Annotated in this window: 56 protein-coding genes and 1 tRNA gene (2 of these 57 cut by a window edge); 26 read left to right on the forward strand and 31 right to left on the reverse strand. The window is 60.9% G+C overall.

Annotation, left to right across the window (positions count from 1 at the left end; genetic code table 11):
* The 4 genes from GGC65_RS04255 to GGC65_RS04270 form a co-directional block, all read left to right on the forward strand.
* Nucleotides 1-867 carry the 3' portion of a hypothetical protein gene (locus GGC65_RS04255; RefSeq protein ID WP_192646022.1) on the forward strand. It extends 342 nt beyond the left edge of the window, so the window shows 867 of its 1,209 coding nt (coding positions 343-1,209); its start codon lies off the left edge, out of view; the stop codon is at nt 865-867.
* Nucleotides 868-878: 11 nt separating this feature from the next.
* Nucleotides 879-2,315 carry a GumC family protein gene (locus GGC65_RS04260; RefSeq protein ID WP_192646023.1) on the forward strand — a complete coding sequence of 479 codons (1,437 nt, stop codon included), beginning with the start codon at nt 879-881 and terminating at the stop codon, nt 2,313-2,315.
* A gap of 24 nt (nt 2,316-2,339) precedes the next feature.
* The gene (locus tag GGC65_RS04265; protein ID WP_192646024.1) at nt 2,340-3,140 is read left to right on the forward strand and encodes a CpsD/CapB family tyrosine-protein kinase; all 801 of its coding nucleotides are present in this window, start codon (nt 2,340-2,342) and stop codon (nt 3,138-3,140) included.
* A 189-nt stretch (nt 3,141-3,329) separates the two neighbouring features.
* Nucleotides 3,330-4,055, forward strand: coding sequence for a hypothetical protein (locus GGC65_RS04270; protein WP_192646025.1), 726 nt, complete (start codon nt 3,330-3,332; stop codon nt 4,053-4,055).
* Between the two features lie 50 nt (nt 4,056-4,105).
* Here the strand turns inward: GGC65_RS04270 and GGC65_RS04275 are convergent, their stop codons facing one another.
* Genes GGC65_RS04275 through GGC65_RS04290 form a run of 4 tightly spaced genes read right to left on the reverse strand, consistent with a single transcriptional unit; the run spans nt 4,106 to nt 8,328 of the window.
* On the reverse strand, nt 4,106-4,756 hold the full coding sequence (locus tag GGC65_RS04275; RefSeq protein WP_192646026.1) for an LPS biosynthesis glycosyltransferase: 651 nt from the start codon (nt 4,754-4,756) through the stop codon (nt 4,106-4,108).
* A complete protein-coding gene (locus tag GGC65_RS04280; RefSeq protein ID WP_192646027.1) occupies nt 4,753-5,937 on the reverse strand; it encodes a glycosyltransferase in 1,185 nt (394 codons plus the stop codon). The genes GGC65_RS04275 and GGC65_RS04280 overlap by 4 nt, the downstream gene beginning before the upstream one ends.
* Nucleotides 5,934-6,902, reverse strand: coding sequence for a glycosyltransferase family 2 protein (locus GGC65_RS04285; RefSeq protein WP_192646028.1), 969 nt, complete (start codon nt 6,900-6,902; stop codon nt 5,934-5,936). The genes GGC65_RS04280 and GGC65_RS04285 overlap by 4 nt, the downstream gene beginning before the upstream one ends.
* Nucleotides 6,895-8,328, reverse strand: a complete 1,434-nt coding sequence (locus GGC65_RS04290) for an oligosaccharide flippase family protein (protein WP_192646029.1) — start codon at nt 8,326-8,328, stop codon at nt 6,895-6,897. The genes GGC65_RS04285 and GGC65_RS04290 overlap by 8 nt, the downstream gene beginning before the upstream one ends.
* A 144-nt stretch (nt 8,329-8,472) precedes the next feature.
* On the opposite strand from GGC65_RS04290, the gene GGC65_RS04295 reads away from it, so the two are divergent.
* The gene (locus GGC65_RS04295; protein WP_192646030.1) at nt 8,473-9,576 is read left to right on the forward strand and encodes an acyltransferase family protein; all 1,104 of its coding nucleotides are present in this window, start codon (nt 8,473-8,475) and stop codon (nt 9,574-9,576) included.
* Here the strand turns inward: GGC65_RS04295 and GGC65_RS04300 are convergent.
* The 3 genes from GGC65_RS04300 to GGC65_RS04310 form a co-directional block, all read right to left on the reverse strand.
* Nucleotides 9,524-10,897: an O-antigen ligase family protein gene (locus GGC65_RS04300; protein ID WP_192646031.1), complete on the reverse strand. Its 1,374-nt coding sequence runs from the start codon at nt 10,895-10,897 to the stop codon at nt 9,524-9,526. The two genes, GGC65_RS04295 and GGC65_RS04300, sit on opposite strands and share 53 nt — an antisense overlap.
* A 77-nt stretch (nt 10,898-10,974) precedes the next feature.
* The gene (locus GGC65_RS23690) at nt 10,975-12,339 is read right to left on the reverse strand and encodes a sugar transferase (RefSeq protein ID WP_318780117.1); all 1,365 of its coding nucleotides are present in this window, start codon (nt 12,337-12,339) and stop codon (nt 10,975-10,977) included.
* 458 nt (nt 12,340-12,797) lie between these two features.
* Complete coding sequence (locus GGC65_RS04310; RefSeq protein ID WP_192646032.1) at nt 12,798-13,046, reverse strand: XrtV sorting system accessory protein; 249 nt, start codon at nt 13,044-13,046, stop codon at nt 12,798-12,800.
* A 235-nt stretch (nt 13,047-13,281) separates the two neighbouring features.
* Here GGC65_RS04310 and galU point away from each other — a divergent pair, with 235 nt between their 5' ends.
* Nucleotides 13,282-14,187, forward strand: a complete 906-nt coding sequence (gene galU / locus GGC65_RS04315; protein ID WP_192646033.1) for a UTP--glucose-1-phosphate uridylyltransferase GalU — start codon at nt 13,282-13,284, stop codon at nt 14,185-14,187.
* A gap of 130 nt (nt 14,188-14,317) precedes the next feature.
* Nucleotides 14,318-14,992 carry a helix-turn-helix domain-containing protein gene (locus tag GGC65_RS04320; protein ID WP_192646034.1) on the forward strand — a complete coding sequence of 225 codons (675 nt, stop codon included), beginning with the start codon at nt 14,318-14,320 and terminating at the stop codon, nt 14,990-14,992.
* A 455-nt stretch (nt 14,993-15,447) separates the two neighbouring features.
* Here GGC65_RS04320 and GGC65_RS04325 read toward each other — a convergent pair whose 3' ends face one another.
* From GGC65_RS04325 to GGC65_RS04345, 5 genes are all read right to left on the reverse strand, one after another.
* Complete coding sequence (locus tag GGC65_RS04325; RefSeq protein ID WP_192646035.1) at nt 15,448-16,095, reverse strand: PEPxxWA-CTERM sorting domain-containing protein; 648 nt, start codon at nt 16,093-16,095, stop codon at nt 15,448-15,450.
* Nucleotides 16,096-16,392: 297 nt separating this feature from the next.
* The gene (locus GGC65_RS04330) at nt 16,393-16,986 is read right to left on the reverse strand and encodes a hypothetical protein (protein ID WP_192646036.1); all 594 of its coding nucleotides are present in this window, start codon (nt 16,984-16,986) and stop codon (nt 16,393-16,395) included.
* Between the two features lie 503 nt (nt 16,987-17,489).
* A complete protein-coding gene (locus tag GGC65_RS04335; RefSeq protein WP_192646037.1) occupies nt 17,490-18,230 on the reverse strand; it encodes a LuxR C-terminal-related transcriptional regulator in 741 nt (246 codons plus the stop codon).
* A gap of 801 nt (nt 18,231-19,031) precedes the next feature.
* Complete coding sequence (locus tag GGC65_RS04340; RefSeq protein WP_192646038.1) at nt 19,032-19,202, reverse strand: hypothetical protein; 171 nt, start codon at nt 19,200-19,202, stop codon at nt 19,032-19,034.
* Nucleotides 19,203-19,382: 180 nt separating this feature from the next.
* The gene (locus GGC65_RS04345) at nt 19,383-19,901 is read right to left on the reverse strand and encodes a hypothetical protein (RefSeq protein ID WP_192646039.1); all 519 of its coding nucleotides are present in this window, start codon (nt 19,899-19,901) and stop codon (nt 19,383-19,385) included.
* Between the two features lie 662 nt (nt 19,902-20,563).
* On the opposite strand from GGC65_RS04345, the gene GGC65_RS04350 reads away from it, so the two are divergent.
* The gene (locus GGC65_RS04350) at nt 20,564-21,532 is read left to right on the forward strand and encodes a DUF1996 domain-containing protein (protein ID WP_192646040.1); all 969 of its coding nucleotides are present in this window, start codon (nt 20,564-20,566) and stop codon (nt 21,530-21,532) included.
* 146 nt (nt 21,533-21,678) lie between these two features.
* On the opposite strand, the gene GGC65_RS04355 is transcribed toward GGC65_RS04350, so the two are convergent.
* Nucleotides 21,679-22,404 carry a hypothetical protein gene (locus tag GGC65_RS04355; RefSeq protein ID WP_192646041.1) on the reverse strand — a complete coding sequence of 242 codons (726 nt, stop codon included), beginning with the start codon at nt 22,402-22,404 and terminating at the stop codon, nt 21,679-21,681.
* Nucleotides 22,405-22,708: 304 nt separating this feature from the next.
* On the opposite strand from GGC65_RS04355, the gene GGC65_RS23260 reads away from it, so the two are divergent.
* The 4 genes from GGC65_RS23260 (at nt 22,709) to GGC65_RS04375 (ending at nt 27,304) form a co-directional block, all read left to right on the forward strand.
* A complete protein-coding gene (locus tag GGC65_RS23260) occupies nt 22,709-23,332 on the forward strand; it encodes a PEPxxWA-CTERM sorting domain-containing protein (protein WP_225940672.1) in 624 nt (207 codons plus the stop codon).
* Nucleotides 23,333-23,879: 547 nt separating this feature from the next.
* Nucleotides 23,880-24,239 carry a hypothetical protein gene (locus GGC65_RS04365; RefSeq protein WP_192646042.1) on the forward strand — a complete coding sequence of 120 codons (360 nt, stop codon included), beginning with the start codon at nt 23,880-23,882 and terminating at the stop codon, nt 24,237-24,239.
* 853 nt (nt 24,240-25,092) lie between these two features.
* Entirely contained in the window at nt 25,093-25,827 is a 735-nt protein-coding gene (locus GGC65_RS04370) for a class I SAM-dependent methyltransferase (RefSeq protein WP_192646043.1), read from the forward strand.
* A 199-nt stretch (nt 25,828-26,026) separates the two neighbouring features.
* Nucleotides 26,027-27,304 (forward strand): DUF1996 domain-containing protein, encoded by a 1,278-nt coding sequence (locus tag GGC65_RS04375; RefSeq protein WP_192646044.1) that lies wholly within the window; start codon nt 26,027-26,029, stop codon nt 27,302-27,304.
* Here GGC65_RS04375 and GGC65_RS23265 read toward each other — a convergent pair.
* The 5 genes from GGC65_RS23265 to traA form a co-directional block, all read right to left on the reverse strand.
* Nucleotides 27,278-27,622 carry a DUF5818 domain-containing protein gene (locus GGC65_RS23265; RefSeq protein WP_413052749.1) on the reverse strand — a complete coding sequence of 115 codons (345 nt, stop codon included), beginning with the start codon at nt 27,620-27,622 and terminating at the stop codon, nt 27,278-27,280. The genes GGC65_RS04375 and GGC65_RS23265 overlap by 27 nt on opposite strands.
* Nucleotides 27,623-27,663: 41 nt before the next feature.
* Nucleotides 27,664-27,894 carry a response regulator transcription factor gene (locus GGC65_RS04380; protein WP_192646045.1) on the reverse strand — a complete coding sequence of 77 codons (231 nt, stop codon included), beginning with the start codon at nt 27,892-27,894 and terminating at the stop codon, nt 27,664-27,666.
* A gap of 1,065 nt (nt 27,895-28,959) precedes the next feature.
* On the reverse strand, nt 28,960-29,334 hold the full coding sequence (locus GGC65_RS04385; RefSeq protein WP_192646046.1) for a hypothetical protein: 375 nt from the start codon (nt 29,332-29,334) through the stop codon (nt 28,960-28,962).
* 315 nt (nt 29,335-29,649) lie between these two features.
* A complete protein-coding gene (locus tag GGC65_RS04390) occupies nt 29,650-30,369 on the reverse strand; it encodes a DUF6118 family protein (RefSeq protein WP_192646047.1) in 720 nt (239 codons plus the stop codon).
* Between the two features lie 9 nt (nt 30,370-30,378).
* Complete coding sequence (gene traA / locus GGC65_RS04395; protein ID WP_192646048.1) at nt 30,379-33,291, reverse strand: Ti-type conjugative transfer relaxase TraA; 2,913 nt, start codon at nt 33,289-33,291, stop codon at nt 30,379-30,381.
* Between the two features lie 173 nt (nt 33,292-33,464).
* On the opposite strand from traA, the gene GGC65_RS04400 reads away from it, so the two are divergent.
* The 3 genes from GGC65_RS04400 to GGC65_RS04410 are packed head-to-tail and all read left to right on the forward strand — an operon-like array spanning nt 33,465 to nt 34,392.
* A complete protein-coding gene (locus tag GGC65_RS04400; RefSeq protein ID WP_192646049.1) occupies nt 33,465-33,788 on the forward strand; it encodes a conjugal transfer protein TraD in 324 nt (107 codons plus the stop codon).
* Between the two features lie 16 nt (nt 33,789-33,804).
* Entirely contained in the window at nt 33,805-34,038 is a 234-nt protein-coding gene (locus tag GGC65_RS04405; RefSeq protein ID WP_318780119.1) for a conjugal transfer protein TraD, read from the forward strand.
* An 18-nt stretch (nt 34,039-34,056) separates the two neighbouring features.
* Nucleotides 34,057-34,392: an excalibur calcium-binding domain-containing protein gene (locus tag GGC65_RS04410; protein ID WP_192646051.1), complete on the forward strand. Its 336-nt coding sequence runs from the start codon at nt 34,057-34,059 to the stop codon at nt 34,390-34,392.
* Nucleotides 34,393-34,400: 8 nt separating this feature from the next.
* On the opposite strand, the gene GGC65_RS04415 is transcribed toward GGC65_RS04410, so the two are convergent.
* From GGC65_RS04415 to GGC65_RS04430, 4 genes are read right to left on the reverse strand one after another with little or no spacing between them, the layout of a single operon-like run.
* Nucleotides 34,401-34,841, reverse strand: coding sequence for a MucR family transcriptional regulator (locus GGC65_RS04415; protein WP_192646052.1), 441 nt, complete (start codon nt 34,839-34,841; stop codon nt 34,401-34,403).
* A gap of 26 nt (nt 34,842-34,867) precedes the next feature.
* Nucleotides 34,868-35,788 carry a HEPN domain-containing protein gene (locus GGC65_RS04420; protein ID WP_192649391.1) on the reverse strand — a complete coding sequence of 307 codons (921 nt, stop codon included), beginning with the start codon at nt 35,786-35,788 and terminating at the stop codon, nt 34,868-34,870.
* A gap of 58 nt (nt 35,789-35,846) precedes the next feature.
* On the reverse strand, nt 35,847-36,092 hold the full coding sequence (locus GGC65_RS04425) for an RNA polymerase subunit sigma (protein WP_192646053.1): 246 nt from the start codon (nt 36,090-36,092) through the stop codon (nt 35,847-35,849).
* Nucleotides 36,089-36,982, reverse strand: coding sequence for an ArdC family protein (locus tag GGC65_RS04430; protein WP_192646054.1), 894 nt, complete (start codon nt 36,980-36,982; stop codon nt 36,089-36,091). Before GGC65_RS04430 ends, GGC65_RS04425 begins: the two co-directional genes overlap by 4 nt.
* Before the next feature lie 523 nt (nt 36,983-37,505).
* Here GGC65_RS04430 and GGC65_RS04435 point away from each other — a divergent pair.
* Nucleotides 37,506-37,730 carry a helix-turn-helix transcriptional regulator gene (locus GGC65_RS04435; RefSeq protein WP_192646055.1) on the forward strand — a complete coding sequence of 75 codons (225 nt, stop codon included), beginning with the start codon at nt 37,506-37,508 and terminating at the stop codon, nt 37,728-37,730.
* 50 nt (nt 37,731-37,780) lie between these two features.
* Here the strand turns inward: GGC65_RS04435 and GGC65_RS04440 are convergent, their stop codons facing one another.
* The 4 genes from GGC65_RS04440 to GGC65_RS04455 all read right to left on the reverse strand — a co-directional run bounded on the left by GGC65_RS04440 (nt 37,781) and on the right by GGC65_RS04455 (nt 42,148).
* Nucleotides 37,781-38,104: a DUF736 domain-containing protein gene (locus GGC65_RS04440; RefSeq protein ID WP_192646056.1), complete on the reverse strand. Its 324-nt coding sequence runs from the start codon at nt 38,102-38,104 to the stop codon at nt 37,781-37,783.
* Nucleotides 38,105-39,109: 1,005 nt separating this feature from the next.
* Nucleotides 39,110-40,324, reverse strand: coding sequence for a tyrosine-type recombinase/integrase (locus tag GGC65_RS04445; RefSeq protein ID WP_192646057.1), 1,215 nt, complete (start codon nt 40,322-40,324; stop codon nt 39,110-39,112).
* A gap of 230 nt (nt 40,325-40,554) precedes the next feature.
* A tRNA-Leu gene (locus GGC65_RS04450) sits at nt 40,555-40,639 on the reverse strand.
* A 54-nt stretch (nt 40,640-40,693) separates the two neighbouring features.
* Nucleotides 40,694-42,148 carry a coniferyl aldehyde dehydrogenase gene (locus GGC65_RS04455; protein WP_192646058.1) on the reverse strand — a complete coding sequence of 485 codons (1,455 nt, stop codon included), beginning with the start codon at nt 42,146-42,148 and terminating at the stop codon, nt 40,694-40,696.
* Between the two features lie 160 nt (nt 42,149-42,308).
* On the opposite strand from GGC65_RS04455, the gene GGC65_RS04460 reads away from it, so the two are divergent.
* The 3 genes from GGC65_RS04460 (at nt 42,309) to GGC65_RS04470 (ending at nt 44,688) form a co-directional block, all read left to right on the forward strand.
* Nucleotides 42,309-43,496: an acetyl-CoA C-acyltransferase gene (locus GGC65_RS04460; protein ID WP_192646059.1), complete on the forward strand. Its 1,188-nt coding sequence runs from the start codon at nt 42,309-42,311 to the stop codon at nt 43,494-43,496.
* 192 nt (nt 43,497-43,688) lie between these two features.
* A complete protein-coding gene (locus GGC65_RS04465) occupies nt 43,689-44,156 on the forward strand; it encodes a hypothetical protein (protein WP_192646060.1) in 468 nt (155 codons plus the stop codon).
* Nucleotides 44,157-44,286: 130 nt separating this feature from the next.
* A complete protein-coding gene (locus tag GGC65_RS04470; RefSeq protein ID WP_192646061.1) occupies nt 44,287-44,688 on the forward strand; it encodes a hypothetical protein in 402 nt (133 codons plus the stop codon).
* 32 nt (nt 44,689-44,720) lie between these two features.
* Here the strand turns inward: GGC65_RS04470 and GGC65_RS04475 are convergent, their stop codons facing one another.
* Nucleotides 44,721-45,179: an SH3 domain-containing protein gene (locus GGC65_RS04475; protein WP_192646062.1), complete on the reverse strand. Its 459-nt coding sequence runs from the start codon at nt 45,177-45,179 to the stop codon at nt 44,721-44,723.
* A 125-nt stretch (nt 45,180-45,304) separates the two neighbouring features.
* Here GGC65_RS04475 and GGC65_RS04480 point away from each other — a divergent pair, with 125 nt between their 5' ends.
* On the forward strand, nt 45,305-46,303 hold the full coding sequence (locus GGC65_RS04480) for a 2-hydroxyacid dehydrogenase (protein WP_192646063.1): 999 nt from the start codon (nt 45,305-45,307) through the stop codon (nt 46,301-46,303).
* Between the two features lie 18 nt (nt 46,304-46,321).
* Here GGC65_RS04480 and GGC65_RS04485 read toward each other — a convergent pair whose 3' ends face one another.
* From GGC65_RS04485 to GGC65_RS04495, 3 genes are all read right to left on the reverse strand, one after another.
* Nucleotides 46,322-47,725, reverse strand: coding sequence for an NAD(P)H-dependent flavin oxidoreductase (locus GGC65_RS04485; protein ID WP_192646064.1), 1,404 nt, complete (start codon nt 47,723-47,725; stop codon nt 46,322-46,324).
* Between the two features lie 84 nt (nt 47,726-47,809).
* On the reverse strand, nt 47,810-48,988 hold the full coding sequence (locus GGC65_RS04490) for a glycosyltransferase family 4 protein (RefSeq protein ID WP_318780120.1): 1,179 nt from the start codon (nt 48,986-48,988) through the stop codon (nt 47,810-47,812).
* Nucleotides 48,985-49,890, reverse strand: a complete 906-nt coding sequence (locus tag GGC65_RS04495; protein WP_192646066.1) for an alpha/beta fold hydrolase — start codon at nt 49,888-49,890, stop codon at nt 48,985-48,987. The genes GGC65_RS04490 and GGC65_RS04495 overlap by 4 nt, the downstream gene beginning before the upstream one ends.
* Nucleotides 49,891-50,045: 155 nt before the next feature.
* Between GGC65_RS04495 and astD the strand changes: the two genes are divergently transcribed.
* The 6 genes from astD (at nt 50,046) to GGC65_RS04525 (ending at nt 55,483) form a co-directional block, all read left to right on the forward strand.
* Complete coding sequence (astD, locus tag GGC65_RS04500; protein WP_192646067.1) at nt 50,046-51,491, forward strand: succinylglutamate-semialdehyde dehydrogenase; 1,446 nt, start codon at nt 50,046-50,048, stop codon at nt 51,489-51,491.
* A gap of 78 nt (nt 51,492-51,569) precedes the next feature.
* Nucleotides 51,570-52,358 carry a uroporphyrinogen-III C-methyltransferase gene (gene cobA, locus GGC65_RS04505; RefSeq protein WP_192646068.1) on the forward strand — a complete coding sequence of 263 codons (789 nt, stop codon included), beginning with the start codon at nt 51,570-51,572 and terminating at the stop codon, nt 52,356-52,358.
* The gene (locus GGC65_RS04510) at nt 52,355-52,651 is read left to right on the forward strand and encodes a DUF2849 domain-containing protein (protein WP_039574749.1); all 297 of its coding nucleotides are present in this window, start codon (nt 52,355-52,357) and stop codon (nt 52,649-52,651) included. The genes cobA and GGC65_RS04510 overlap by 4 nt, the downstream gene beginning before the upstream one ends.
* A 1-nt stretch (nt 52,652) precedes the next feature.
* Nucleotides 52,653-54,284 (forward strand): nitrite/sulfite reductase, encoded by a 1,632-nt coding sequence (locus GGC65_RS04515; protein WP_192646069.1) that lies wholly within the window; start codon nt 52,653-52,655, stop codon nt 54,282-54,284.
* Nucleotides 54,277-54,690 (forward strand): DUF934 domain-containing protein, encoded by a 414-nt coding sequence (locus tag GGC65_RS04520; protein WP_192646070.1) that lies wholly within the window; start codon nt 54,277-54,279, stop codon nt 54,688-54,690. The genes GGC65_RS04515 and GGC65_RS04520 overlap by 8 nt, the downstream gene beginning before the upstream one ends.
* Nucleotides 54,683-55,483, forward strand: coding sequence for a phosphoadenylyl-sulfate reductase (locus GGC65_RS04525; protein ID WP_192646071.1), 801 nt, complete (start codon nt 54,683-54,685; stop codon nt 55,481-55,483). Before GGC65_RS04520 ends, GGC65_RS04525 begins: the two co-directional genes overlap by 8 nt.
* 6 nt (nt 55,484-55,489) lie before the next feature.
* On the opposite strand, the gene GGC65_RS04530 is transcribed toward GGC65_RS04525, so the two are convergent.
* Nucleotides 55,490-56,400 carry the 3' portion of a replicative DNA helicase gene (locus GGC65_RS04530; RefSeq protein ID WP_192646072.1) on the reverse strand. It continues 601 nt past the right edge of the window, so only the last 911 of its 1,512 coding nucleotides appear in the window; the start codon falls outside the window, past its right edge — the gene reads right to left on this strand; the stop codon is at nt 55,490-55,492.

Genomic DNA, 56,400 nt, shown 5'->3' on the forward strand with positions numbered 1-56,400 from the left:
CAAACCGCACGTTCGGCGGTCCAGGACGGCTTGATTTTCGACGCCAGCGCATCGCCCGGCTCAGGCCCCATCGAACCGCCTGAGCTTCCCGTCATCGATACTACTATCGCCGGCACCCGCGCTCGCATTACCAATGTCAGCACCAGCGTCGGGCTCTCTCGCGTCCTCGATGAAGTTAGCTCGGCGAACGCAAGCATAACGCTTGGCGGGACCTATATCGGTGGCGGTGTCGGCTTTGATTATCGGAATGCCTCCGCGCAGCTAGGTTATGAGCGGAAGCTTTCGGAGCGCACTTCGCTTACCCTTGGATCGCAGTTTGGCGTGGTCGATTATCTTGGAAGACGGACGGGAGACAGTTTTATCGTCTCGCCTCGCGTCGGAGTGAGCCAAAAGCTGAGCGACCGTCTAAGTGTCGTGGCCGACGCCGGGATTTCCTATGTTGATACCGATATCGGCGCGGGCTTTCGCAGCAAAACCATATCTTTTGCGGGGAGCGTGGGTATTTGCGACCGCGGTCCCAATCAAAATCTCTGTTTCTCCGCCGGTCGCAGCGCGCAGCCGACGGCATTGGGCGGCGTATCGACCGTGACGACGGCGTCGCTGAGCTATGACACGCAGCTGTCGGCTGTCGATCGTGTGTCCCTGACAGCACGCTATGGACGGACGAACCAGGATGGCCGCGGTCTCCCACTTTCGCGCATCACGGAATTGGTGGGTGCGCTCGCAACCTACACGCGCAGGCTCAGTGAGCGCGTCGCGTTAACCGTTACCCCGAGCTATTCGAAGATTTACGACGATCGCGAAAAACGCGACGCGAATTTCGCGCTGATGGTCGGATTAACCGTCATATTTGGAGACCAGCGCTAGTGGAGGAGACAATGTTTGAAGCGTCGCTCGAGGACGAGCCGGCGGGTGGAAATTTTCTTCAGCAATTGCCAGTGATACTGTGGCAGCGGCGTTGGTTCATTATTATACCCACAATCATCGGCATTGTTGGTGCTCTTGCGGCTATTCTCTTCGTTCCTCCCGTTTACCGTTCTAATGCGATCATGCTGGTGGAGTCACCGCAACTTCCCAAAGAAGTTCTTGGAATGGATGCCGGGAACCTGATCGATCGGCGGATCGCGGCAATCCGCCAGCAGATTACCGCGCGCCCCGATCTCATTCAGCTCATTGAGCGGCACGGGCTTTATGCGAGTGAACGGAAGCGCGCCCCGCTCTCTGACGTGATTGCCGATATGCGGTCGGCCATCACGCTGACGCCATCCGAAACGTCCACGCCAGCCGCCGGCGGGACCGAAAACCGGACGATCGCATTTGAACTTGCGTTCGAATATTCGCAGCCAGCGCAAACGCAGGCGGTGACGCAGGAACTCATGGATCGTGTGCTGCAGCTCGATGCGCGAGGGAATGCGGAGCAAGCGACGAATACTGTCCAGTTCCTGACCGACCAATCGGCCGACCTGGAGTCTCAAATTGCGGCCTTGCAGTCGCAAATCAGCGAAATCAACGCGCGCAATGGGAGCGTCCTTTCCGGCGGTGGGATGATCATGGGCGGCGGCGGCGGAAGCTATGATGTGCAGATCGCTGCGCTTCAGCGGGACAATCAGCTGCTTATCCAGCAGCGCAGCCTTGCCCAGACGAGCGACGAGCGGGACCCGATCGTATCGGCTGCAGAAGCTAGATTAGCTGGAGCTCGATCGATCTACGCAGAAACGCATCCGGATGTTGTCATGGCAAAACAGGCGCTGGCCGAAGCAAAGCGGCTGGCGAAGGATAATAGCGCAAAAATACCCGTCAACACCCTGGACGAACAAATCGCCTTCAATAATTCGCAGATCGCGGCTCTGCGAAGCGCGAAGGCAGGCGAGACCGCACAAGTCAATTCGCAGCTCTCGGCGCGCGCGCGCGCGCCCCTCGTGCAGCAGCAACTAGGCGAGTTGCAGCAGCGTCTGACCGCGGTGAATGCCCAGTATGAACAGGTACAAAACCAGCTCATGGGCGCGCGCGCCGGAGTCCGGGCGGAAGATGAGCAGATGTCCGAGCGTTTGTCGGTTGTCGAACCCCCCGTGATTCCCGATCAGCCTAGCTGGCCCAACCGGCTCATTCTGGGAGCGCTTGGAGTTGGCGGCGGCATCGCGCTGGGGTTCCTTCTCGCCTTAGCCGTCGAGCTTGTTCTTCGCCCTATTCGCGATCCCTCGGCGCTGAAAGCCATCTTCGGGTCGCAACCTCTCGGCATCATACCGGTGATCGAAGCTGTGCGCACCCGGCCCAAGGGCTGGAAGCGCTTTCTCCCGTTCCGAGGCACGCGTTGACGTGCCCCTCTCTAAGGTTGATACATGGCTGACGCTAACCCGCCCTCCCCTGGTGACACGACCATTTTAAGGTTGGCAAATCTAGCAGGCTTCACCCCGCCGATTTCGGAGGTCAAAAAGCACCGTATCGTCGGTTTCGACAACCGCGACGCGCGCGCGCGCCCGTTCAATCTGCTCCGCACGAGTTTCGCAAAAAAACTCAGGGAAGATGGCCATCGACTGGTCGGCATCACTTCGGCCACCCCGGCGGCTGGCAAATCCTTTCTCTCGATGAATCTGGCCAGCTCGCTCGCTCGCGTCGTCGAGGAGCCAGTATTTCTTGTCGATCTCGATATTCGCAGAGCTTCACTCGCCGAGGAGGTCGGACTTGTGCCGGAGCGCGGCGTCGAAAGTTTCCTCGAAGGCAGCGTCGTCGATCTGACCGAAATCGGTCACCGGATCGAAGGGACGAACCTGGGACTTTTTCCGTCGGTACGGCGGACGAGCAACACCGCGGAGCTGCTGGCGGGTGACCGGTTTACGCAGATGATCGAGAATCTGCGCGGCCGGTGTGAAGCCTCTACGATATTATTCGACCTCCCCCCCGCCTTCGCAAGTGACGACGCGATGATCAGTTTGTCGCAGCTCGACGGATATATTCTCGTCGTCGATTCCGGCAAAACGACGCGGAGGCATATCTTGGACGTACTGGCCATGCTGTCGCCGACGCCGTGCGTGGGCACCATTCTCAATCGGTATAGCGGCGGACTGGGTGATAGTTATGGCTACGGATACGGTGGTCCCGATTACGGAAAATATTATAATCTCACCGATCCTTCCTCCTGACAGGCGGGCACTTATGTCGCCATTACCGGCCATTTTTTCAGGACGCACGATCTGGTGATCAACGGCCGGTCAACCCTTTCAGAATTCGGCGGCTAAAGGACTACGATGCCTCTACTTCCCCTCAACTCTCTTTGGGTCGGGCCACGACTTAACTATCTCGAGCGACTGTGCCTCGCCTCCGCAAAGGCGATGGGACATGAGTTCACGCTTTGGAGCTATGATCCGGGATCGCTTACTGGCGTCCCCCCGGGCACGACGCTGCGCAATGCTTCAGAAGTTATGCCTCGGGAACGACTACTGCGATATCGCGACAGCGGCTCGGTTGCTCTTGGCGCAAATCTGTGGCGCATCGAGCTCCTCGCGAAAGGCCTTGGCTGCTGGGTCGATATGGATTTTATCTTCTTGCGGCCGATCGAAGATGACTCGAGCTATGTTTTTGGGCTCGAGTACGAAGGCTGGATCAATAATGCGGTCATCTACGCTCCTGCGGCATCGTCGCTTGTGAAAGACCTCCAGTCGATACCCCGCGCCAATATGGTGCCGCCTTGGTATGGTCCCAGGAACCGGCTGAAATTTCTCTGGCGCCGGTGGCGGGAGGGACCGATCGAACTTGAGGATTATCCTTGGGGCACCTTTAGCGCCGGCCTCCTGACTTATGCAATTAAGCGAAACAAACTCATGGCGCAGGCATCCACTCCCGATGTGTTTTATCCTGTCCGATACAAGGACGCCCTTTCTCTCTACGAGCCCGCCGATGTCGTCAGAGCGATGCTGACGAAAGAGACCCGCGCGGTCCATATGTGGCACTCACGTCTCCAGGGTCTACGCGATGCACCACCCGCGCGCGGGACATTCATTGAGCAGATGTGCTCCAGGTTTGAGGTCGACACCGACGACAACAGCTACGGCCGCTAACCCAAATTTGTCTCGGCCGCGCTGGGATATTCTTGGGCTTTGACCAGCCGCTATTTACGGCTCGCGCCCCGGCGAAATCCTCGCGCCAAGGTGGCAGCCCCGCGCAGGAATGGTAGACGATCGAACCAGGCAAGCGATGCGATGTCGCTACGCGACGGCCGCTGTCCGGCCAGCGGTGGCTCCGCGAATAACGTGCGCACTGCGGGATTTGCGCGCCGAAACCAGACGTACGCGCCGTCAATTGGTGGATGGATCCCCTCATACTCCAGCTGCTCGAGATAGTCGGACATCAACTTCGCGCCCCGTCGCGAGAAGCCCATCATATGAGCACCCTGAATGTCGCTGCGCGCAAGGTCAGTCGGAAGAGAAGCGTGATATCCGCCGTAGAATATATCCCACTCGTCATGGAAGGTCCGGTTTTCAGCATCTGGCGAGAAGATGCAGTCATCTTCCAGGATGAGCAATGATTCGCCTGCGGCAGCGGCGTCGCGCAGGAGAATCTTCTGACTGGCATAGACGCCGCGAGCGCCGATTGAAGTAAAACTCCCCGCATCCTCAGGCCTGATGGCGTCGAAGTAACTCACGCGCGGGTCGCCTACCAACCCAACCTTCGCGAGTTCGCGATTCATGGCGCGGCGCCGGTCTGTACGGTAGGGGAGATTGATGATGCGTATCCGTTCAAAATAGTCGAAAACCCTCACGAAATTATCTCCCCCGAGAAAAGCCGTGCCATCTTCGCTGCGGAAAGCTCGACCCGAAACTCCTTCTCGACCTTGATGCGACCGGCGTTACCCATATTATGCCAATCGCCTCGCGCTGCGGCCAACACGCCGATTTTTCGAGAAAGATCCTCCCAGTCCGAAGGCGTAAACAGCAAACCTTCGGCGCGATCTGTGACCAGTTCGGGTATACCGGCAACCCGGCTCGCCACGACGGGACGCCGCATCGCCATGGCTTCGATTAGCACGACGGGCAAACCTTCCATCAAGCTGGGCAGAATAAGTATGTCAGCCGCCGCTATCTCGGCGAGAGTCTCAGCCTCGGACAAGGCACCAGTGAGCCGGATGTGCCGGAGAAGGTGGAGCTCAGCGGCCCGCCGCTCGATGGCCGGCCCCATCGGCCCCTCCCCGACCAGAGTCAAATGGAACTCGGCTCCACCCGATGCGAGAGTCGCGAGCGCATCCAGCAAACCGAAGTGGCCCTTTTCAGCGGACAGTCGGCCAACGCAGATCATTCTCGTCGGTGCGCCATCAATATGCGGTTCGGGGTGCGGCAACACCCTCATATCGATCCCGCATCTTACGACAGCCATCTTGCCCCAGTGCAACGGATCAACGATGCGCATCGCCTGGGCGCGCATGAAGAAACTGGCGCACGCGACAAAAGACGCCGCTTTGAGCTTTTCGGCGAGAAGCGGGCCGGCGGGATAGTCCGTCTCGGATATACCATGAAGCGTGAGGCTCCAAGGGATCCGGCTATAACGGGCAGCGATCAATCCGACGGTTGCGCCGCTATTGGCGAAATGATTGTGCAACCGGCTCGCACCGGCACGGTCGAGCAAACGGGCCAGCAGCATGGCTTCGATGAAATGAAACTGCGACCAAATCAGTGACTTTAGCCCCGGCACGCGGTGGCGCAGCGCCAAGAGCCAGCTCGCCACAAACCGGCGAGGCCCGGTCAATAACGCCCAGCCCAGCGCTGTTAAGTAGGTGATAAAAGACCGACCAAGAAGGTTCTCAGCCGCAGTTGCTGTCGATGCCCCGCGGCGTATCGTATAGGGCGTAACACCCACGCCCAGAGCGCGAAGCGCCTCGATCTCGCGCCGTACAAAGGTGTGAGATGGCGCGTGTAGATCGCTGACCAGATAGGCAATGTCGCTCATTTATAGAGTATCGCGCCCTGTTTTTTGCCGGCGATCCAGCTTGCAGCGAAACGCAGAATTCCGATCGTTTCGGCGAACTTTCCGAAGAGCATATGCCAACCCCATGTGATGCCGCCGCGGATGGAAAGCCTCGCCAACTGAACTAACCAGAGAAGAGGAGGAGCAGCGGCGCTCAATGGCCCGACCGCGAATAACAAGACAATAGCCGCCAGCGCGACGCCGATCGTCCAGCCAAGGGCGCTAGCCACTTGCCGCCCATAGAGCGGCGATATGCTGGCTCCTCTTGTCTTTAGCCAGACCTGCGCATACCCAAATCCGCTTCTGACGGCGCGCATCCACCATTGGCGCGCGCGGTGCATGTCGGCGTCATGAATCGTCATGGGGCGGTCAATTCGCCACACCCCCCAGCCCGCCCCGCGCAGCCGGAAACAAAGTTCGGGCTCCTCGCCGGCAATGAGCTCGGGATCATATCCTCGCGCCTGCGCCAAAGCCTCGACCCTGAACATTGCATCACCGCCGCACGCGTCGGCTTCTCCGATCGGCGTATCCCATTCGCCATCGCACATCCTGTTATAGATGCTCCGTTCGGGATAGCGCTCACGCCGTCTGCCGCACACGGCGGCGGCACTCGGCTCGGATCTCAAAAACATGTCCGCAGCCGCCAACCAGCCAGGCTCGAGTTCGCAGTCACCATCAACAAACTGAATAAACTCGACAGCGGGACTAATGCCGAGAATTGCTTCGAAGCCGGCGTTGCGCGCCCGCGCCGCGGTGAAGGGTTTCGCCAGGTCCAGTTGGACAACATGCACGCCGATGGAGCGGGCGAACACCACGCTGTCGTCCGTTGACGCGCTGTCGACATAGACGATCGGTATCTGTTGATCGACCGACCCGAGGCAACGCTTGAGCCGTTCCCCCTCATTGCGGCCTATCGCAACCAACCCAAGCTTCGCGCCATCATTCATGTGCGAAGCGCGCCTGAGCGATCCATGCGTCCACCCCGCCTGTCAATCCCGCAAGCATGCTCGCCTCCCGAAACAAAAATATCAGAAGGAAAAACATGAAAGTCAACGCGGCATCCTGCCTGAGAAAACTGAGACCGACACCGCGCTTGCGCCAAGCAAGAACGGCATAGCGGACGGCTTCGGCAAGGACGAAAATGGCGAGTGCCGCATTCATGCCATACCGCGGCAACACGAATGGAAGTGCGATTGCGATGACCGCAAGTTTTCCGCCATTACTGAATGCCACGCCCGACGGCTTGCCAACCCCCATCATCATCGCGTCTGCCATTGTGGCGAGAATACCGAACCAGCTTCCGACGAGCAATATTGTCAGAAATAGTCCCGCCTCGTGGTACCGCGCATCGTAGAACAGGAAGATGAACTCATCCGCGATGGCCGTGCCTAGCGCAAGTCCCACAGCGACGAGACAAAGCACTGCCAATCGCATCGGTCGGATTGCTCGCTGGAGGTCGGGCCCTCGCTGGTTGGATGCTGCCACTTTGGGAAAGATCAGGAGGCTGCCCATGCGTTGGAACAGCTGCATTATCGTATCGGCAAATGTTCTCGCGATTCCGTAGACACCGAGTGCAGCAAAGGAAATGGTGTCGGCGAAGTACAGCCGATCAAAATTCATCGCCAGGAAGTAGATGAGAGACGCAAGAAATATCCATTTCCCGAAATGGAGAATCGCCTTCACCGCTTCCTTATCCCACCGAAGCCTGTGCGTCCGCCAGTCGATCAAGAAAAAACTCGCGGCGGCCGGTGCAGCAGTCCCGATCAGAAGTCCAAAAACGAGAGCCCAGATGGTTGGGGTATATAATGCGAGGCCAATCTGAACGACTATTCCGAACAACGAAGTGCCGAGGTCGAATAGAGCCAGTTTCCGTACTTGAAGCTGCTTTTGCAGGAGAAAACGCGCCGGCGATGTCAGTCCCGTCAAGATGAATATGGGGGCGACTGCCGGCAGAAGTACCAGCAACTGTGGATTGTCGTAGGCGTGCGCGATCGGCACCGTCAACAGCATCGCCAAGACGAAGAGCAGCAAACCGCGAACGATCTGGATCGTCCAGGCCGTGTTGTAGAAGTCCGGCTCAATGCCCCGTCGATTATTGACGATGCTCTGACCGACGCCGACATCGGTCAGCAGTTCGCCGCCGGTGCGCAGCGTGTTGATGAGTAGCATCGTTCCGAGCAGTGCAGGCGCCAGAAGCCACGCGAGGACGACGTTCGAAGCTAGCCTCAAAATCTGTTGCGCGATATGAGCTCCTGCCACCCATCCCGCCGATCCGATGAGCTGTAGCCTGCGCTGAACGAAGGTCCGGACCCTGGACGACGCATTGGCATCGAGGGCGACCGGATCGGAAGGTCCTATCTGGCTTTCCTGCACGCGTCTGTGATGCTTTCTCGACGGAATCCAACCGGCGCAAGCCATCTCGCCCAGCCCGCGAACAATGGGATAGCAGGCAGACCCTCCAGCGCAACTGACATTCGCAAGAATGCTGATATGGGTGAACGCACAGCGGGGGACACCATGGCCAACAACGAGCATAACGATTCCGCGGTTACGCCGCACAGGTCCATATCCAAAAATGGAACGATGCATTCCATCCAGTTGCTTCGAGCGGTTGCGGCGCTGCTCGTCGTTCTTTACCATGGTCAGCAAGCAATTTCGGCGCGCTTTGCCAGTCCCGCCTTTCCCGCCGAATCCTATCTCTTTGCCTTTGGCGCCGTTGGCGTCCACATATTCTTCGTAATTAGTGGGTTCATCATGGTCTATACGACCCGTTTGGATCAGAAGTTCATCGCCCGTGATTTTCTTCGCAAGCGGGTCTTGAGAATCTACCCAATGTATTGGGTCTGTGCTACTTTCTATCTCGTTATCCACTACATGCTGGGCAGCCCCTACCTGCTTGAGGGCTCGGAAATCTGGGGTGCGCTTGCGCTCGCTCCCGAGTATGCCTCGGCCATAATCGGGCCCGCATGGACGTTGTCGTTCGAGATGTTTTTCTACATTTGCTTCGGCATCGCAATGAAGCTCGGCCCGACGCGGGGCCTGATCACGTTGGGCTTAGCCTTCACGCTCTCCATCGCCACGGGCTTTCTTCTCCCCGCGGACGGCGCATTTGGACGTCTCGTTACCAATAGCCTGCTCCTGGAATTCATCGCCGGAACCGCTATAGGATGGCTTCTCGCCACAGGCCGGCTCCCACAACGAGGTGGTCCGATGATCGTGGTTTTTGGACTGGTCTTGTTCGCGGCCGGGATTGCCGCCGGTTATGATCGCCTTCCCTCAGTTATAATTTGGGGAATTCCCAGCACCCTGCTCGTGGCGGGCGCGGTGATTTGGGAAAACGCTAATGGCTTCAAAAAGGCTCTTCGGAAGTTCAGTCATTTCGGCAACAGCAGCTATGTCTTGTATCTGATCCATCTGGTCATCATCACCTTGACCATCGCGCTGGCGGCAGAAGTGCCCTTGATTAGAAAGCTCGAGCCCGCGGTCGCTGCATTTGTCATTGCCGGGCTCTCGCTTTTGGCGGCTGAGGGACTTCACGCGGGGATAGAACGGCCAATGACACGGTCGCTCAACGGCCTTTTTCGGGCGCGTGCGCCAAAGGAGAAGCTGGCGCGATTTTGATGGATGCCGGACGGTGCGATCGCGCAGCTCTTGCCTGAGACTGCCGCTCGGTCTTCATCTGCCGGATGCATCCGGCCACGATCCCCAGTGCTATCGCGAAGACATATTGTGCATGATAAACAACAAATACCCACTCATAGAGCCCGTGTAGTCCCAATATTATGAACGTCACGCTCGCGCCGAGCACGATCTCGCCTCGTGCGTCGCGGCGATTGCGAAACGCGAAGACGAGGCCGCGAAAAATCGGAATGAGCAAAAGGGCGATAAATGTCAGAAATCCCGGCCAGCCCGTTTCGGCGGCGGCGAGAAGATACATGTTATGTACGTTTGCCGAACGACTGGCCCAGTTCCAGATGACACCAGCCCGCGCCGAGTAGCCTTGCGAATTTGCAACCACGACATATTGGTTTGCACCCACTCCCATCGGATGGTCGCGCCACATCGATTTCGCCGCGCGCTCGAATGCAAGCCGCTCCTCGTCCGAGCCTTGACTGACCGGTCTAACTGTAAAACGTTCCTGGAAACTCGTCATCGCGATCGGGCCGACGATGGCAAGTGCGACAACAGCGAGTCCTACTATTTTCCATTTGTGCGTAGTCGGTCGACGCGCGAGCGAAAGCACGAATAGAAACGCCACCCCTATGGCGACGAAACCGACAGTACCTCGCGAAGCGCCGAGCGCAACGGCAACGAGTGCGGCGAGCACGCCGAACATGATCAGCTTGCTGCGCTCGCCTGCGAGCAGAAGTGCCAAGAGCGGCAATGTCACGAAATGCAGCATGAGGCCCAAGAGGTTTTGATGGCCCATCGTCCCCGCGGCCTGAACGACGCCCGACAGACGTTGATCAATTGTTACGACAGCTTGGAAAATGGCACCAAGAGCCAGCCCGAAGCTCAGCCACCTGATAGCGCGCGGATCTCCTGCAAAGGATGCTACGGCGACAAATATGAGAAGCACGCGCACAAGCTGAGACAGATAGAAAAACGAACTCATCGGCAGGCTGGAAACGGCCAGCGAGAGCGCGACTGCGAAAAGATATGAAAGAAACGGCGGGAGAAACGGCAACTTCCTAAAGGGGCGCCGACTGGTCGCGAGTATCGCGATCGCCAGCGTGTCGAGGAGCGATACCACAATCCCCTTCGCATATCCCGGCCATGCCGGCCACGTGACGAAAGCAGCATCAAGATTAAATGCGCTGATAAGAAACGGCAGGGCGCCGATACCAAGATAGGCCCATTTCCGTTGCTTGGGATATCGTCGAAGCCAACCGATGAGCACCGGGATCGACAGGAGAATTAGCAATAGGCCGACTATACGCATGGGGTCTGCCTAGGCGAGCGACCATTGCCTGCCAATCTGATGTCGAGCGAACTCATGATATCCTCAGCGCCAAGCGCTCAATACGCGTTCTTGTGCATGACGACGCGGACTGTCTTCAGCAGAATGATGACATCGTTCCAAAGCGACCAGTTGGAGAGATACTCCAGATCGCATCGGACCCGACGGTCGATGTCTTCCACGCGCTCGGTGGCGCCCCGATAGCCCCGAATTTGTGCCAAGCCAGTAATGCCGGGTTTAAGAGCGTGCCGAAGCCAATATTGTCGTGACGCGTGCCAGAACAGCTCATCGCCTGCTGTGGAACCCAATGCGTGGGGACGGGGGCCTACCATGCTCATGTCGCCGCGAAGCACATTGAGGAGTTGGGGCAGTTCGTCGACGCTCGTCCGGCGGATGATGCGGCCGACGCGAGTAATGCGTTCGTCGCCGCGACTGGTTGAGCGGTTGCCCGCACTGTCGGTGCTTTCGACGTGCATCGAGCGGAATTTGAAAATCCGGAACTGGCGGTTCCCCTGCCCTACACGCAGCTGCCGGAAGAAAATAGGGCCGGGCCCTTCAAGCCGTATCGCGATCGCCACGCCTATCAGGAGCGGCATGAGGAGGACGATCGCGATCAGCGCCACCACGAGGTCGAGCGACCGCTTCTGAATGCGGTTTACAAGATTGAGCGGTCCGCGCGAAAGCACGATCGTGTCCCGATTATCATAGTCGCCGATTGCAACGGCACCATGGAGGAGATCGCGATCCAACAGGATTTCGCCGCCGACGTCATGCCCTTTTAAAAATGTCGCCCACGCGGGACGGTGATCATAATGGCACGAGATGATCACCCGATCGTAAGGTGCGATCAACCGCGATAAAGCATCGATCATGTCCGGGCGGTCCGGATCGGGCCATAACCCTTCGGAACCGACATTAACGACCGACGCATATGGTTCAGGCCGCGCATCGAGGCCGTCCAATATCAGGATCGTGGCCAACACAGCATCGCCCAAGATGCGTTTTACGACAGCGTCCAGAAAAATCTTCGCGGCAATGATGAGGATCGCCGCGGCACCAAAGGTGACGGCAAGACCCAGCCGGGAAATTTCTTGCGATTTGAAAAGGAAACCCATTCCGATGATAACGAAAGCTGTCGCGCCCAACGCCCCCAGCGAGCGTCGGATCGCCACAAGCCGATTTCCAAGGGTCTCAACATCCTGTGCCTCGCGCGCTATCTCGAACATTATGAAGATTGGCAGCGCAATAAAGATGATCGACTGCCCTCCTGCGGCGAGCCAACGTTCATCACGCAGTTCGAGGGCGCACAGATACCCGCCAATCAATGCCATAATGTCGAGGAGGAGTGAGAGGCCATAGAGGAAGGTTCGTTTGTCGCGGGCAGACGAAAACATACCAGGCGTGTTGGCTGCCGGATCGACCACGCGAACTGGGGACCATGAGCCCTCCATCGATTTGGTCCGCAAATTTTCCATCTAGTACCTGCCCTGACCCCACTTACAGCCGGTTATAATAACATCGCGTTTCGGCGGCCTCTGCTGCCGAAACTTTGGACGCTGCGTCTGGTTCTCCAATACTTATGGTCCGCCCTGATATTCTCCGGGCGAGAGTCTGTTGCTTCAAGTCATTATCGATTATCGCGCGCTGGCGGCCTTTCGTATCAAAATGCCTCGACCGAGCCACTGGCGAAATTGAACGCCCCACAGTCATGATAGATCGGCAATATACTGTGGTGATGACGCGGGCTCTGAAAGCCGACAAGGGCCTGCAGGACCATCAGCGAGACGGGAGCTCCACCCGATACACGCCATGCTGCATACGAAAGATGGAAGCCCACTTTGGCTGCCGGCAGGTACCGCAATCCTCGCCACGATAGTCAAGACTAGGGTTTGACAAAGGGGATCGGCACATTGAGCACCTTGAAGATGTACACAACGACCGCCACGAAAATCACCGCCGCTGGCGCGTGATAGCCCTCATTGCCAACATAGTTGACTAGCGCACAGCCCACCGCCGGAGGTGCATATTGCCAAAGATGGTCGCGCGGCTCCTCTTCTGCTGACCGTTGCAGAAGTAAGGTCGCAAGCCCGGCAAATGTAAAAACGGTAATCCAGTCCCAAGCTGTTTCCACGTTCGCTCCCCTCATCAGCAACCGACATAGGCGCAAATTGCGCCCGCCGGTCCGTGCGTATGGCGTAGCAGGGCCGTAACACGTCGGATAGGCGCGATTTTCCGTTTCCGAGACACTACTGGCTACCGCCCGAGGCACTTATTTTCGCCGGAGGCCCACCGTTTTGCAACCTCGCACTACGTAGAACCGTGCCAAGTTGAGACTGTCTTAAACATATTTTGATAGGAGGACGCTTATGAAACCGATCCGCAAAGCCGTCTTTCCCGTCGCCGGCCTCGGCACGCGCTTCCTGCCCGCGACCAAGGCGATCCCCAAGGAGATGCTGCCCGTCGTCGACCGGCCGTTGATCCAATATGCGGTCGACGAAGCGCGCGAGGCGGGGATCGAGCAGATGATCTTCGTCACCGGCCGCGGCAAAAGCGCGATCGAGGATCATTTCGACGTCGCCTTCGAACTCGAAAAGACGATGTCCGAACGCGGCAAGGATCTGTCGGTTCTGGGACCGACAAGGCTCGGCCCCGGCGCCTGCGCCTATGTCCGCCAACAGGAACCGCTCGGGCTGGGTCACGCGATCTGGTGCGCGCGCGACATCGTCGGCGACGAGCCCTTCGCGATCTTCCTCCCCGACGAATTCATGCACGGGTCGCCCGGCTGCATGAAACAGATGGTCGATGCCTACACGCAAGTCGGCGGCAACCTGATCTCGGTGCTCGAAGTGCCGCACGAGCAAGTGTCGAGTTATGGCGTCATCGCGCCGGGTGCGCGCGACGGCGCGCTGACCGAAGTGACCGGGCTTGTCGAAAAACCCGCAATCGCCGACGCGCCGTCGAACCTGATCATTTCGGGCCGCTACATCCTGCAGCCCGAAGTGATGCGCGTACTCGAACGCCAGGAAAAGGGCGCGGGCGGCGAAATCCAGCTGACCGACGCGATGGCGACGATGATCGGCAACCAGCCGTTCCACGCCGTCACCTTCGACGGGGCGCGCTACGATTGCGGATCGAAGGCCGGCTATATTCAAGCGAACCTCGCGGTCGCGCTCGAACGGCCCGACATGGCCGACGAGGTCCGATCTCTCCTTCTCGCCAAGCTTCACGGAAGGACTCACCTATCCGCACAATCTGGAGAAGGTCAGCACTGAACATGAAGAACACGGCTGATAGGTGCCGTTTTCAATACCCGTAGTGGCGAGAGCAAATCTATGGTGTCCCTGCGCCGTTTGCCGTAAGCTCTCGTGACCAGCGGCCCTCCGCCGCTGCCGGGGCGCGTCGATGGCTTTAGCCGCACATCTGGAATATTATGAAAGTGCGCATGGCGAGCGAGCGCGGCTTTGGCTGCAGGAACAACCACTGACAGCAGATCTTCCCGGCGTTCTGGTGAAAATTCATCTGGCAACGCCGTCGGGCCTTATCATCGAAACCGATCGACCCGCGGCTGCCGACGAGCCTCTGGAGATCGCCTTCTCTCCAGACGTTAGAATTGGCGCGCGGATCCTATGGGCAAGCGGCAAGTTGTTTGGTTGCGAGTTCGAGAATGAGGCCGCCGACAGGGTGACGACGGCACCACGACGAGACGAAGACCATCCACCCGAAAATTTCAGACGAAGACGTACTGACACGGCTTTGGCAAATTCTGCGGGGGAGACGCTGGGCGGCCGAATGCGACATCTTCGGTTTCAGCGCGGGATGATGCAAGATGACGTCGCTGCGAGCCTTGGCGTCAGCGTTGCCTCCGTTAGTCATTGGGAGAGCGATAGGTCCTTTCCCAAACGGGGAAGGCTGGTAGACCTTGCCCAATTGTTTGGCGTTCCGGCTGCCGATCTTGCGTCATTTTACACTGAAACAAAAATCGTCGAGGAAATCGACAGACTTGCTGTTGTGCGAAGCGAGATCGCCACCATTCTTGGTGTTGAAGCGGCGCAGATCAAGATTCTCGTTGAGCCTTGACGGCTCCAGCTCGCGTTTTTCCACTCCAGATCGACGTGCTCGGCGAGGGAGTAGGCCGCGCTTGTGCTGGACGCTCGAAAACCTGTTAGCGCTGTCGCCGCGGTGCTCGCGCAATCGACCCGGCGCCGGACCTGCCAGCAAAAAATGCAGCATTTCGCGGCATTAAGGCCATGCCAGATCCGAACGGTTCCTCGATCAGCCGGTTGGTCCAAATGCCCGGACAAGGCTTGGCCGGCAGCAACAAGAGGTCTGCTGGTGTCGCTGGTGGGGAAGCTCTAAGCAATGGGCGCGTCGACGATTAGGAGAAGGAATCAAGCCGCCCTTCCGTTGCGCAGTTCATCGCTTGGGAATTGGCGTCTTGAAGGTGGACCCAAGTTCCGCGCTAGCTTCCGATCACGCGCAAAAAAAGAGGCGGCCAAAATATGGCCGCCTCTCTCTTCCAGTGGTTCGCAGAATTAGGCGAAACGCGGCGTGACCTGAGGACGACGACGACGCATGCCGAAGCCAACGGCGGCGAAGCCGATCATCATCAAAGCCCAAGTCGCCGGCTCCGGAACGGCATTGATTGCGAAGTTGTCGGTCTCGAACGCGTTCGAGGTCGAGCTCAGCCGCAGGGTCGTAAAGGCGGTCTGGCTGCCGTCGGTCAGGTTGAAGCGGACAACCGGATTCAGATTGGGGTCCGTCTGACTGCCGTTCGCAGGATTGAAAATATCCGACCCCGTGAAGCTGGCAAGAACATTGCCATCAATGTCGAGGAACTCGAGGAGGTTGTAGGCGTCAACCGAGCCCCAGACGAAACTGATGTTCGAGATATTGCCGAACGACGAGAGATCCAGATTTCCCGGCGAGCCATCGGTCGGGCCGACCGTCCAGAAGCTGCCGCTGCTGCCGAAGGGCTGTGCACTCACGCCCGATACGCTAGTGTTTGTTACGAGGCCGCCCGTAACCGGGGCCGGCGATTCGAAGTCGTAGGTCGGCGCAGGGCCAGAGTAGACCGCCGTGCCGGGCGTAACCGAACCGAGTGTAATTGCGGCGCTGGCGGCCGAGGGAAGAGCCATCACTGCAGCTGCAGCAAGTAGCGCTTTCGTCATCAAAGTTCGCATCGTTGGTAGCTCCCTGATTGAGGCGATAACCCGCGCGACTCGCCTGATTGCGTTACGTGTTTAGTAACATTTAACCAAAACGACTGAAGAAGCGACTCAAATTTTTGCTCCAAGATGGGACATGTTGAGGCCGCACTGCGGAATCGACGGTTGGACCAAGGATCGAGGTTCCGAGCGGGACCGCAGACGAAAACACGCCAGACCGTTTCTGGGATCTTGCCGAACCCACCCGACACCCAAATGCAGCGCTCGTCGTGCGCGCGTGCAGATGACGGATCGAATTTTTTGGATCTCTAGTTAATCGCCGCTCGAGGACCCGTGGCGCGCCGCAGCCCCGCCGCCCGGCTCCCGCGACTCCTGCCGATATTGTAGCGCCGCGACCGCGACCAGCAGGATACCCGTCATCTCCTGTATCGAGCCGAGCGGAAATTCGGTTGCTCCGCGGCCGAGAATGTCATCCAGATGATGGAACGACGCCGCGCGCACCAACATGAAACCGGCGATGAAGACTAGTCCGCCGAGGGCCAGTCGTACGCTGCAGTGCAATCGGCGTGTCAGCCAAAAACCCAGGCCGGTAGAGATGACGGCGCCCATCACAAGCGCCACTACAAAAAGATACTGGATGCTGCGGCGTTCGGGATACCATCCGTTGGCCATTGCATGAGCGCGTCCGATCACCGTCAACAGTGTCTGGAGGTCGAGAAGTTCATTGACCCCGAGAAAAATCATGGCAACCGCGGCAAGATCCCAGAAAGGCCTCTCAAAAGAGGCCGGCCGATACCGTGCGTACCGTGCGGCCCGCGCGCACAAGACTGCGGCGAAGAGGTAGGCTGCGACCGTCAACCAGTCCGCGATATCCGCATGTGCAATGGAAGTTTGCCAATCGCTCATCGTTGAAAATCTTTGATACAGGTTGGTTGTTATAGGCCGAACCATATTGATAGGAACAACGGGTGCAACGACGCTAACCGCGGCTCTCCCTCTTGCTAGGCTTTCGCCTTTGCCCGAGCACAGACCCCGACGCACCACGGTACAAATCAGCTTGAGGCGCTGCCCACCCTCCTTGGCTCGTCAGACCACGCGCATATCGCGTTCGAAGTTTCGCCCGTTGCCCGCCTTCAGCCATGCACGATTACGCAGCCCTATCCCCCATCGGTATAATTGACCCTCCGCGCACTTCCGATATTGTTACCAAATCACAGTCATCTGCCGTGACACCCGCGCGACCAGTTTGGCTGTGATATAATCACCAAACTACGGAAAGGCCCCGCAACCCGGCGGGGCCTTTTTGCTCGCGTAAGAGATCGCCGCGCGAGGCGGCGGCGAAATAGTCGTCGATGAGCGCAGAAGTTAGTTGCGCGGGACAGTAGCGGCATTTCAGACGGGATAGCGATTCATGCGGCCTCTCCGGATAGGGCCGACCGCAACTGCCCGCTGCGGACGGGCCCGATTTCGCGCACTCTAAACCGCCCCGGCTCCGCCAAGCCGTTCATGACTCCCCAGGTCGCCGCTTGCGTTCGGTTCTCAACGCCAAGCTTGCGGAGGATGGCCTTCACATGCACCTTGACCGTTGCTTCGCAGATTCCAAGTTGGCGAGCGATCGCCTTATTTGCCATTCCCGCCATAATGCTCTCGAGAATTTCCGCCTCGCGACCGGACAGTCCAATTGAAGCGACGTTTCCCGTTGCACGAACGCCATGCGTGCCAGAATCCGATCGGGTTAGATCACTGACGAGTTGGGCCGGAAACATCTTTTCCCCCAAGGCCACCAGCTTGATTGCTTCGATCAGGGGCGCAGACGATGGCCCTCTGATGAGGATCGCATCGACGCCGATTTGAAAGGCCTCGAAAACGTCATCAAAAATATATTTGTCCAGCAACAGCGCGATCCGCGCCAGTTTTTTTCTTGCCGTCACGCCGGCGCAGGCATTTAGGCCAAACCCACCATTGCCGCCATCGATTATCACCACATGGTCTTTGACATCATCGTCAATGCTGCCGCGAGCCCCGACCAAAGCGGTTTCGCTCGAGGCTGCCTGTAATATGTGGAAATTTTCTCCCGAAAAGACGTCGCGCAGCGCGTCTCTCGCAATTTGATGTTTCGCCAGTAGCGAAATCTTGATCTTCTGCGTCATCCCCGCCTCCCTGAATCTCAGTCAAGGCGACCCATCTTGTCCAACTTAAATTAAATTTGCGGTGCTCGCGAAACGCGAGCGCCGCCGGTCCCAGAAATTTGTTAACTTTCAGCTTAGTTATCAGATTGCCGCGGCTCTGGTTGCACAGATCATGAGTTTTTTCCATCGGCAATTTTCGCGATGGGTTCGCTGGATAAGCAGCCGGACGTCGCTACGGTGAGCAGCTCCCGCTATGAGCGTCTCGTTGGGGCACTCGTAGACAATGACATACGTTAGGCCGATGGTGGTGTTGGCGAGCGGCGGTGTCACCATACCTCGCGGCCCCTTTTCGGCGCTGTTCGCTAATGATGAGCGTTCATCTCTGCTGCCGAATCTGCTGTGTAACTATTCGTGTCTGGGACAGAAGCGCTGCATAGGCAGATCGCAGCGCCTGCGTCGCCTGCGTCGCCTGCGTCGCCTGCGTCGCCGGCGTCGCCGGCGGCGCTACTATGCGTTCAACGAATGCGAAAGGTCGAGACAACCAACGAATGGCGTAGCGACATCCTCGGCTCTTCAAGATTGGCAAGCCTGACCCAATCTAGTAATTAGATCTGGCTGGCGATGCTGCGACGGCACCACGCTGTTGACCCCCGGCGTCGTCAGCACATTTGGCAAGATTGCATTCGGCCGTGCGGCGGACCGACGAAGCCTGAAGTTAATCCATTGTTGGAGAGATGCTTCGGCAGCTCGCTATCTGGGTCCCCTGCCCCGGGATTGACGACAGCTTGAGGCGTCCACGCTCCTTCCTTAACGGGATTCTATTCATCGAGCACGCTGCGAGCCGATGAAATGCATCGGCATGGACTTTTGCGGCTGCTGCAGCACGTTCGGCAACTGGCGGCGTACCGTTGCGGCCGGGGCGGGCGAGCTCGCGCGCCGAACATCTTCTGCAAAAAAGAACATGCAACTGCTTTGCTCGCCGAGCACCGGCAAGCTTCTACTCCGAAAGGGGTAGGAACCGTTACGTCGCTGAATGGTTACGGTAAACAGCCACATTCTGCTTGCCCGCGCTCGTGGGATGCGGTGAAAAGGGGGGCGGCAGGGGTAACCCTGTCGCCCTCACCCCGTGCGCCAATTTCGTGCGCAGCGGGAGGTGGGCGGCATAAGAGTTCTCTAACTGCCGGAACTAAAAACCGTCGGCTTCATGGCCACTAGTTTTTTATCGATCTCAGCCATCCGCCTCTCGACCGCCGTCCATTCCGGACGCCGTTCAGCTCCACTACCGTATTCAGAGCTAAGCCGGGCCTTTGCGTCGACCAGAATGTCTCTGTCGCGTATCAATCCATCCCATGCTTCTTTGGCAAGCTCGCGCGGGTGTTTCGGTCCCTTTGTCTCGAGCGATGCCTGCCTCTCAAGGGCGTCGCGGCGCACCGACAGGTCGATCGCTTCGCCCACCGTCTCTGGCGCTTCTCCATCGGCGCGAACGAGCGGGTCGCCACAGTAACTTGCTGACTTGACGTGATGCCTGACGACGAAATCGGCAAAGGCGGCCCCATCGCGAGGTCCGAGCTGCTTTTGAATCGCTTGTACCGTCTGCATGTCGCTCAGGTCGACGCTCGACAGCGAAATGTCCCTGGCTTGGGGAGCACAACTCCCAAGCACTATGACGAAAAGCAAAAAAGCTCGAGCCATGCCATATCCTTCTCGCCGACAATATTAACCGATCAAGGTTAACAAATACGAGACGGTGCCCCCAAGGCCCGGCGAACCGATCAGGGCGCACAGACGGCTCCGCTAGCGGCAGTCTGGCGAAAGCAAGCTGCGGCACTCTGAGGACAGCAGGGGACCGTGACACAGCTCGCGCTATTCCGGTCCTTTCTTCAGGCAATATCGCGCCGCGAGAGCTCGGTCTGACGAGCACCGCCCGTCCCTCCCGAAATAAAACAGACCGGCCTCCTTTACCGCAAATTAGCGTTTGCATGCCATCAATGGCCGAAGGGTAGCTGAACCGGGAAAATTTTCTGTCGATAGCTCCTGTGAGTTCTGCGGCGCGCGCCGCCGCGGTCGCAGACACTGTCGCCAATTTGAATAATCCGAAATCGTCGCATGATTTTTGCCAGAGGAAACCTATGCGCCATTTTGTTTTAGTGTCCGTCATGGCTCTCGCGACCGCTTCTTGCGGCGGCGGAGGCGGAAGCAGCAGCAGTGCAGCGCCGTCGGTCATACTGCCACCAACCACCCCTTCATCGAGCGCGCCCACGCCCACGCCGACACCACCGCCGACAAACTCAGTCGGAAGCGACGCGGGAACCGCTAGCCAAGGCGTAACTGCAGTTGCCAGCAACTTCGATCCCATGAGCGAACTGTTGTCGACGTCACTGCCGCCGTCCGCGGCGCCCGATGTGGTTGGCGCGTTCCGGTTCATCTGCATGCCGGGGCAGCTCAAGGCAGACGATCCGATCGTTTATCCCGGTCAACCAGGTAGAAGCCACCTGCATCAGTTTTTCGGCAACGATGCCGCCGATGCCTACTCAACTTATGCTTCGCTGCGCGCGTCGGGCAATTCGACCTGCATGTCGCCGGTGAACCGGTCAGCTTACTGGGTTCCGGCGTTGCTAAACGGCAAGGGTCAGGTGGTCCGTCCCGACTATGTGACCATCTATTACAAAAGACGGCCGAAGTCGGATCCGGTTGTTTCCGATCCCGCCCACCCACAGTACCAGGGCAAGGCGACCACGCTGCCGAACGGCCTGAGGTTCATTTTCGGCCGCGACATGCTTAATCTGGCCGACGCACCTACCGGGCAGCTGCATTTCGCCTGTGATGGCCCCGTGCCCTACACACCCCAAGACTTTAAAAACTTCGAGGATGCTCAGGCCGGTTGTCCCGTCGGGAACCGGATCGGTGCCAGGATGAGCGCGCCAGATTGCTGGGACGGGAAAAACCTCGATAGCGCCGACCACCGAAGTCATGTCTCTTATGGCTCATATGGAAACTGGGGCTATTTGAAGTGTCCTGCGACGCATCCATATGTGATACCGTCGTTCACAATAGGCGTCTGGTATACGCAGGCTCCTGGAGAGACTTACGCGTTCGTGTCCGACCATATGGATACATCGCAGAAGCACAAGCGAGGCGACACATTCCATGCCGACTTCTTCATGGCGTGGGATCCGATGGTTCACGATCTTTGGGAGAAGAACTGTCTCGACAAGATGCTCAATTGCTCGACCGGTGACTTGGGCAACGGGCAGAGAATAAAGCAGAGTTGGGAAGCGAGCTGGACCGCGAATCCGCGCCTCGTCAGCCTTCCAAATAGCTGAGCAGCAGCGCGGAACAAGACGACGCGTGTAACCCTAGGACTTGGGCCTTACTTGGAAAGGGCTGCCGACACGCCGCTGCAAGCGATGCCTTTGCGTACGCGGTCGCCAGGCTGTTTTCTCGCGCCCTAGCTTCGATGGTGTGCCGTCTATGACAGGCCGCAATCCCGCGTTCCGACAACTTCCTTCTCGATCAAAATCTTGTTCAGCTTGGTTTCCCGGAAGGTGCGGATGGCTGCGTCATATTCTTCAATCGCTTCCCGAAGCGCCTGAACGAAGACCTCACTCGGGAATCCTATTAGGGCTACCGAACGGATCGTGATCAAGGTGGCCGGCGCTAAATCGATTAGCGACCATCGCCAGGGGCTACCGGCCAAATTGTTAGCCGAAGGACCATCTCTGAAAAGTTCGCCGACTTTCTCCCTCGTGACGAAAGAGATCGCACCGACGCGATCCGCAACAGGTCGCGTCCCTAAGGCCTCGGGGCTAACCGCGATCAAGACGTCATGATTACTCGGCTGGTTTGGCAGCAGCGACAGGAGAGTCGCCGCCAATATGTCCTGCCGATATGAGCCGACAATAAAGGCAGCTTGGTGGGGTGACCAGCCGATTTGCAAAAGCTCAACAGCGATAGCCGCCTCAATGATGAGCGGCACCGTGTACGCGACACGCCTTCCCTTGCCGGGATTGGCGCCACCGGGGATTCCTTCACTCTGCAGCTTTCGCAAGCGAGATCGAAACGCACCGCCATCATTCCCCGACACGTTATTGGAATGCGCGAGCGCGTCGACCAACTGGGCATATGTGAGCTCCATAACCGCTCCAAACAATGTCAGATAAAATCCGTTGTACGAAGACAGGACGATCGACGGCAACTATACCAATTAGGTATAGGGAGGATCGGCCGAAAGGCCTTCGGGCGCCACACGCTCGCCGGAATTCCGCCGCAAGTGAATGAGCCTCAAACGCGCGATTATGCGGGATCGGCGATGGCAACGCTTAAGATTGTGTCATTCGCTTGGATAGCCGCCAATGATCTCCTCCCTGTGGCAACTTCACGCGAACCGTCCAATATTTTCATATCCTGTGCCAAATTTGCACATAAATACGAACGTAAAGACTCACGGGCCGATTCGGTGCATAAGCCGACGCAGACGCCAAGGGGCCAGGGAGGTTGTTATGATTCGGAAACTATTAACACTCGGCGTAACCGCCGGACTTTTCGCAGCGGTTACGCCAGCATCGGGCGCCGTAGTTCTATACTGCAGCAGCGGACCGGGCATCGATCTGGTGAACAACGGCTGCGTCTCGGGTACGGCCAACGACTATCCGGGCGGCGGCGACGGAGTTTACAGCAATGCGGGTGGCGGCGACCCTCTGGCCGCCGTTCAGGCAGCGATTACCTCCGCGACCGGCGTAGCACCCGTCGGGCTCTCGCTATATGGCAAAAGCGACAGTAATGCCGGGCTTTTCGCTCTGAGCGGCGTGTCGCCAGCAGCGCTTTCCGGAACCTGGAACGTGCTCGATGACAGCATTTTGATCAAATATATCACGGTGAAGGCAGCGAACAGCTTCGCGCTGTACGAGCTTTCCGGACAGGGCGCCAATTCCGGGGTGTTCACGACGCTCGGCCTGCTGAACAACGGCGGCAATCAACCCAAGGTCTCACATATTAGCTTTTGGCAGACAGCCGCGCCCGCCGTTCCGGAACCGGCGACTTGGGCCATGATGATCTTCGGTTTTGCCGGGATCGGATTTGCCATGCGTCGACGCAACAGGGACGCTCGCCTGTCTCTCGCCTGACAAAAGCAAAATGCTCATGATGAAAAGGCCGCGCCCGTCCACTGGCGCGGCCTTTTTTTTTTGCGTCTGAATTGCTGTTTGAACAGCAGACGACCAGGTTGCGTCGGTGTGCGTGTTTCGGAGCGATCAGCAACGGCGATGCAGAGCTAGCGAATTTCAAGGCGAATAGCGCCCCTTGCACAGGTCAGGATCGGCCTGACTTGATTTCCCTACTGCTTGTTCAGTCGATCGGCCGCAGCTTGTGCCCTCGGTCTCTGGGAATAGGAGCCGCTAATCGGTATCTCCGCGAGAAAGATGCCATCGCTCGTCACCTCGACCACCCAATATTTTCCAGCCACATCTGGTCCTCGGACTTCATATGTGGACATAATTCTCCCCCTTAGCATCAGCGGAGTCCGGAGCTACTCCCGGCCGAGGATTGCCCTCCCCTAATCTACACCCTCTGTTTATGATGCGCCGCTAGGCTTCAAAGTCAACGGCAGCCGACGAAGCGCGATCAAGTCGAGGCAGAATATATTGGCGCGGATGGTTGTCAGAAGGTGGAGGCATGACAGAAGGCGACGACAAAGCGATGGTTTCTGACGCTTCGACCGGGTTACCTGGACCGCAGGCGCCGGACCTGGAGCAGCTTCAGCGTTCGTACGGCCTATTGATGAAACGTGTAACAGATCTAGAAGAAAAGTTGACCGATGCTCGGCGCGAAACATCCGAAGCTCGCTGGAGCGTCCGCCTCCTTCGCGATGCAACTGCCAACCTGCTCGCGCCAATCATGCTCGTCGGCTCCACCTATTTCCTTTTAGGATGGATGACAGCGGAAAATTCGTGGGACTACGCGCTGATTGCCGGTGCTGCTATCTTTGGAGTCTGCTGGCTTCGTAACGCTGGGCGGAGATTCGATGAAGTTTAGGTCGCCCCAAGGGAGCAGGGCCTTACCGCAGCCTCGGCGCGGTAAAAAGCCTCGATCGGCCGCTTGAAGCATTCTTGAGTCGATGATGTTGAGAGTTCATGAAAGGGCCTTAAGACGGACGGCGCCAAGGGACCAGCCAAGTGGCGCCGCCCTGACCATGCCTCCTTGTGGGGAAGCAAGCACGGCTGCCTCCACCGTATAGTAATATCACTCGGCTGCATATGAGAAGCCCCCAGGACACGAAGCTAGCCATAAGCTGGATCGATGCGTCACGCTCGGAGTTGGCGGAATGGTCTGAATAGTGATCCCGCTGATAATTTTCAGCCCTGGTCCCTATTTTGAACTTGGGTTACCCGGCTTCAGAAAGGCGACGAGGAGCCACACCATTCCAGTGAGAAGCCACGCCGGCCCGTGCCAATCATCGGGCATATCTGCACTTTGATAGATTTCGCTCATTCCGATGATGCCGCAGGAGAGTGCAACACAAGTAGACAGCATGAACCATCTATCCCGCGGTATCATTTTCCTGTCTCCGGCATATGCGCTTCTACTTCGTGCCGCTTTGGCGCCACCACGAATGGGACATTAGCGTGCGACGACAAGGCAGCGCATTATAAAGGCCTAGCAGCGGCAAGCCATGAAGTTCTCACACATTTTGTTGCACCCCACTACGGAGGATGAGAGCGGTCCGGTAGCCGATCGGCAACAGCTATCGCGCCCTTCTCCCGATAGGCTGCTAGTCGGCATCAACCCGAATGGCGCGCACAGCGCGCCGACGCGCTCACGGCCGCAAGCCTGCCACGCACGAGCAATGACCGATGACTTTTGCGCCCCGATGTGAATAAGTAGCTGGATGAACCCACGAACTTTACGCAATGTCGTCAGCACGCTCTTCACCAAGCAAATGCTCCAGCAGGTGCGGCTCGCGGTGATTTCGCATGCTAAAGCGGAACCCGGCATTTGTCCCGCATGCAACTATGAGGGCAGATTTGCGCCCTTCGGCATGCCCGTACGGACGGGCGTGATGTGCCCGAAATGCTGGTCGCTGGAACGCCAGAGGCTCCTTGCGCTTGCCATGAAGCGCCGGGATATCGAGATCGAGGGTCGGGAGATCATCCACTTCGCAGGCGAGTATAGCGTAACCCACCTGATCCTGTCGAAAGGGCCGAAAAGCTACAAAATCTCGGAATATGAGGGCGATCATGGCGACGTTCGCTTAAACATAGAAAATATTGATCTGCCGGATAATTCTCTCGACCTCGTGATCGCCAATCATATTCTGGAGCATATCGACGACCGGAAGGCGCTTTCTGAGATCCATCGTGTGCTTCGGCCTGGCGGCGAAATCATCTGTATGGTTCCGATCATCGAAGGCTGGTCGGAAACATACGAGAATTCAAGCGTTACGGACCCCGTGGCGCGCGATATGCATTTTGGGCAATGGGACCATGTGCGATATTATGGCAGCGACGTACGCGACCGCATCCGCGAGGCGGGGTTCGATCTGCGCGAAGTAACAGCGGGGCCAGAAGACGTCCTGCGCTATCGGCTAAGCCGGGGCGAGAAGATATTCATCGGCCGGAAATAGGAGCTCGGCCGAAAATGCTTGATTAGTGCGAGCGCCCATGGGTTTTCCGGTCAACATCGCCTCGATGCATTGTCAGGTGCCATATATCGTCGTCGATGTTCCTGCACGTATCGGTGCTTAGCTACGGGCGCCAATCATCGGACCGTTCAACCTGCCTCGGCTAGCGTTGGGCCCAACTGACCGCAATAAGGGAGAGGCCATGTCATTGTTTTATCTCACCCTGTTACTTGCTACCCCGTCGGTGGCGGCGGAGACCGTCGACACCGAAACACATAGGGCCGGTGACGAGATTGGCTTGCCGCACGTCATAACCGACCGCGCGGGCAGCGCCTGCTCAAAAGAGAATCACGCAAAGTGCATACACGAATTGCATATTACGGCTCTGAGCACCAACCGCGGGGTCGGCGCTATCAGTGGGGCGCCCGAAAAAACGGCGGCGCCGCTGGCGCCGAGCACCTATCCGCAGATAACTGATATCAGACCGGTATCGTCGGGCCTGGACATCGCATCGCTACTCCGACCGAAAAAGATCCCGCCGAGTTCGGCCCCCGATGTCGTCGGCGCGTTTCGCTTTCTGTGTGGTGCGGGTCAGGTCAGCTATGACGACCCGATCGTCTATCCCGGGCAGCCGGGCGCGGCTCACTTGCACCAGTTCTTTGGTAACTTAGGCGCCAATGCTCACTCGACCTATGAGAGCCTGCGAAAAAGTGGTGAAAGCACCTGCCATAACGACTTGAACCGGTCGGCATACTGGATGCCTGCCATGCTTGACGGCAAGGGCCGTGTCGTGAGGCCCGACTTCGTTTCGATCTATTACAAGCGGCGTCCTGCAAGCGACCCGTTCTGCACCAAAGCCGGGAAGCGATGTGTCGGTATTCCACGCGGCCTGCGCTTCGTTTTTGGGTGGGATCAGACCCGGCCCAGCGAGCCGCAACCCGAGAACAACAAGCTCTTCAACTTTAAATGCGTTCAGGGATGGTCGCCGGTGACAGCCGCCTTCCCCGACATGGTCGAGCCGATGAAGACCTGCAAACCGGGCCAGTGGTTGTCGGCTACGATCAGCACGCCGCAATGCTGGAACGGCGTCGACCTGGATTCAAAGAATCATCGCAGTCACCTCGCCGATATGGTGCGCAATCGAAGCGCCGGCCAACTCGCCTGCCCTGCCACCCATCCCTGGATTATCCCGCAATTTACGATGGGCGTGGCGTACAGCATTGCAGTTGGCGACGACCCTACGGCGTGGAGTCTCTCGAGCGATCACATGCTGCCCGCCTCCACGCGCCGCGCCGGCGCAAGCTTTCACAGCGACTATTTCGAAGCATGGCAGGAAGAAATCCGGCTTCGCTGGGAAGCAGGATGCCTGGATAATATGCTAAATTGCTCAGACGGAGATCTCGGCGATGGCCAGATCATGGCACGAGGCAAGCGCTATCCTTCCGGAAAGGCATCACCGAGGCTCGTGCCGGTCCCGTAATCTCTCGGGTGCGACGCTATCAACGTCAACCAGCTCGTCGCTTACAACAATACCGGTTATCCGAACGCGTTTCTCGATATGATCGACGGGAACCCGGTGCATATCAAGTTTCCATCGGCCGCCGAGATCGCGGCGTAGCACAAAGCCGCCCCCGTCGCGAAGCAGCGTCCCAGTCTCGTCGATCCTTGTCCCGATCGCTGCCACAAACTTGACCCACCAGCATGCTGCCGCGCGACAGCGCCGGCACTTACGATCCCGCCCTAACACACACGGCGCGCAGAATCGTTGCGACGCATTCAGGCAAGTGGAACAGGCCATCACCAAGGCGGCCACCACCTGGCATCTGTCCTAGCTTCCGACTATTTACCTTCGATGGATAGCAGACCAAGGCGCAGCGCCACGGTGATGAGGTGAGCGCGGTTCCGTGCATCGAACCTTGACCTAATATTGTCGACCATTCGTTCGACCGTTCTCGGCGCGATGTCGACGAGGCGCGAAATCTCCTTGGTCGACTGACCAAGGGCAAGAAGCTCAAGGATCGACAGTTCCCGCTCGGTAAGGGGCTGCGCTCTTTTGAGGCTGTCTTCCAAACCGCAACACCTCCACACATTCGTGAAGAGAAAAAAGCCAGCGACCGTCGATATGCCCCGCTTCACGCGTTGCATAGTGTCACCGAAGTTAGATCGAAGTTAAGCTGTTTTCAACCCTCACACCAGATTGGGGCCGAGCTATTGGCGCTTATATCACGACCGCACAACTGTCGGTTGCCGCAGCGATAATGGCGCGCTGCAAAAAGGCCGCGTCCACTGGCGCCGCCTTTTCGCTTTCCTAAAAATCGCGTCTGTCATCCCTTTCGGATGAACCACGAGCCGAATTGGAAAGACCCAATGGCGGCAGATTACCGGCTGCTGACAGCGCTCGCAGCTGGCGTCTTCGTTGCGGAGATATTTGCTGCGGCTCCTATTTCGCCGGCCGATCGGCGGGCTCGCAAAACTACAAGGACGCTTCATCCCTCCGAAGTTTCCTTGCGGTCCGCTCATGTTTGATCGCCTGCTCTCGAAGCCGAACGGCGAGAAGTGGGTCTCCACATTTAGCGGCCTTCACCCGTGCAATGCGGGCAAGCTGCTCGAAGTAGATGGCGTCGCGCGGGATCTCCATGCACTTCTGATAACAGGGGCAAATCACCAAAACACTAAAGTGCCTCGAACCGGGGCACTTCGGCCTAGGGGGCCGGAGTATCATTGCAGACGGTCAAAGCCAGCCTCGCTCGACCTGATCAATACAATCGACGTCTCGCCAGCTTTTGCCATTCCAGTAGCCGACGTGGGTGGCACCCGCATCTCGCGCGGCTGGTAGGCGGAGCCGATGCTTGCGCTCAGTCTCTGTGACCGGCTGCCAGTCATCCCCGATCGCGACAAGGCCATAGTATCCGACCAAGAGAGCAGTCATGATGTGATCCCGATAGCGGCTGGTGAGCGGGACCAAACTCCCTGTCCGAAATTTGCGCGACCATCTCGCTCTGAGGCTCCTGCGTAGAACAGAAACCGACCAGCCGCGGCAACAATCCGACATTTTCCCGCCGTACGCAAGACTGCTCTCGATCATAGAGTCTTTTCCGGCCAAAACAGGGCACTTCAGCGGTGCGTCTTTCTGGCTCAGCCTGAACCTTTCACAATCTGGTCGAGTTTTTCGAGCCGCATGAGATAGTCATTACGCGAGACTGCCTGATGCTGCTCAAGGTAGCTCAGCGCAGTTTCCGCTATGTTACGAAGGCTTTGGCCATGAAGACCGAGAGTGCCGGGGTATGCATGAAAAGTACCGGTGGCGATCTGCTGCTCCACATATCTCGCGAGGACCGAGATCACGAATTTGGCCGCGGTCGCGTTGTTGATAACGATCGCATCCCGGACGTCATTGCTTTGCTCGATCATAGGTCGCATCGCCATCCGAACTTTCTGCCACATATGCAGGTGTCCGAAGATCGCGTCGCACTGGTCAAGTGCTTCGAGCGATAGGTCGACCGCTTTCACGACGTAAGTCTTCCCCAACCAGACTGTCTGCCCCGCAAACGCATCCTACGCGCTCGCCGGCTTCCCTCTGTTACATTTAACGGCGTTAGTTATCCAGTAACTTAGCTTAAGATCGAGGCGCCCGCCCCCTCCAAGATGATCGGTCCTCAAAGCCGAAAAGCTAATGACCACTTTCACCCATTCCGACCGAGCCAGCCATCTGAGCGCGGCTAGCGAGTCCGATCGCTGGATCTGGCCGGTTGCAGACACCTCGATAACGAACGACGCGGCCACTTTCGGCCATTCTGGCACTTGTTAAATGTCCGACATGAGGCGCTAAGCCGTCGTTTTGTTGCCAGGCTCCGGCGGCGCCACACTAACCTCGCAGCGCACCGTCCTTTTCTTAGCGCGCCGAACGCACGCAGCAATCTCCGCCTCGTTCTCTTTGTAAAAGCGAGCCGCGGCTTTCAGACGGTCCCATTCCGCGGGGTCGGACGTCTGCATCAAATGCTGTCCTGCACTCCAGGCATCGCGCTCCAACAGTGCCGCAGCCCGATTTTCGGGCCAACGCCATTCCGCCGGGGCGGCGCGGTCGACAAGCGGCGGGACCGTGCAACCCGCAATAAATGCTAAAACGGATGCCGAAGCGACTCCGATCGCGAGCCAGTGATTTTGCTGCTGTGCCGTTCGGGCAGATTTAACTACCATCCCGATCGCACGAGCAGCGTCGTCAAGGCGCTGCTGCGCCGATCGCCAGGCTTCATGATCGGCCGAACGTCCATCGCGGCCGGCGATTTCGATCTGGTGCGCGATATCCTTCGGCGTCAGCGCCAGGACAGGGCGTTGCTTCAAGCTGTCGATGGCTTCGCGCGCTTCCTTCCACCTCTGAGCAATCAAGCCTAACTCCGGGCTATAGTCGCGCCCGTGTATTTCCTGCTGGAGCTTGGCAAACCCGTCGACCGAAGATCGCACACCGGCGAGGCCGCGGATTAGCGCTTCTACAGCGTCCTCGACGGAAAGGGCTTCGGGTTCGGGCTGGGGTGCAGTTTCTGTCATCCCGCAAGCTTACATACCGATTCCAAGCCCACGTGAAGGGCGGAGATATTGTGCAAGATCATGAGACAGCGTTTTTTTGCTCAGGGCGTCCAGGCCTAGTTCCGCGCGCCGATTTCGGAGCAGCGACTCGAGCTGCGCGTCGCGCTGAAGGCTCTTCGCCATCCCGTCGAGTCGGTCGCGGACACTGTCCATTCGTGCGTAATCGCCCTCGTGCTGAAGGTGCCGAAGCTGGCGCGCATTCGTCTGCCATTCGGACACGAAACGATCGGCCCTCCCCTGCACGTCGATGCGGATCTCGGCTTCGGTCGCCATGGCCTGGATCGCACGCTGCGTCCGCCCCGCTGCAGCTTCGCTCATCAGCGATGGGTCCTTCCGCATGGCTTCGGCAAGATCAGCAGACCCATGTTCACGCGCAGCGTTCAAACCCCGCTGAGCACGCTCCATCGCATCGGCCTGATGGCGCAACGGCTGGTATCCCTGCTGCCTCATCCTTTCGACATCCTTCGCCGCGCGACCGTAGCTCTCGACGGCCTGGTCGAGCGGATTTCGCGGGGCGAGCGCGTCCAAAGCGCGCGCGCTAACGCGGACGCCGTCGAGCGGCCCCCGCTTCCGCGATGTTGGTGCCGGGCCTGATGGCAAAGACAGCTCCGGCATTCGTCTGACCTTGATGCCGGCAAAGATGTTTCGCTTCGGCGCCGGGGCTGATGCCGCCTCTCGTTCGATATAGTCGCTCGCCATATCTTTGCCGCGCTCGCGGCTGAGTGCGCGCACGAGTTTCGACTGGTGGGCAAAATCGTCGCGGCCATAGCGGAGATCGACGGATTGGCGATGGCGTGACATCGCGACGTACGTGCTGTGTCTGTCGAGCCCCGGCGTTGCGAGCACATGCACGCGGTCGACGGTCATGCCCTGCGCCTTGTGGATCGTCGCCGCATAGCCGTGATCGACATGCGCATAGTCTTTGAGGTCGAAGGCTATGCTGCGGCCATCGTCGAGCAACACGCCCATTCGCATACAGCCGACACTTTGGACGGTGCCGAGCGTGCCATTCTTCACGCCAAGGTCGCGATCGTTGCGTTGGAACATGACGCGGTCACCGCAAGCGAAATTCCGGTCGCCGCGCTCTGCCTTCATCGCGACATCAGGGCCGAGACTGCCGCCCGTCCGCAGGCGGGCGCGCGCCTCATCGTTGAGCGCGCGGACTTCGTCGTTCGTGTGCGTAAGAATGATCCGGCTAGCATCGGGATGCAGCTGCCGGTCGCGATCCCATGCGTCGACGAGCTCTCCGCGCGCGACCTCTCGCGTGTCGGCCGCATGAAGGTGCCCCGTGTCGGCATAGCGAGCTACCGCCTCGCCAGTTCTACCCGTGGCAAGCTCGCGTGTCGCGTCGCGCTGCCAGCTTTCGTCCTGCCGCCGGATCGACGTGATCTCGACGGCACCGTGGCGTTCGGCTGTCGAGCGGAACGCTGCACCCGCTTCGATCGCCTGCAACTGCTCCGGGTCGCCGACGAGGACGACCTTGGCGCCGTGCTTCTCGGCTTCACTGACCACGCGTTCGAGCTGGCGCGTGCCGAGCATGCCCGCCTCGTCGATGATGAGGACATGTTTGTTGGTCAAAAGCTCGCGACCGTTAGCCCACTGATGCTCAAGGCTGGCGATCGTGCGCGAGGCAATCCCAGAACCTTGTTCGAGGCCTTCAGCAGCGATGCCCGAAAGTGCCGCACCACGGACCTCATAGCCCGCAGCCTCCCACGCGTCGCGGGCAACACCGAGCATCGAACTTTTGCCCGAACCCGCGTAGCCGATGACATTACTGATCCCGCGCGCGCCGGTGACATGTTCGAGCGCGCCGCGCTGCTCTGCCGACAGCGTCAGGCCGCGGTCGAGGGCGCGTTCCAACGCAAGCTCGCGGTAGCGATCGGCAACGCCGTGATTGCGGCGCGCGTCGAGCGTCGCCGTCGCACCTTCGAGACGCTGCTCGGTCTCGAGCATCGAGCGCGTCGTGAACCGGTCTTCGCCGCGTCCATCTCGACCTAGCGCGATTAGCTCGGGTGATGCCTTTACCGCACCCATCACCGCATCGAACTGTTCTTTGCCTTCGCTGTGTCGATGCACAAATATCGCAAGGTCGCGGTTGGTGAACGTCGCCTGCTGGTGGGTGATTGCGTCGAGCGCGATGGACGGATTGGCGAGAATGCGCTCGCCGTTCGATCGCGCAATTTCGAGATGGTCCTGGAGCCGATCCGCCTCGAGCCCCTGCCCCGCCATGCGGGACGCGGCAGGCCCTATCTTGTGCTGCGGTTCGAGCTCAATTCCCTGCTCTTCCAAAGAGCGGTGGTCGATGCGCGCATCGATATCGAGTTCGGCGAGACGCTCGTTGACGTGATCGGCCCAGGCCTCACGCCAATGCGAAAGCAGCTCGGTGCGGTTCCACTCGCGCACCTTCGCGCCGAAACCTGCCTCACCATCCTCGCCGATCTTGATCTCGCGCATGGTCAGCATGACATGGGCGTGCGGCCGCGCCAGGCCGTCGGCGCCAATGTCCCAGTGGACATTAAGATCTGCAATCATTCCGCGGTCGACAAACTCGCGCTTTACGAAATCGCGCGCGAGTTCGATTCCCTGCTGCTCAGTCATCTCTCGCGGGATGGCGAACTCGACTTCGCGCGAAAGCTGCGCGTCCTTGCGCAGCTCGGCCGCCTCGACATCATTCCAAAGCCGCTCGCGGTCGTGCCACTCGTCGAGGGCTCCTTCGGGCAGCAGCACCTCGCTGTGCACGACGCCGGCTTTGTTCGAGAAGTCGTGGCTGCGGCCGAGGCGCTCATCGTGCAGGCGGTCGGCGGAGCGATAGGCCGCGGCGGCGACAGCGCTGCTGCCGGCAGAGCGCGAAATGACTTTTACGGAGAAATGATAGATCGCCATGGCGGCATATCATTTACTGCAAGAAGAGCACGTCGGCACGACGTATAAGCGCGCCCTCACACGATTTCATCGCGCTCGGGATCGCAAAGTCCCAAGAGATTTCAGCGCCTTGTAAGCGCCTGAGACTCAGCATAGCTGGTTCGTCCGACCCCATGAATATGGAAGGACAGATGATGCGCAAACCACGTGATTACGACGCCGAGCTTCAGGCGCTCACCGACAAGGCCAAGGCGCTCAAGACGAAGAAGCGGGGGCAGCTCGGCGAGCTGGTCATGGCGACCGGCGCCGACGTGCTGTCGATCGAACAGCTTGCAGGCGCGCTGCTCGACGCCGCGAGCACCGACGAATCGCGGAAGGAGGCGTGGCGCAAGAGCGGCGCGGCCTTCTTTCGCGGCGACGGCGCCGGCGCTCGCCCGGGCGCTCGCCGGAACGCGAGCGGCGCATCGGCGAGCGGTGCAGGCCCGCAACCGCCTGCAGGCGAAGGTGGCGCGGCATGATATGCGAGCGTGGCAGGTGAAGCGGCGCGAACGCACGCGCCAGCTGATCGAGCTCGGCGGGCTCGTCGCCAAGGCCGACCTGATCGAGCTGACCGGCGACGATCGCGCGGTCATTCTCGGGCTGCTTGTCGAGGCCGCCGCGACGCTGCGCGGCGAGATGCGCGAGCAGCAATTGCTGCTGTTGCGACGGCGCGGAAAGCGAGCTTTCGATGACAGTCCGCCGCCAGCCTCAAACCGGATATTTACCTGAATGGTCTAGCCGGGTGCGATGGCACGACGCTGGAACTATCGAGGAGCTAGGCGCGCTCGGGTATCGAGCACCCACATTCTGCTGAGCGCGGGCGCAATCGGCGCGCTTGCCGGCATCGGATCGATCGGCACGACGCCCGAAGGTCGGGCGCAGCTTTACGACGTCGCGAGCGAAGCGAGCGTCGCCGCAGGATTAGCGCGCGAGCGCGCGCCGGAAGCGGGCGATCATTGGCGCAGATGCGATGATGCGCGCGGAGCCGGGACGGCCCCCATCTATCGCGGTGAGCCAGGATATCGCGATGGCCTCGATGCGGACAACGACGGTATCGCCTGCGAGCCGTATCGCGGCCAGTAGCGCGAAGGCTATTTAGCCTTTGCGCGGCCGCGTGCGGCGGGCTTACGGCCGCCGCCGCGCCCCTTTGTTCCGAGGCCGATCGATTTGGCGAGTTCGCGGCGCTTCTCAGCATAGTTGGGAGCAACCATCGGATAGTCCTTCGTTAGGTTCCATTTCGCGCGATACTCGTCCGGCGTCATGCCGTGATCGGTCGCAAGGTGGCGGCGAAGCATTTTCATTTTTTTGCCGTCTTCAAGACAGACGATGTAGTCGGGCTTTATTGACGCGCGCACGGAGACGGCGGGCTGTTGCGGCTCAGCTTCCGGAGCCGACTTGGTGCCGAGACCCGAGAGGGCTTCATGCACCGAACGAATGATCAGAGGAATATCCGACAAGGCGACTTTATTGTTGCTGACGTGCGCCGCCACAATGTCGGCGGTCAGCGTTACCAGCGTTTCGGAATCTTCCATCTTGCACACATCCTTCGAGGTCTAAGCTACTTCGCTTTACCCTCTAGCGATGCAATCCGTTCCGAACAAATGGCATGTACGGCGCGGCCCAATTCTTCGACGCGTTCGCCAAGCCAGAGCAACTCCTCTTCGTTGATGCGATAATGCTTCGAATAGCGGGCTTTGACGTAAGCTTCCTTGAGCTTCTCGAAGCGCGAACGATCAGCTTTGATCTCGCGCGGCCAAGCATCAACGAGCCGCATATCGATGCGCTCGGCTTGTGTCCGCAGGAAGCCAAGATTGTGGACATGCGGTGTGTAGAATGTGCAGACCAGCAAGACGCAGTGATAAAGCCGCTCTGCAGACTGATGTAGAATGAATGCCGCTTCTTTGGGACGCTTCTGGGCTACGAGGTCACGCGAAGTGTTCAGATATACGACCGCGCTCGGATACCATTCCTCAAAGTACTCCTGCGCCATCGCGAGCGCCTGCTGCGGCGTCTTCGGCTTTGGGGTGTGCAGTTCCTTCGCGTCGGACTCGTAAAGCGCGATGCCATCCTTCGCGATGTCCATGAAGAAATAGCGCCCATGCGCTAGGCCGTCATTCACCTCCTGCATCGTGTGAACGATGAAGTTCACCGGCGTGTGCAGCGTCTTGTCGATGGCAAGTTCGCGGTTGAGGCGGTCCTCGACCTTGAGCCAATAATCAACTTTGTCGGTAAGGCGCTTGTCGCTGACGATGATGAGCAGATCGAAGTCGGAACGATAGCCCTTCGCGGTGTGCGGCTCGTCGACCCAGCCACCACGCGCATAGCTGCCGTAGAGTATCAACTTCTCGATCCGGCCTTTCTTCTTCCAGCTCATCGTCGCGAGCGCGATGCTGTCGGCGAATTCTTCGAAGATGATCTGCTTCACGCGCTCGATTTCGCGCTGCTTGTTGGCTGGAAGATGATCGAGGTCGGTGCGCATTGTTTTCACCCTGTAATTCCGTTGGCCGGATGGCAAGTGCCATCCGGCCAAGCCGCCGTCACCACGGCCAGAATTTCCACCACCACGGATCTTTCTCATCCATCGCCTTCATGAGGATGCGGAGGCTCGACGCGAAATGGCGCTCGACATCGCTGATGTCGAACCGTTCAGCTATCAGCGAATAGCTCTGCTCGTCGACGCGGATCGCGAGGAAGACCTTGCGGTCCATGCCATTCATCCGGTCGACGGCGCGCTCGGCGCGGCGAAGGCGAAGCCGCTCTTCGCGGCTCATGCGCCCGCTCATTGTTCGACTCCCGCGAAAGCGAGCAGGAAATCGGTCGCCTTACTCGCCTGACTGGCCGCGCGGAAGATCGCCTTCTCATCGCCGCGCAGCACCGATAGCCACGACGCGATATAATCCGAATGCCGAACGGTGGGAGCGATGCCGAGCGATGCGCAAGTGAACGCCGCCGCCATTTCGGCGACAAGCTCCTCCTTGGCATAGGCTTCCGATCCGAACCCGCCCTTCTGATCACGGTCCAACCGCGTGCCGTGGCCGGTCCAATGGCCAAGCTCGTGCAGCGCCGTGCGATACCAGTTGATCGGCTCAGGGAATGCTGCCTGTGGCGGCACCTGAACAAAGTCATGTCTCGCGCTGTAGAACGCTTCGCCGCCTCCGATCTGAAAGCGTGCGCCGCTTGCAGCGATCAGCGCGTCGGCCTCGGCAACCGCGAGGACCGGGTCGACCGCCGCAGCATCGGGTGTGAAATCGTCGGGCAGACCTTCGCACTGCTCGAGATTGAACACGGTGAAGCGTTTGAGGAAAGCCACCTGACGCGCTTCGCGATCCTCGCCGCGCGACGCTTCGGCTTCGGACTTCGGCGTAAAGCGGTCGGCATAGCAAATAATCGTGCCCTTCTCGCCGCGACGGACATTTCCGCCAGCTGCTGCGGCCTGCCGGTAGGTAAGCCAGCGCTGCGAAGCGAAACCGCGATGCACGACTTCGGCCCACAGAATAAGCACATTGATCCCCGAATATTTGCGGCCCGTTCCCGCGTTTTGCGGCATCGTGCATTCGCATGCCGCGCTGTCCCAAGGCCGCACCCAAGGCAGTCGCCCTTCTTCCAATTCGGCGATGATCCGGCCCGTGACCTCGGCATAAAGGCTCCGCCGCTCGATCTTCTCCGCTCGCATATCCTCTCTCCTTCAAACCACCGCACCCCGGCTCGGAAGGGGGCGGGGTGGGCGGCAGGAGGGAGCCGGCAGACCCGCGACGACGGGCGGGCTGCATCCGAAGGACCGGAACGAAGAGGCGGACCCGCGGCACGCGAGTTGCAGCCCGGCCGCGCGGGGCTAGAGGCGAGTGACGCCCACCCTGCCCCCGCCCTGACGGGGACAATAACGCCGCCGCAAAGCGGCGACCGCTGGTCCCAATCCAGACGACTCGACAAAGGATCGCGCCGCTCGCGGTGCGGCAGTCTGGGCGCGACCGTCCCAGACGGTCTCGATTCCGAGGGCGTGAGACTGAAAGTGAAAAATATTACAAATATTTTTAGGTAGACGGTAGCGGACAACGTCGGACAGTAGCGGACAACAAGATACTCTATGTGGTCATGCGCGCCACTTTGTCGCTTCCTATAGCATTGACGAAACGCAAAATAACACCAACCTTCATCACTGGGAGATCAAACAACACCAACTGATGGAGAAGATGCTTATGACGTCCCTGCCCCCTCCCGATCGTTTCCTTCGTCTCAACACCGTTCTCGATCGCACTGGCCTCAGCCGGGCGACGCTCTACCGAAAGATCGCCGCCGGCACCTTCCCCCACCAGGTCAAGATAGCCGACCGCTGCTGCGGCTGGCGTGAATCCGAAGTCGCCGCGTGGCAGCGCGATCCCATCGGGTTCAGGGTTTCCGACCTTCCGTCGATCGCAGCCTGACTTCCACGCGAGAAGCCCCGCGCCGCCGAAGCGGTGCGGGGCTTTCGGCCTCAGTCGGCCGGATTCCAGATCAGGGCGTAGCCGTCTTCGCCATCCTGGCCGGCAGCGCGGCCGAGGTTCGCATAGAGCCTGCGCGGGCCGAATTCCGGGGCGGCGAGGCTCAGCGAAACATATTGCTCGCCCGACACCTGCCCGACGCGGATCCAGCCGGCACCGATCTCGACGCCTTCCGAATAGACCCGATAGTCGGGCTGGACATCGCCGCTTTTCGAGCGGTTGGTCCGGATCTCGATCGCGGCGCGGATCGAGAGGGTTTTCAGTTGGCCCACGAAACCCTGTTCGATGGTGCCGTTCACAAAGCCGATAGCTGCCATTTGTCGTCTCCTCAAATTTTGCCGCGAGAACCATTTCCGCGACATGGGCTGACCAGAGACCGGCGCATGAGGCACAGCGCATACCCGCAGGGCCGTAGCGAAGCAGAGGACTTGAGGCGGCGTGATTTTTGGAGCGAAGCGGCCGCGAGGAGACGGCGAAGCCGGCGGGGAAATAATCGCGCCACCGATGGTTATGCGGGGCGCCGCTCCGGTCCAGGTCGAATGCCCGTCGCCGGAGATGGTATCGCGACTCCAGATGGAGATGCGGAAGCCCGTCGACTCGTTACGGCACCACCATGGTTAAGTGGGCCCGGGAAGCCCGCACCCAGCCCCTGGGCCCGCGCGCTCGCCGAAATATCAACGAACTGCCCGCCGGGGGCCCCAATTCGGGGCAGCGAAGATCGAAAACGCTTCAAACGCCGGGTTAAAGTGATCGAACGAGCCTTATCCGAGCGATTTCGCTGTTCCGTCACAATTCCGGCACATAGGCTTAATCCAGCAAATCCGTCCGCTGCCATGGGGGGAAGCGACCGAACTCATGGTGGTTGGTGGGGGCGATGACCACATCGTCGGCGGCGCGAAGGGGTGCCTTCGCGCCGCCTTTCTTTTGGCCGCCGCGGCGTCCGCAAATGGGACTGCCCGGTGATCAATCCATCTGGTCGAAAAGCACCGATCGCGATATCTTCGTTCGCGAAGAACTTCCGTCGGCGCGGTCGTCCACCCGCAGCCGGAGGTGGGGGCGATGCCAACGGACATCGTGGGGCGGCGCGAAGCGAAAGCTTCGCGCCGCCGTCGTTTCTCATGATCTTCGCGGCGCCTCCGGGGGAGGCGGCGCGCCGCACGAAAAGCGCCGCGCCGGGCCGCAGGTCCGGCGCGACAGCAGCCGCAGGGAAATTTGGCGGGCAGCCGAAGCCAACCGTGCAAACGCGCGACCTCTGGCGGCGTCTGCCGCCGTCAGTGTGCGACCATTTGAGGCCGCGCTCTATTTTACGAGAGAACCCCGCGTCATGCCGCTTCGAGCGGCAACGCGTTCTTTTCAACCGCGCGTAGCTCGTCGAGATAGTCGCTCCACCACTGGTGCATGGCGACACGCTCGTCCCAATAGCGCCCGCGATTGTAAATTCCGCGGACCATGTTTGCGTCGGCGTGTGCAAGTGAACGCTCGATCGCATCCGATTGCCACTTCCCGCTTTCGTTGAGCAGTGTCGAAGCCGTCGTTCTGAGGCCGTGCGCCGTCACTTCACCCTTGGCGTATCCCATCCTGCGGAAGGCTTGGTTCATTGTATTTTCGCTCATCGGCCGACGCGAGGTGTGGAAGGCGGGGAAGACAAAACCCTCGGGGCCTGTCAGGTCGTACAGTGTTTTAAGATAGGCAAGCACCTGCCGCGACAGCGGCACGGCATGGGGCCGCCGCATTTTCATGCGCTCCAGCGGCACTGTCCAAACGGCTTTGTCGAAGTCGATCTCGCCCCACAACGCCTGTCGCAGTTCGCCCGGCCGTGCCATCACATGTGGCGCGATCTGACAGGCGAGCCGGGTGATGGCGTTGCCAGGATAACTGTCGATCGCGCGAAGCAGCCCGCCAACGGCATCAGGTTCGAGCAACGCCGCATGGTGCGTGACGCGAGGGGCAATGAGTGCCCCCTGCAAGACTGCAGTTGGATCAGCCTCGCCCCTGCCCGTTGCCACAGCGTAGCGGAAGACGCGGCCGGCGAACGATCGCGCCCGGCGCGCGGTCTCATGCTTCCCGCGCGCTTCGATCCTTTTCAATGCCGCGAGGATCTCGATAGGTTTGATGTCGGCTACGGGCATGCCCGCAATGGGCTTGAGCTGGTCCAGAAGCCAATTGGCTTTGGTCGTGGTTGCCTCAGCGCGGCCCTCCGCAACCGTCTTCTCGATATATTCCTTCGCAAGATCACCGAAGGTGTTTGCGGCCTTGAACTGCGCAACGAGCTTATCGCGCTTCCGATCGGCAAGCGGGTCAATGCCGTCGCGTAGTTTTCGCCGGGCATCGTCTCGCAGCTGCCTAGCCTCCGCCAGCCGAACTTCGGGATAGGCACCCAAGGCGATCCGGTTAGCCTTTCCGAGAAAGCGATATTTAAACCGCCAAAGCTTCGCCCCACTCGGTCGCACTTCCAAATAGAGCCCCCCCGCGTCGGTCCGGCTATAGGGTCTACTTTCAGCCTTCAACGACCGGATCATAACATCAGTAAGAGACATCGACTCAACTCCTGCAAGCAGGCCTTGGCCAGCGTCGGATCATCGACACGACATCTGGGAGACGAATGGGGCCACCGGAAATTGAAGTTGGGGCCATCGCCCTATCCGGTGGCCCCATTTCGACTGAGATCGAGTGAAATATCCTCGGACGCCAAAAGACAAGACCAAGGAGAAAATGGCAGATTTCTGCCGTTTTGTCGATGGTGGTGGGTCGTCATGAGAACGGAAAGTGGTGCCCCTGGCCGGACTCGAACCAGCACTCCTTGCGGAACCGCATTTTGAGTGCGGCGCGTCTACCAATTTCACCACAGGGGCACGCCGCTTGCAGCGCGGCGCATCCCCTAAAGCGATGCGCTATATTTTGCCAAGCTATTTCTTGAGCTCTTTCGACAGCGTCTTCGCCGTCGCCTTGCCATAGGGCGGCTTGAATCCAGCGAGCCCTGCCACATCAAGCTTCGGCTGGCGATAGACGGCGCGCGCGTGGCTGAAGGTGCGGAAGCCATCGACCCCGTGATAATTGCCCATCCCCGACGGCCCGACGCCGCCGAAGGGGAGATCTTCCATCGCATTGTGGAACAGCACGTCGTTGACCGTCACCCCGCCCGAGATGGTGCGCGTGAGCACGCGGTCCTCCTCGCTCTTGTCCTGCCCGAAATAGTAAAGGCCGAGCGGGCGGTCGTTGGCGTTCACGTAGTCGATGGCGTCGTCGATATGCTTGTACGTTTTCACCGGCAGGATCGGGCCGAAGATTTCCTCCTGCATCACCTTCATGTCGTCGGTCGGGTTGCGGACGATGTGGAGCGGCATCTTGTGGCCGTTCGAGCTCGCGAAGTCTTCGCCGCCCGGGTTGACCTCGATCACCTCGGCACCCTTTTCGCGCGCGTCGGCAAGATAGCTCTGCAAGCGGTCGTAATTGCGCGTGTTCACCACCGAGGTGTAATCATCGTTGGCAAGCAAGGTCGGATAAAGCGCGGTCGCGCCCTTGGTGACGCTGTCGATCACGTCGCCTTCCTGATCCTCGGCGACGAGCAGATAATCGGGCGCGAGGCAGATCTGCCCGGCGTTCATCATCTTGCCGAGCGCGACGCGCTGGCCGACGAGATCCTTGTTCGCGCTGCGCCCGATGAAGGTCGGCGACTTGCCGCCGAGTTCGAGCGTCACCGGCACCAGATTGTCCGCCGCGGCGCGCATGATGTGGCGCCCGACGCTCGTCGCGCCGGTGAAGATCATGTGGTCGAACGCCAGTTTCGAGAAGGCCACGCCCACATCGGAATCGCCCGTGAACACCGCCATTTCACTCTCGTCGAAATAATCGGGCACCAGCCGCGCCATCAGCGCCGATACATTTTCGGTGAATTCCGACGGCTTGATCATCGCGCGGTTGCCCGCGGCGAGGATGCCGGCCATCGGCACGAAGACCATGCCGACCGGGAAATTCCAGGGGCTCACCACGCCGACGACGCCCTTCGGCTGATAGACGACCTCGGCCTTCGCGCCGAGCAGGCCGAGCGGGAAGGTCGGCTTGCGCTTCTCGCCCTTCGACCAGGCCGCCATATGCTTCTTCGCATGTTTCAGCGCGCTGACCGAAGGCATGATGTCGGTCATCAGCGTCTGTTCGCGGCTGCGATGGCCGAAATCCTCGCTCACCGCCTTGGCGAATTCCTCCGCATTGTCGACGAGCAGCGCGATCGCGCGATCGATGCGGTCGGTGCGCACGCTCAGGCTTTCGGGCATGGCGGCGGTAAAGCTCGCCTTCTGCGCCGCAAGCACTTCGTGCATGCGCGCCGTTTCGCCAGCGATATCCTGCTTGATCGCGGTAGCCATGACCCATCTCCCCTAATGTTTTGCGGCGGCCGTTTTTTCACGCCGCGCGGCGGGTTGCAAGTTGAAACCGGCTACCCATCTCCACCCTGCCCCTTTCGCACTTGCAGCAAAGGCGCTAAGCGACCCGCCGACGTATCTTTCCCCTACGGAGTCTCTCGATATGACCGCCACCGATCCCGTCGTTTTCCTTTCCTATGCGCGCACCCCGATGGGCAGCATGCAGGGCAGCCTGTCGGACGCAAGCGCGACCGACCTCGGCGCGACCGCGGTCAAGGCGGCGGTCGAGCGCGCGGGCGTTTCGGGCGACGATATCGAGCGTATCTATATGGGCTGCGTGCTCCCTGCTGGCCTCGGCCAGGCGCCGGCGCGTCAGGCCGCGATCAAGGCGGGCCTGCCCAAGTCGGTGCAGGCGACGACCGTGAACAAGGTGTGCGGTTCGGGCATGCAGACCGTGATCATGGGCGCCGAAGCGCTCGCCGCGGGCAGCGTCGACCTGATCGTCGCGGGCGGCATGGAATCGATGACCAACGCGCCCTATCTGCTCAAGAAGCACCGCTCGGGCGCCCGCATCGGCCACGACACCGCCTATGACCATATGTTCCTCGACGGTCTGGAAGATGCCTATGAAGCCGGCCGCGCGATGGGTACCTTTGCGCAGGATACCGCCGACGCCTATCAGCTCAGCCGCCAGTCGCAGGACGATTATTCGATCGAATCGCTGAGCCGCGCCAAGGCCGCGATCGCCGCTGGCGCCTTCGCCAGTGAAATCGCACCCGTCACCATCTCGGGGCGCAAGGGCGATGTCATCGTCGACACCGACGAAGCGCCCGGCAAGGGCATGCCCGACAAGATCCCGACGCTGAAGCCCGCCTTTGCCAAGGACGGCACGATCACCGCGGCGACCAGCTCGTCGATCTCGGACGGTGCCGCCGCCGTCGTGCTGACCCGCCAGTCGGTCGCCGACGCCAAGGGTGCGAAGCCCGTCGCCCGCCTTGTGGCGCACGCCGCGCATGCGCAGGAACCCAAGGATTTCACCGTCGCCCCCGTCGGTGCGATCAACAAGCTGCTCGCCAAGACCGGCTGGGCGATCGGCGACGTCGACCTGTTCGAAGTCAACGAAGCCTTCGCCTGTGTCGCGATGTTCGCGATGCACGACCTCGGCATCCCGCACGAAAAGATCAACGTCCACGGCGGCGCGACCGCGCTCGGCCACCCGATCGGCGCCAGCGGCACGCGCATCATCACCACTTTGATCGCGGCGCTCCAGCGCCACGGCAAGACGCGCGGCATCGCCAGCCTCTGCATCGGCGGCGGTGAAGCGACGGCGGTTGCGGTCGAACTGGTCTGAACCGCCAATCTTTGAAAAGTTCCACGGCGCCGTCGCAAGACGGCGCCGTTTCGTCGTCCGCAGGCGACAAATTGCGACACTAATGTCCTGAAAATAAACGGCGCATTCCGGTTCCGTTCAAACCGACTCGCCTAATCCATCCTTGTCATCGGGCAGATCCCCTCCCCCTGACCGATTGAAAGGAATGGCACAATGAAGAGCAAATTTCTCACCGCCGGCCTGATCGCCGCGATGATGGTCCCTGCCGTAGCGCAGGCGCAGACCCGCGAGATCCGCAACGACCGCAAGGAATTGCGCGAGGAACAGCGCGACCTGCGCAACGCCCAGCGTTATGGCGACCGCGGCGACGTCCGCGACGCGCGCCACGATGTGCGTGATGCCCGTCAGGACCTTCGCGAGAGCCAGCGCGACTGGCGCCGCGACACGCGTTACCAAAATTATCGCGCGCCGTTCAAATATCAGTCGTTCCGTGTCGGCTCGACCCTGCGTTCGAACTATTATGCGCCGAGCTATCGCCCGGCATGGGACAGCCGCTGGGGCGTGCCGCGCGCCGGTCGCAACCTGGTCTATGTACGCCACTATAACGACCTGCTGCTCGTCAACGAGCGCAACGGCCGGGTCGTGAAGGTGTACCGGAACCACTTCAACTGGCGCCGCTAAACGATAATATCCTTTCGTTTCAAAGAGGGTCGACGGGCAACCGTCGGCCCTTTTTGCTGCTCCGCGATTGTCGTTGCGGCTCGCGCGCGAAGGGCATAGCCTGCGCAAATTCTTGTGGGGAGAAATCGACATGAAAAAGCTGGTTTTGCTTGCCGCGCTCACCGCGCTGTCGGCCTGTTCGCAAAAAGCCGAAGAATCGAAAGACGCCGCCGCGGCGACGCCGACCGAAACCGCCGCGCCCGCCCCGGCCGCACCTGCCGGAACGGCGCCGGGCAATTATGACGTCAAGATGGCCGACGGCACCGTCGCGTCCACGGTCATCAACGCCGACGGAAGCCATGCCGACACCGACCCGACAGGGAAGGTCGTCAAAAAGGGCAAGTTCGCGCACAAGGACGGCAAGGATTGTTTCGACCCCGACGGCGACGAGGCCGAGGAATGCTGGAGCCTGTCGCCCGTCGCGGCGGATGGCAGCTTCACCGCGACAAATCCCGAAGGAACAAAGGTGACCGTGACGCCCAAGAAGAGCTGAGGCACTCTGGCCGGCCGATATCCGGAGCGAACTCAGTCGCCCCAGATATGGTCGGTCTGTATCCAGCCCTTGCGGCCCTTGACGTCGAACAGGCACCAGCCATTGTTGCATTCGGTGATGCGGCCCACCACGCCCGGCTCGGCACGATAGGCGACCGCCGCCGACACGCTGGCGTCCTCGCGCATCGGCCGGATTTCACCGGTGACGATCGCGGTGCGGGTGCGGCTCAAAAGGCGCGCCGCCATCCAGCCCTGCGTCCCGTCGGGATCCTCGATCTTGCGCCATGTTTCGAACCGCGCGACGACCTTCACCGGCAGGTCCTTGCGCCGATATTCCCATGTCACCGGGACGTCGGGCGACGGCCCCTTGCGCATCCGCGCCTCGTCGACATTGATCGACGCCCAATAGGGCAATTCGACATCGGATTGTGCGGCGGCCGGTCCCACGACGGCCATCAACGCGGCGGCGGTTAGTATGTGTCGGCTGGTCATCGCTCTGCCTTGTCAAACTCGTGCCCGCAATTCAACCGTTCGCCGCGCAAAAGGCTGCGTTCGTCCCCAGCTTTTCATCGCCCGCGCTCTTGACCACCGTGCCGCGCCGCGCTCTATCGGCGGCCATGCCCGATTCATCCCGCCCCAAACGCCCGCGCGTTATCGTCACCCGCCAATTGATGCCGCATGTCGAGGGACGCATGGCGGAATTGTTCGACGTGTCGCTGTCGGCGCGCGACGAGGCTTTCACCCGGGATCAGTTGAAAGCGGCGGTTGCCGACTGCGACGTGTTCGTACCGACGGTGACCGACGAGATCGACGCGGACATCATCAACGCCGCGGGCGACCGGCTGAAGCTGATCGCCAATTTCGGCGCCGGGGTCGACCATATCGACCTGTCGGCGGCGCGTGCGAAGGGCATCATGGTGTCGAACACGCCGGGCGTCTTTACCGAGGACACCGCCGACATGACGATGGCGCTGATCCTTTCGGTGCCGCGCCGGCTCGCCGAGGGCGAGAAGTTGATGCGCTCGGGCCAATGGGCCGGCTGGGCGCCGAGCGCGATGCTCGGCCACCGCGTCGGTGGCAAATTGCTCGGCATCATCGGCATGGGGCGCATCGGCCTCGCGGTCGCGCGCCGCGCGCGCGCCTTTGGCCTCTCGATTCACTACCACAACCGTCGCCGCCTGCCCGAGGCGATCGAGGAAGAATTGGGCGCGAGCTATCATGCAAGCGTCGACACGCTCCTGCGGATCAGCGACGTGGTGACGATCCACTGCCCGCACACCGCCGAAACGCACGAGATGGTCAACGCTGCGCGGATCGGTGCGATGAAGCCGACCGCTTACCTGATCAACACCGCGCGCGGCGAAATCGTCGACGAAAAGGCGCTGGTTGCCGCACTCCAGACCGGCCGCATCGCAGGCGCGGGGCTCGACGTCTATACGCACGAGCCCGCGGTCGATCCCGCGCTGCTCGCGCTCGACAATGTCGTGCTGCTCCCGCACCTCGGTTCGGCGACCATCGAAGGGCGCGAAGCGTCGGGCGAAAAAGTCATCGCCAATATCCGCGCCTGGTGCGACGGGCATCGCCCGCCCGACCAGGTGCTGGAGGGGTGGGCCTGAGCGCCACCCCCAAAGCGATCAATCCCCCGTCAAAATCCGATCCACGAGCTGCTTCACCGTCGGGGTGAAGTTGTTGGAATAGAAGGGATCGGTCTTGAAATTGAATGCGGCATGGCCCGCAAACATCAGATTTTGCTCGGGATCGCCGCCGTGCGCGATGTCCTGTAGCGTTTTCTGGATGCAGAAGCTGCGCGGATCGGCGAGGTAGCCGGTGGTGTAATCGTCATGGTCCTTCCACGACGAAAAGCCGCAATGCGACAGGCAGCCCATGCAGTCGGTCTGGTCCTTGCGGATCACGCCCTTGTCGGCTTCGGTGACAAAGACGACGGTGTTGTCGGGGGTCTTCAGCGCCTCGGTATAGCCTTCGGCCGCCCAGTCGCGTGCCCTTGCCCGATCATGCGGGGTGACCCAGAAATTCTTCCCCTTCACCCCGACGTCGAGCTGGACGATATGATCGCCGGCTTCCTGCTTCGAATAGGGAATCTGGCGCTCCGAACGCGCTTCGAGGTCGCGCAGGAACGGCGTGCGCACCGCACTGGAATAGAAACCGGTCGGCGAGAAGCGGTGGAGCAGCACATCGCCATCATCGAGCGTGCGGAGGCGATCCTTCCACGCCTGCGGGATCGGACTTTCCTCGGTCAGCAGCGGGCGCGTGCCGTATTGGAAGGCGATCTGGCCGAGTTCGGGATTGTCGATCCAATTCTCCCAGTCGCGGAGATACCAGACGCCGCCCGCCATCACGATGGGCACATCGTCCGAAATGCCCTCGGCGCGCATCGTTTCGCGCACCGCGGCGACGCGCGGATAGGGATCCTGCGGGACCAACGGATCTTCGGCGTTCGACAGGCCGTTATGGCCGCCGGCAAGCCAGGGGTCTTCATAGACCACAGCCCCCAGCAGGTGCGGGACCTTGTGATACGCCCGTTTCCAAAGCGCGCGGAAAGCGCGCGCCGAGCTGATGATCGGCAGATACATCACATTGTGCCGCTCGGCGATTTCGCTAAGCTTGTACGGCATACCCGCACCACAGGTGACACCCGCGACCATACCCTTGGTGCGCGCAAGCACGCCTTCCAAAATCTGCTGCGCGCCGCCCATTTCCCACAGCACGTTGATGTTGATCGCGCCCTTGCCGCCCGACACCTCATAGGCGCGCTCGACCTGCGCGACCGCGCCTTCGATGCCGTACTGGATCAGCTCCTCGTGGCGCTCCTTGCGCGTCAGCGCGTGATAGACCTGAGGAATGATCTTGCCTTCGGCGTCATAGCTGTCGGCGTTGACCGCCGATACGGTGCCGATACCACCCGCCGCGGCCCAGGCGCCGCTCGACATATGATTGGTCGCCGACACGCCCTTGCCACCCTCGATCAGCGGCCAGACTTCACGTCCGCCGTAAAGGATGGGCTTCAAACCTTTGAACACTCTAAACCTTCTCTCTCTCCGCCAATCCGCGCCCGCGAACCGGCCCCCGTTGCCGCTTGCGTAAGCGGAAATTCGGGCGACTTGTCAATCGAAGCCGACCCATCCGCCGCCGAACGGCCCAAAACCTTCAAGTGCGCGAGCATAGAGCTTTTCATAGGCGCCGACCATATTTGATTCGTCGAACCGTTCGGCGGCGACGCGGCGGTTCTCGGCCCCGACATCGGCCCGCAGCGCGGCGCTTTCGGTCATTTGCGCCAGCGCCGCGCGGAACGCCACCTCGTCAGGCGCGACATAGGGACGATTGGCATCCGACACCATTGCCGCAACATCACCCACTCCGGGGCTGACGACCGGCAGTCCCGCCGCCATCGCCTCGACCACGGCGATCGGCATCTGTTCGCTCTGCGACGACAGCGCCAGCAGATCGAAATGGCCGATCCAGCACGCGGGATCGGCCATGAAACCGGGCATGACAAGACGATCGGCGAGCCCGCACGCAGCCGCCTCCCCCCTTATCGCCTCATACTCCGGGCCCTCGCCGACGATCACGAGCCGGACATTCTGCGGCAGGGTCGCAACGGCGCGAACCAGCCGCGGCAAGTCCTTGACCCGGCGCAGCCCTGCGACCGTGCCGATCACCACCTCTCCCTCGCGCCGACTGAAACCGGGGATCGAAATGCTCGGACGGCCGGCATAGCGCGCGGTTTCGATGCCGTTCCGGATCATCTCCACGCGGTCACCCGCACCCCATTCGTCCGACGCAATCCGTTCAAGCAACGTCGACGGAACCACGACCGACTGCGCCGTACGCAGCGCCAAGCGCCGGAAAAGATTGCGTTTCCAGTTGCGCCGGACGCTCTCGTCCTCGTTGAAGCCGTCCTCGTGATGGATCAGCGCGGGCATGCTGTGCCACAGGCGCGAAACATGGACGCGGCGCGCCATCACCCCGTCCATCGCGCCCCAATTATAGCTGAGGACCAGCTCGAACCGCGTCATATAGTCCGCCAACGCGCGATAGCGCGCTAGCGACGGCTTGCCGTGGAGCGGCGGCGCATCCTTCGGGAAATCGACAACGATTCCGGGATCGATCGCATCGCGCGCGCCGAGCGCATCGGGTACCGCCGACAGGATCGTGTGATGCGCCCGGCCGCCCATCAAATTCATCAGGCGGACGGCACGCGCTTCCTTGCCGCCGAGCGAGAAGCTCGAGTGGAGGTGCAGGATGCGGATCGGCCAAGGCGTCTCGAGCTCGGCGGCACTCACGCTTTCGGAAGCTCCGCCACCCATGCGTCGATCGCGGTTCGCGCCTCGGGCTCGTCCATCGTGGGCGCATGACCGACCCCCGCCACCTCGACCAGCCGCGCGCGCGGCAGTTCGGCGACCATCTTTTCGCCCGCCGAGCGCGCCAATATGTCCGAGAGCTCGCCGCGCAGGATCAGCAGCGGGATGTCGCCCAGCGCACGGTACACCGGCCACAGGTCGGCGGCTGCGTCACCGCCGCCCGGCACGCGGAGCGGCGCCGCGATCTGCTTGTCATAATCGGTGACGATGCGGCCTTCGGCGGTCAGCCGGTGGGTGCGCTTGGTCAGCCGCAGCCAGTCGTGGATTTCATAGCCGGGATAGACCGCGCCGTTGAGTTCGGCGAAAGCACGCGCGGCGTGCATCCACGTCGGCTGGCTGCCGCCCGCGCCGATATAATCGCGAATCCGCTCGAGCCCCGCGGCCTGGAGTTCGGGTCCGACGTCGTTCAGTACCGCACCAACCAGCCGCCCCGGCAGCGTCCCCGCCATCAGCATCGCGACCAGCCCGCCGAGCGAGGTACCGATCGCCGCGAAGCGCTCGATCTCCATCTCGCCTAGCATCGCAACGACATCCTGCACATAGGTCAGCGGGACGTAGGTCATCGGATCCTTGGCGTAGGCGCTTTCGCCGCGGCCGCGAAATTCGATCACGATTACCTTGCGATAGCGGGCGACATGCGGCGCCAGCGCCTCGAAATCGCGGGCATTGCGCGCGAGGCCCGGCATGCAAAGGATCGGTGGGGCGTTTTCGGTCCCGTCCGGCCCGGCATAGACGCGCGCGTGCAGCCGGACGCCGTCGGACGACCACCAAAATTGGTCCGACCAGTCGCGGCGCCCGTCCTGCTTTGCATCCTGCTGGGCCAATATGGCACGTCCCCTTGCTTGGCTTTAAAGTCACCCCGGCGCGCGGGACTCGTCTCGCGTCTATCGCCAACCGCGCGGCGCGGCGCAAGCAATCCGTCACGCACCGCTGCCACAGGTTGCCGCCGCCCGCTTTCACCGATAAGACCCCTGCGACCATGAGCGAGACATTGATTTCATTCGAACCCGCAACCGGTGAAGAGCTCTGGCGCGGCCCGGTCAGCAACGTCGATGCCGAGGTCGAAATCGCCCGCAGCGCCTGGCCCGAATGGGCCGCGAAGCCCGTCACCTTCCGCACCGAAACGCTGCGCCGCTTCGTCGACCGGGTGAAGGCCGAGGGCGAGGCGTTGGCTGACCTGATCGCGCGCGAAACCGGAAAGCCGCTGTGGGAAGCGCGCACCGAAGTCGAATCGGTCACGAACAAGGTCGATATTTCGGTCAAAGCCTACGCTGAACGCACCCCTAACCGCCGGATCGAGGGCGCAATGGGGCTGCGCAACGCAGTGCGCCACAAGCCGCACGGCGCAGTCGCGGTGCTCGGCCCGTATAATTTCCCGGCACATCTGCCCAACGGCCATATCGTCCCCGCACTGATCGCCGGCAATTCGATACTCTTCAAACCCTCCGAAAAAACCCCTGCGGTCGGCGCCAAGCTCGTCGAGCTCTTCCACAGCGCCGGGGTGCCGCAAGAGGTCCTCCGCCTGGTGATCGGCGGCCCCGAAACGGGCAAGGCGCTCGCGGGCCACGCCGGCATCGACGGCCTGCTCTTCACCGGCTCGGCGCGCACGGGGCTCGCGCTTAACCGCCAGTTCGCAGGCCAGCCCGGCAAGATGCTCGCGCTCGAGATGGGCGGCAACAACCCGATCGTCGTGTGGGACACCGCCGATATTCGCACCGCCGCGATTATCGTCGTCCAGTCGGCGTTCCTCAGCGCCGGCCAGCGGTGCAGCAACGCGCGGCGGCTGATCGTCAAGGACAGCCTCGCAGACGCGCTGGTTGAGGAAGTTTGCAGCCTCGCCAACCGGTTGATCGTCGATCACCCGCACGCCGAGCCCGCGCCCTATATGGGGCCGGTTATCGACAATGAGGCGGCCGACGGCCTGACCGAAAGCTTCCTGATCCTGATGTCGAACGGCGGCAAGGTGATCCGCCATATGACGCGTCCGGTCGCGGGCCGCCCCTTCCTGACCCCCGGCATCATCGACGTCACCGCGATGCCCGAACGGCCCGACGTCGAGCTGTTCGGTCCGCTGCTCCAGGTGATCCGCGTCGACAGTTTCGAGGCCGCGATCGCCGAGGCGAACAACACCGCCTTTGGTCTCACCGCATCGCTGATCGGCGGGACGCCGCAGCTTTACGACCAGTTCTGGGCCAACGCCCGCGCCGGCGTCATCAATTGGAACCGCCCGACCAATGGCGCCTCGTCGGCGGCGCCCTTTGGCGGCATCGGCCTGTCGGGCAATCATCGCCCGAGCGCCTTCTACGCCGCCGACTATTGCGCCTATCCCGTGGCGTCGGCCGAAAGCGATACGATGCGCGCGTCGATCGGAGTGGGCCTGCGCGATCCCGAAGGCTCACAGCTGGTCACCAAGAACTACCTTTAGCCCACTGCCAATTTTACCTTCACCGGTGTCAAAAAAGGCTGCTTTGCCATGCGGGCGGTGGCGGCCCATCTACGGTGCATGGAAAAGACCCCGTCCTCTTCCGGCAAGCTGTGGCTCGTCGGCGCCGGCCCCGGTGACCCCGACCTGCTGACGCTGCGCGCCGCGCGCCTGCTCGAAAGCGCCGATCTCGTCGTCCACGACGGGTTGGTCGGCGAAGGCGTGCTCGCGCTGATCCCGGCCCATGTCGAACGCGTCAGCGTCGCCAAGCAGCGCAGCCGTCACACGATGAAGCAGGACCTCATCAACGAGCTGATCGTCCGTGAAACGCTCGCGGGCAAGCAAGTCGTGCGCCTGAAGGGCGGCGATCCGTTCATTTTCGGCCGCGGCGGCGAAGAACTCGACGCTGCGCGCAAGTCCGGCGTCGCGGTGGAGGTCGTCCCTGGCATCACCGCGGCGGCGGGCTGCGCCGCGCAAGCGGGCCTCCCCCTCACCCACCGCGAAGATGCGAGCGCGGTCAGCTTCGTCGCGGGGCAGTGCAAGGATCTGACCGATCAGGACTGGTCGGGGCTCGCGGGCCATGGCCGCACGCTCGTGATCTATATGGGCCTCGCAACAGCCACGGCGATCGCCGACAAACTGATCGCCGACGGCGTCTCGCCCGATCTGCCCGTTGCGGTGATCGAGCGCGGCACCACGGCCGATGCCCGCGTGATGCGCACGTTGCTCACCGATCTCGGCGACCTGGTCGCACGCGAAAAAGTCCAGAGCCCCGCGCTCATCATCGTCGGCAAGGTCGCGGCGCGCGCCGATGCGCTCGACTGCCTCGGTGCGCCGGGCGTTGCCGAACAAATAAGGGATTTCACATGAAGCTGCTCACGGGCAATGACCTGAAAACAGGATTTGTCACCTGGTGGACCGGCGCCGACTGGTCGCTGCACATCGAGGACGCCGCCGACGTCGGCGAGCATGGCGAGGCGATCCTCGCCGCCGAGGAAGGCGCACGCCGCGTCAACGCCCCCTATATCATCAACGGCGAGCAAACCGCCGACGGTCCGCGCCCCGCGCATATCAAGGACCGTATTCGCGCCTTGGGGCCGACCGTGCGCCCCGACCTGACATTGAAACCCGCCGATCCCGCGGCCGGCGACTGGGTGATCTGACATGTACAAATATGACGAATATGACCATGCGATGGTCGATGCCCGCGTCGCCGAATTCAGCGATCAGGTGCGCCGCCGGCTTGCGGGCGAAATCACCGAGGACCAGTTCAAGCCGCTGCGCCTGATGAACGGCCTCTATCTCCAGCTTCATGCCTATATGCTGCGCGTCGCTGTTCCCTATGGCACGCTCGACAGCCGCCAGATGCGCATGCTCGCGCATATCGCGCGCAAGTACGACCGCGATTACGGCCATTTCACCACGCGCCAGAATATCCAGTATAACTGGATCAAGCTGGAGGACGCGCCCGCGATCCTGCAGGATCTGGCATCGGTCGAGATGCACGCGATCCAGACGAGCGGCAATTGCATCCGCAACATCAGCTCGGACCAGTGGGCCGGCGCCGCCGCCGACGAGATCACCGATCCGCGTCCCTGGGCCGAACTCCTCCGCCAATGGTCGAGCTTCCACCCCGAATTCAGCTATCTGCCGCGCAAATTCAAGATCGCCGTCATCGCCGCCGACGAGGATCGCGCCGCGATGCGCCTCCACGATATCGGCATCCAGATCGTCGAGAAGGACGGGCAGCATGGCGCCGCCTTCTACGTCGGCGGCGGCATGGGCCGCACCCCGATGATCGCGCCGCTGATCAAGGATTTCGTGCCGCTCGACGACATGCTGAGCTATGCCGAGGCGTGCCTCCGCGTCTACAACCGCTACGGCCGCCGCGACAATATCTATAAGGCGCGGATCAAGATCCTGATCCACGAACTCGGTGCCGACGAATATCGCCGCCAGGTCGAGGAAGAGTTCGCACATGTGAAGTCGCTCGGCATCGACCCGCCGAAGGCCGAATTCGACCGCATCGCCGCGCAGTTCGCGCCGCCGCCGCTCGACGCGTCGGCGCCCGACGACATCGACCGCAGCGATCCCGATTTCGCGGTCTGGGTCGACCAGAATGTCGCGAAGCACAAGGTTCCGGGCCATGCGATCGTCAACATCAGCCTGAAGCCCATCGGCGGCATCCCGGGCGACGCCAGCTCGGCACAGATCGACGTGATGGCCGATCTTGGCGAGAAATACAGCCATGACGAACTGCGCGTCACCCATGCGCAGAACATCGTGCTGCCGCACGTCCGCAAAGCCGATCTTTACGCAGTCTGGCAGGCGCTCGACGCCGCGGGGCTTGCGACGCCGAACCTCGACCTGATCAGCGATATCATCGCCTGCCCCGGTCTCGATTATTGCAGCCTCGCCAATGCGCGCTCGATCCCGGTCGCGCAGAAAATTGCGACGCGCTTTTCGGACCTCGGCCGCCAGAAGGAACTCGGCGAGCTCAAGCTAAAGATTTCGGGCTGCATCAACGCGTGCGGGCACCACCACGCCGGCCACATCGGCATCCTCGGCGTCGACCGCAAAGGCACCGAAAACTACCAGCTGTCGCTTGGCGGCTCGGGCGCGGAGGACGTCAGCCTCGGCACGATCACCGGCCCCGGTTTCGACGAGGATGGCGTCGTCGACGCGATCGAGCGCGTCACCGACAAATATCTCGAGACACGCACCGAGGGCGAACGCTTCGTCGACACCTTCCGCCGCGTCGGCATGGCCCCCTTCAAGGAGGCGATCTATGGTTGAGCATATCCACGCCGAGGGTGAGGAACCCGCGGTCACCCTCGACGCCTTCCTGTCGCAGTCGAACGCGACCGCGGTGCGGCTCGAACCCGATGAGGATGCGCGCGCGCTGATCCCGCATCTCGACCGGCTCGCGCTGATCGAGGTCGCCTTCCCCAAATTCCGCGATGGCCGCGGCTATTCGTCGGCGCGCATCCTTCGCGAAGCGGGCTATGTGGGCGAGCTCCGGGCGCAGGGCGACGTCCTCGTCGACCAGATTGCTTATATGAAGCGCTGCGGCTTCGATACGTTCGCGCCCGAAAAGGAGCTCAACGCGGCCGATGTCGAGGCAGCGCTCGCACGCTGGCCCGAACATTATCAGGGCGCCGCAGACGGCGCGGTGCCGATCTGGAAATTAAGGCATGGCTGACGTGAAAGTCTCTCCCCCCAAAAACTCCGACCGCACCCGCGACCGGATCGACGTAGCCCCGCGCTTCACGCAGGCCGACGTCATCCGCCTCAACAACCTCTTCCGCGGTCAGGACGCCGCGGAGGTGGTGACGAGCGTGATCGGCGCAGGGCTGCTCGGCGAGACCGGAATCGTCTCGAGCTTTGGCGCCGAAAGCGCGGTGCTGCTCCATCTAGTGACGCAGGTTGCGCCCGACATGCCGGTGCTGTTCCTCGATACCGGCAAGCATTTCCCTGAAACGCTCGCCTATCGCGACGAACTGGCTGCAAAGCTGGGGCTCAACATCGTCAACCTGACGCCCGACGCCGACGACCTCGCGGCCAAGGACGCAACCGAACTGCGCTGGTCGTACGATCCCGACGGCTGCTGCGAAATCCGTAAGGTGAAGCCGCTTGAAAAGGCGCTCACCGATTTCGACACGTCGATCACCGGTCGCAAGGGATTCCAGTCGTCGACGCGGCAGGGCCTCGCGCGCTTCGAACTCGACGGCACGACCGGCCGCCTGAAATTCAACCCGCTCGCCAACTGGACGCGCGAAGAGCTCGACGCCTATTTCGAGGCGCACGACCTGCCGCGCCACCCGCTCGAGGCCGAGGGATATCCCTCGATCGGCTGCTCGCCCTGCACGTCGAAGGTCAAGCCCGGCGAAGACCCCCGCTCGGGCCGCTGGCGCGGCTGGGACAAGACCGAGTGCGGCATCCACAGCGAAGTGACGCCGCTGGGCGACGATCCGGCGAACGACCCGGCGTTCTAAACCGCCTTACTCATAATCCTCGAACGCCATGCTGTCGTCGGCGAGGTCGCTGAACTTCGTCGTCTTGGCTTCGAAGTGCATACGGATCTTGCCAGTCGAGCCGTGACGCGATTTTGCCACGATCACTTCGGCGAGGCCGAAAACGCGCTCCATCTCGGCCGCCCATTCCTCATGCTGCGCATGGATCTTCACATCGTCGCCCTCGACCGGGCGCTTGGGCTCTTTCGCCGCGACATAATAATCTTCGCGAAACACGAAGAGCACCATGTCGGCGTCCTGCTCAATCGAGCCCGATTCGCGAAGGTCGGAGAGCTGCGGGCGCTTGTCCTCGCGACTTTCGACCTGACGGCTGAGCTGCGACAGCGCCATCACGGGCACATGAAGTTCCTTCGCCAGCGTCTTCAAACCACGCGAAATTTCCGAAATTTCCTGCACGCGGTTGTCGCCGCTCTTCGACGAACCCTGCAAGAGCTGGAGATAGTCGACGATGATGAAGCCGATGCCGTGGCGCCGCTGCAGGCGCCGGGCACGGGTACGAAGCCCCGCGATGGTCAGCCCCGGCGTATCGTCGATGAACAGCGGCAGGGTCTGAAGCTGCTGCGCGGCGCGGCTCAGTTGTTGGAACTGCTCCTTGCTGATCTTGCCCATGCGCAGCGCCTCGCCCGACACCCCCGATTGCTCGGCAAGTACACGCGTCGCGAGCTGGTCGGCCGACATTTCGAGACTGAAGAACGCGACCTTCGCGCCCATATTCTTTTCGGGCGGGATGCCGTCATCCTCGTCGCGGCGGAAGCGCTCGGCGGCATTATACGCGATATTGGTCGCGAGCGAGGTCTTGCCCATGCCCGGGCGCCCGGCGAGGATCATCAAGTCACTATTGTGCATGCCCCCGATCTTGGCGTTCATGCTCGCGATGC

This window comes from Sphingopyxis sp. OAS728 (assembly GCF_014873485.1).
Lineage (GTDB): Bacteria > Pseudomonadota > Alphaproteobacteria > Sphingomonadales > Sphingomonadaceae > Sphingopyxis.

Bases quoted from the DNA above. Each gene is read 5' to 3' on its own strand.
- GGC65_RS04410 (WP_192646051.1), top strand. From the start codon at position 34,057: ATGGCACGACGCTGGAACTATCGAGGAGCTAGGCGCGCTCGGGTATCG.
- GGC65_RS04445 (WP_192646057.1), bottom strand. From the start codon at position 40,324: ATGTCTCTTACTGATGTTATGATCCGGTCGTTGAAGGCTGAAAGTAGA.
- GGC65_RS04260 (WP_192646023.1), top strand. From the start codon at position 879: ATGTTTGAAGCGTCGCTCGAGGACGAGCCGGCGGGTGGAAATTTTCTT.
- GGC65_RS04285 (WP_192646028.1), bottom strand. From the start codon at position 6,902: ATGAATGATGGCGCGAAGCTTGGGTTGGTTGCGATAGGCCGCAATGAG.
- GGC65_RS04390 (WP_192646047.1), bottom strand. From the start codon at position 30,369: ATGACAGAAACTGCACCCCAGCCCGAACCCGAAGCCCTTTCCGTCGAG.
- GGC65_RS04295 (WP_192646030.1), top strand. From the start codon at position 8,473: ATGGCCAACAACGAGCATAACGATTCCGCGGTTACGCCGCACAGGTCC.
- GGC65_RS04515 (WP_192646069.1), top strand. From the start codon at position 52,653: ATGTACAAATATGACGAATATGACCATGCGATGGTCGATGCCCGCGTC.
- GGC65_RS04525 (WP_192646071.1), top strand. From the start codon at position 54,683: ATGGCTGACGTGAAAGTCTCTCCCCCCAAAAACTCCGACCGCACCCGC.
- GGC65_RS04460 (WP_192646059.1), top strand. From the start codon at position 42,309: ATGACCGCCACCGATCCCGTCGTTTTCCTTTCCTATGCGCGCACCCCG.
- GGC65_RS04510 (WP_039574749.1), top strand. From the start codon at position 52,355: ATGAAGCTGCTCACGGGCAATGACCTGAAAACAGGATTTGTCACCTGG.
- GGC65_RS04345 (WP_192646039.1), bottom strand. From the start codon at position 19,901: ATGGCTCGAGCTTTTTTGCTTTTCGTCATAGTGCTTGGGAGTTGTGCT.
- GGC65_RS04350 (WP_192646040.1), top strand. From the start codon at position 20,564: ATGAGCGAACTGTTGTCGACGTCACTGCCGCCGTCCGCGGCGCCCGAT.
- GGC65_RS04520 (WP_192646070.1), top strand. From the start codon at position 54,277: ATGGTTGAGCATATCCACGCCGAGGGTGAGGAACCCGCGGTCACCCTC.
- GGC65_RS04465 (WP_192646060.1), top strand. From the start codon at position 43,689: ATGAAGAGCAAATTTCTCACCGCCGGCCTGATCGCCGCGATGATGGTC.
- GGC65_RS23265 (WP_413052749.1), bottom strand. From the start codon at position 27,622: ATGGCCTGTTCCACTTGCCTGAATGCGTCGCAACGATTCTGCGCGCCG.
- GGC65_RS04365 (WP_192646042.1), top strand. From the start codon at position 23,880: ATGACAGAAGGCGACGACAAAGCGATGGTTTCTGACGCTTCGACCGGG.
- GGC65_RS04475 (WP_192646062.1), bottom strand. From the start codon at position 45,179: ATGACCAGCCGACACATACTAACCGCCGCCGCGTTGATGGCCGTCGTG.
- GGC65_RS04300 (WP_192646031.1), bottom strand. From the start codon at position 10,897: ATGCGTATAGTCGGCCTATTGCTAATTCTCCTGTCGATCCCGGTGCTC.
- GGC65_RS04430 (WP_192646054.1), bottom strand. From the start codon at position 36,982: ATGCGAGCGGAGAAGATCGAGCGGCGGAGCCTTTATGCCGAGGTCACG.
- GGC65_RS04325 (WP_192646035.1), bottom strand. From the start codon at position 16,095: ATGCGAACTTTGATGACGAAAGCGCTACTTGCTGCAGCTGCAGTGATG.
- GGC65_RS04335 (WP_192646037.1), bottom strand. From the start codon at position 18,230: ATGACGCAGAAGATCAAGATTTCGCTACTGGCGAAACATCAAATTGCG.
- GGC65_RS04400 (WP_192646049.1), top strand. From the start codon at position 33,465: ATGCGCAAACCACGTGATTACGACGCCGAGCTTCAGGCGCTCACCGAC.
- GGC65_RS04330 (WP_192646036.1), bottom strand. From the start codon at position 16,986: ATGAGCGATTGGCAAACTTCCATTGCACATGCGGATATCGCGGACTGG.
- GGC65_RS04480 (WP_192646063.1), top strand. From the start codon at position 45,305: ATGCCCGATTCATCCCGCCCCAAACGCCCGCGCGTTATCGTCACCCGC.
- GGC65_RS04280 (WP_192646027.1), bottom strand. From the start codon at position 5,937: ATGAGCGACATTGCCTATCTGGTCAGCGATCTACACGCGCCATCTCAC.
- GGC65_RS23260 (WP_225940672.1), top strand. From the start codon at position 22,709: ATGATTCGGAAACTATTAACACTCGGCGTAACCGCCGGACTTTTCGCA.
- GGC65_RS04435 (WP_192646055.1), top strand. From the start codon at position 37,506: ATGACGTCCCTGCCCCCTCCCGATCGTTTCCTTCGTCTCAACACCGTT.
- GGC65_RS04455 (WP_192646058.1), bottom strand. From the start codon at position 42,148: ATGGCTACCGCGATCAAGCAGGATATCGCTGGCGAAACGGCGCGCATG.
- GGC65_RS04265 (WP_192646024.1), top strand. From the start codon at position 2,340: ATGGCTGACGCTAACCCGCCCTCCCCTGGTGACACGACCATTTTAAGG.
- GGC65_RS04415 (WP_192646052.1), bottom strand. From the start codon at position 34,841: ATGGAAGATTCCGAAACGCTGGTAACGCTGACCGCCGACATTGTGGCG.
- astD (WP_192646067.1), top strand. From the start codon at position 50,046: ATGAGCGAGACATTGATTTCATTCGAACCCGCAACCGGTGAAGAGCTC.
- GGC65_RS04375 (WP_192646044.1), top strand. From the start codon at position 26,027: ATGTCATTGTTTTATCTCACCCTGTTACTTGCTACCCCGTCGGTGGCG.
- GGC65_RS04270 (WP_192646025.1), top strand. From the start codon at position 3,330: ATGGGACATGAGTTCACGCTTTGGAGCTATGATCCGGGATCGCTTACT.
- cobA (WP_192646068.1), top strand. From the start codon at position 51,570: ATGGAAAAGACCCCGTCCTCTTCCGGCAAGCTGTGGCTCGTCGGCGCC.
- GGC65_RS04420 (WP_192649391.1), bottom strand. From the start codon at position 35,788: ATGCGCACCGACCTCGATCATCTTCCAGCCAACAAGCAGCGCGAAATC.
- GGC65_RS04440 (WP_192646056.1), bottom strand. From the start codon at position 38,104: ATGGCAGCTATCGGCTTTGTGAACGGCACCATCGAACAGGGTTTCGTG.
- traA (WP_192646048.1), bottom strand. From the start codon at position 33,291: ATGGCGATCTATCATTTCTCCGTAAAAGTCATTTCGCGCTCTGCCGGC.
- GGC65_RS04370 (WP_192646043.1), top strand. From the start codon at position 25,093: ATGAACCCACGAACTTTACGCAATGTCGTCAGCACGCTCTTCACCAAG.
- galU (WP_192646033.1), top strand. From the start codon at position 13,282: ATGAAACCGATCCGCAAAGCCGTCTTTCCCGTCGCCGGCCTCGGCACG.
- GGC65_RS04470 (WP_192646061.1), top strand. From the start codon at position 44,287: ATGAAAAAGCTGGTTTTGCTTGCCGCGCTCACCGCGCTGTCGGCCTGT.
- GGC65_RS04320 (WP_192646034.1), top strand. From the start codon at position 14,318: ATGGCTTTAGCCGCACATCTGGAATATTATGAAAGTGCGCATGGCGAG.
- GGC65_RS04425 (WP_192646053.1), bottom strand. From the start codon at position 36,092: ATGAGCGGGCGCATGAGCCGCGAAGAGCGGCTTCGCCTTCGCCGCGCC.